Source organism: Enterococcus sp. LJL98 (assembly GCF_054871745.1).
The window spans coordinates 1-57671 of record NZ_JBTXLU010000001.1; the positions used below are offsets into that span (position 1 = coordinate 1).

Genomic DNA, 57671 nt, shown 5'->3' on the forward strand with positions numbered 1-57671 from the left:
TACTCTTTTCAGTTAAACAATACCAAAAAGTACACGTGATGTAAAGTTGAACCGCCGTATACGGAACCGTACGTACGGTGGTGTGAGAGGACGAATAATCATTTAATGATTATTCTCCTACTCGATTCTATTTCTAATTAAATTTGAAATATTCTGACAAAACTAATTGACTTTTAATATAATTAACTGTATATTATAAAGAAATTAAAGAAAGTTCATTTTAGAGGAGACGATACGTATGCAATTCACGAATAATCTATTTTTATTAGTCATTATTAGGTAGAGGACTTAGAACACCGGAGCAAGATGATCCGTTTGTTTGAGTCCTATTCGTGTTACGAAATGGGATTCTCGCAAAAGAGTATCCTATTCTCTTGAATAGAAGGATGCTCTTTTTTTATTCGATTCTTTGGAGGGAGATAATAGTAAAAAATATATTATAAAAGTGTAGGGAAGTCTACTTTTGAACCAAATATTGGCCAAATAAGAAACAAATGATGGAATGATTTGTCTGTAATATAGAGGAAAAAGGTGTAGATTGACTGGACTTGCTCAAAAGACAAAGAACTGACTCATAAGATATTAGGAGGAATTTTGATGGAGAATAGACAAATAAAAGACGAAACCCAACAATCGTACTCCGGTGCTCATCTGTTGTTGCGTTGTTTGCAACAGCAAGAAGTGGAGATGATTTTTGGTTATCCAGGTGGAGCCGTGTTACCAATTTATGATGCCTTATACAATGCGGATATTCCAAATATCTTAACGCGTCATGAGCAAGGGGCGGTTCATGCAGCTCAGGGGTATGCAAAAGCCACTGGAAAACCAGGAGTGGTGCTTGTGACGAGTGGTCCGGGAGCTACAAATGTGGTGACTGGCATTGCAGATGCAATGGCGGACTCAACACCTTTGGTAGTGATTACTGGTCAGGTAGCAAGCCCGGTTATTGGTAAAGACGCTTTTCAAGAGGCAGATATTTTGGGAATTACACTGCCGATCACAAAGCATAATTATCAAGTTCGTAACATCGAGGATTTAGAAAAAACCTTAACAGAGGCGTTTCATATAGCTACAACGGGTCGAAAAGGTCCGGTAGTCATTGATTTACCCAAAGATATGACGTTAGCAACAACGAAAGTATCAGATAAAGCAGTAACGATTCAACTTGAAAGCTATCAACCAAACACGGATCCTTCTGAGACGCAAATTAATAAATTGATGGCAGGGTTACAAAAGGCTAGCTGCCCAGTTCTACTAATTGGTGCAGGGGTAACCGCAGCAGATGGTGAGATGCTTTTGAGAACATTCGTCGAAAAATATGCGATTCCAACGGTTTCAACCTTACTGGGATTAGGGATCCTTCCTAATGACACACCAGAATTTTTAGGGATGGGAGGAATGCATGGGAGCTATGCCGCAAATATGGCCTTAGCAGAATGTGACTTTTTAATTAATATTGGTAGTCGTTTCGATGACCGCTTGGCAAGTTGTCCAGCAGAGTTTGCGCCCAATGCAACGATTGCTCATATTGATATCGATCCAGCAGAAATTGGAAAAGTGATTGAAACCGATATTCCAATTGTTGGTGATGCAAAAGTCGCTTTGCAAAAATTGCTCGACTATCCCTATCAAAAAGTTGAAATGACCTTATGGCAAGAACTTTGCCAACAACGCAAAAAAAATTATCCATATACGTATGATAAAGACAACAAAGAAGAGATTAAACCGCAACGTTTAATTGAAAAAATTGGCGAATTAACGAATGGGCAAGCCTATGTCTCGACAGATGTTGGCCAACACCAAATGTGGGTCGCGCAGTACTATCCATTTAACTTTGGAAAACAATTAATTACAAGCGGTGGTTTAGGTACGATGGGTTACGGAATTCCAGCAGGGATAGGCGCCCAGTTTGCCCACCCTGAAAAAGAAGTCGTAGTTGTTGTCGGGGATGGTGGTTTCCAAATGACCAATCAAGAGATGGCACTGCTGAATGAATTTCAATTAAATGTGAAATTTATTTTAATCAATAATGCTTCTCTAGGCATGGTGCGTCAATGGCAAGAGAAATTCCATGGCAACCGTTTGTCTTCTTCGGTTTTTAATAATCAACCTGACTTTATTAAGTTAGCGGAGGCCTATGGGATTAAGGGAACGAAACTAACCGATCCAACAACATTTGAAAAAGAAATAGAAGAGGCTTTTGCTTATCAAGGACCACAATTAATTGAAGTGGTCGTTTCTAGTAGTGAACATGTGTTACCGATGATACCATCAGGCATGCCAAATCATAAAATGATTGGAGTGAAGGGGCAATGAGAAGAGTAATTGTCGCATTAGTTGCCAATAAATCAGGAGTGCTGAGTCGGATTACAAGTGTGTTAAACCGACGCCAAGTGAATATTGAAAGTATCTCAGTTGGAGCAACGGAACAAATCGAATTGTCACGCATGACGATTGTTGTGAATGTGAGTGATTTAGCTGAAACCGAGCAAGTAATTAAGCAACTCAACAAACAAATTGAGGTTTTAAAGGTCTTGGATATTACAAGCACCCCTCATATTGAACGGGAATTGGCTTTAATTAAGGTCAATGCCCCTACACCGATACGATCTGAAATTCAAGCGGTCATCGCGCCGTTTCGAGCAGATATCGTTGATGTGGCGCAAAAAAGCATCATGATTCAAGTGGTGGGCACCCACGAGAAAATTGATGCCTGTATTGAAGTGTTACGCCCTTATGGGTTAAAACAACTCGCTCGTACCGGAGTAACGGGACTTGTTCGAGGATAGATGAAAAATAAAAAACAAAAATATTGGGGGAATTAGTAATGGTTAAAGTATATTATGATGAGAACGTGGCAACAGACGAATTGAAAGGAAAGACAATTGCAATCGTTGGTTACGGTTCGCAAGGTCATGCGCATGCACAAAACTTACGTGACAACGGCCACAGCGTCATCATTGGTTTACGTGAAGGAAAATCAGCAGAAGCAGCAAGAGAAGATGGATTTGAGGTTTATCCAGTGAAAGAAGCTGCTGCAAAAGCAGACTTAATCATGATTTTGGCACCAGATGAAATTCAAGGTGCACTTTATGAAAATGAAATTGCACCAAGTTTAGAAGCTGGAAACTCTCTCGTTTTTGCTCATGGCTTCAACGTTCACTTTGACGTGATTACGCCTCCAAAAGATGTGGATGTTTTCTTAGTTGCACCAAAAGGACCTGGTCACTTAGTTCGTCGAACGTTTACAGAAGGCTTTGCCGTACCAGCCTTGTATGCTGTTTATCAAGATGCAACGGGCAAAGCACAAGAAACTGCTTTAGCTTACGCAAAAGGGATTGGTGCAACTCGCGTAGGCGTGCTAGAAACGACTTTTAAAGAAGAAACAGAAACGGATTTATTTGGAGAACAAGCCGTATTATGTGGTGGTTTAACTAGTTTAATCGAAGCTGGTTTTGAAACGTTAGTTGAAGGTGGGTATCAACCAGAACTGGCTTACTTTGAAGTCTGTCACGAATTAAAATTAATCATCGACCTCATTTATGAAGGTGGATTTGGTAAAATGCGTGATTCTATCTCAAATACAGCGGAATATGGGGACTATGTTTCGGGGCCTCGCGTGATTACGGCTGATGTGAAGGAGCGGATGAAAGACGTTTTAACGGATATTCAAAATGGAAACTTTGCAAAAGGTTTTGTTGATGACAACGCGAATGGCTTTACAAACTTTAAAGAAATGCGTCAAACAAGAAAAGCACATCAAATTGAAACGGTTGGTGAAGAATTACGTAAAATGATGCCATTTGTTCATTCAGGTGAGTAAAAAATAGCGAGGTGAACCCTTTGGAGTATGTGACAAAAGAACAAATTCAAGCAGCCCATGAAAGTTTAAAAGGAGCAGTCATCCATACTCCTTTGCAACACGATGCTTATTTATCAGAAAAATACCAAGCCAATATTTATTTGAAGCGAGAGGATTTACAAAAAGTTCGCTCTTTTAAATTACGAGGTGCCTATCACGCGATACAACAACGAACAGCCCCCGAGTTAAGTCGGGGGGTTGTTTGTGCCAGTGCTGGAAACCATGCTCAAGGGGTGGCATATACTTGTCGTCGCCGAGAAATCCCAGCAACGATTTTTATGCCAACAACGACTCCTCAACAGAAAGTTTCACAAGTCGCCTTTTTTGGTGGTGATTGGGTGGATATTCAACTTGTCGGAGATAACTTCGATTTATCTGCACAAGCAGCAAAAGAATATGCCAGCAGTCGGAAAATGGTTTTTATTGATCCTTTCAACGATGCAGCAATTATTGCTGGACAAGGGACTGTGGCGGTTGAAATCATGGAAGAACTTCAAAAAGTCGCAGTTGTCCCTGATTTTATCTTTTCTGCCATTGGAGGCGGTGGTCTTGTCAGTGGCGTGGCTAGCTATGTCAAAGGAGTGAGTCCATCGACCCAAGTAATTGGAGTTGAACCAAAAGGAGCAGCATCGATGGAGGCTGCCTTTGCACAAAATCAACCGGTCGCGTTGGAAAATATTGACAAGTTTGTCGATGGAGCTGCGGTAAAAGAAGTCGGGGATCTCACTTATGCGCATGCACGTGCATTTGTCGATCATTTAATGCCGGTCGATGAGGGCCAAGTTTGTGTGACTATCTTAGAATTATATAGTAAACAGGCAATTGTGGCAGAACCAGCGGGTGCTTTAAGCGTTGCTGCATTGGAAACGATGCGTGAAGAAATCAAAGGAAAAACAGTTGTTTGTATCATTAGTGGTGGCAATAATGACAGTAGTCGGATGGCTGAAATTGAAGAACGAGCGTTAATTTATCAAGGATTAATGAATTATTTTGTCATTCATTTCCCACAAAGACCAGGTGCTTTGAAGGAATTTGTCAATGACGTCTTAGGGCCAGAGGATGATATCACTCGTTTTGAATATACGAAAAAAATAAATCGGGGGACAGGTCCGGTCATTCTTGGCGTCTTATCGAAAGATACAAAAGACCTACCAAGCTTATTTGCTCGCATGCTTGAATTCGATCCGAATTATCTATCGTTAAATGAACACCCTTCTTTATTTACCTTATTAGTTTAATTAGACTTCTTCGATGCGCTGGAAATTTCATTCGGTTGCTCGAAGGCGTCTTTTTTTTTTTACTTTTTTTGGTCTCTGAAACGGGCTATGTTATAATTAAAGTAACATCTGCAGACAAGGGTGGTGAGGCGAGTGCAAATGAACTATCGACAAGCGACACTGGAATCCAGCATTACTTATGGTGAAATCTTAACAACAAGTATTCAACCAACGATGTATCAGGGAAAACATGTCATTATCTTAACGAATCAACGGTATTATGATCGTTTTTTCGAAAAAATCCAAGGCGTTTTTTCGTCAGTTGCGATGGATTGGTACGTTTGTCGTAACCAATTGTATGCGAATACGTTGGAAGAATGGATGAGCCTGTTAGCTTACTTGGAACAATTTTCGCGTAAGAAAGCGTACTTATTGGTAGCGATAGGGAATGCAGGCGTCGTTGAATTAGCTGGGTTCTTACAAAAGGTTAGCCTGCTCGACAGCACGTTTTGGGCTATCCCAGTGTCTTTTCAGAGCTACACACAATCCTTAGTACCTGAAAAGACGATTTATCGTCAGCCGAGTCGACCCATACTCAGACAAATCAATTTACCAGAAAAAATTTTTCTTGATCAAACGATGCTCGGCCCAAAAAGAGAAGGTCGTCTAATTGATTTACAAGTATTTATTCGGACGGCGGTTGTTTGCGATTATCAATTATTACGACGACTTTTCAAGGAATATCCGAATCAAAAACAATTGCAAGCAACGAATTTTACTGCTTTAATAGAGGAGCTAACCTCCTATTATCAAATGTCAGTCAAGACGATTGAATCATATGGGAAGGTTTTTGAAGAAGCTTTTTACTTGACTGAGGGTGGGCATCACTTGTCTGAGAACATGAAACGTTTTTTAGGTTTTTTGATGCACTTCATTTGGAATGCATTCGAAGAAACATGGACATTTAACCTTGAGAACTTTTTGCTTTGGTTGAATCATCTGGGTTTTCCTATATTCTTTCCCGAACAGATTTCAATGGCTGAATATTTTCAAAATGTCTTGCAACTTGTTGAGGGGGGAACGGTCGTTTGTTTAACACGCGTAGGTGAGAAAGGACCAGATAAAAAAGTGAACGAACAAAGCTTAATTAATGCTTTTGAAAATTATCAAAAAATATGTAGAGAAATAAAGAGGGAAAACAATGACACATAGTGAAAAAATGTTGGATGCCATCCAAAAAGAAGATCTCGTACAAGTCCAAATTGAATTCGCGCAAGCGATTCGAAGTGATGACAATGAGACGTTGATGGAATTGGGAGAAGTTTTGTTATCAATTGGCTTTTTAGAAGAAGTGAAAGAGGTTTATGAGGCCCTTTCACGGCGCTTGCCGGCAGAAAGAGAGGCATTTCTATTGCCTTTAGCAGAAGTTGCGATTGAAAACAATGAAATGGAAGCAGCTTTTGAAATGTTAGAAGAAATTTCAAAAGAAAGCCCTTATTATCCGCAATCCTTGTTAATTTTGGCGGATATCTATCAAATTCTAGGGATTCCTGAAGTAAGTGAAGCCAAGTTAAAGGAAGCGCAAGCCTTACTTCCAAATGAGCCTCTGATTCATTTTGCTCTTGCAGAATTGTATTTTTCAAATCAACAATATCAAGAAGCACTGCTCAATTATAACCGACTGTTAGAAGTGGGAATCGAAGAAATGTTGGGCATTTTAATTATCGAGCGAATCGGTACATTGCTAAGCATGCAAGGGGATTTCGAAGAGGCCGTTCCCTATTTGGAAGCTGCAATTACTGAAAAAGAAACCCCAGAGACTCTTTTTCAACTCGCTTTTGTTTACCTACAAATAGATGAAACGGAAAAAGCGATTCCGTTTTTAGAAAAAATTCGTCAGCTAGATCCACAATATCAAGGAGTCTATTTATACTTGGCTCAAGCTTTACAAAAAGAAGAACGTTTAGCAGAAGCACAGGAAGTCATTGAGGCTGGAATTGCTGAAAACCCTTATGAAGTGGCCTTTTATCATTTTGCTTCGGAGAATAGTTATCGACTACATGAGAGCAAAAAAGCGGAATCCTTTTTATTAAGGGCACTTGAGACAGGTGAACAAACCGATGAAACACGTTTAATTTTAAGTAACTTCTATTTAAATGAAGAAATGTTTGAAGAAGTCATCGAAACGATTGCTGGTTTAGAAAATCCAGACCAGCCCTATGCCCTATGGAATCTTGCTCAAGCCAATTATCATTTGGAAGAGTATGCCAAGGCAGCGAAATATTATGATGAAGCGAGTTTCTTATTAAGTGAAGAAGCGGACTTTTTAAAGGAATACGGATTGTTTTTACGTGAAGAAGGACGTTTGCGCGAGGCAAAAACGACCTTAGCGAATTACTTGAGTTTGGAACCAGGAGATTTGGAAGTGCAGTCACTCTTAGATGATCTATTAGAAAGGTAGGCATCCATCATGACCATCGATATCAAAGATAAGAAGCGATTTTTAACATGGCTCATTACGCATGAATTTTTTGTCCGCCGAGAAGTTTCATGGATTTTAAACTATTTGGTGACGCATGATGCCATCTTAAAACAAGTGCATTTTGTTGAATCAGCAAAACGTACACCACGTGGTATCTGTGTGAAAAGCTCCACCGTTTCAGATCAGTCAATTACGTTATTTTTGAACGATCGCACCTACCAAGATAGTGACCAAATTTTTCACGAAATACGCTTTAACTGGCAAGAGCCCTTATACTTGGAGTGTATTTTCCCCGAGTCTTGGGACAATTCCTTTTACTTAGCCGTTTTAGAAGATAATCCCTATCATAAGTGGAATGACTCGCTAGATGAAGAGATGGTTGAACGTGTGGACGCTTTTGTTAGACAAGCAGAGATTGACAATCAAATCCAAGAACTTTATCAAAAAATTGATACGGCGTTAGAAAACGATGATCAATTGCTCTTTCGACAATTAACTGAAAAAGTAAAGGATTTAATGATTCAAAAAGAAGAAGCAACTTAAGCTTTAGGTTGCTTCTTTTCCTTTTATTTTTTAATTGAAAAAAGGGGTTTTCTTTTGGGAAGAAGGTAACTAAACCCTTCGCCGTGAACCTCATGTACATTAATGATTGAAATAAATGCTTGGGGATCTTGTTCGTGAATGAGCCGCTTCGCTAAAGTGATTTCCCGAGGTGTCATGACCATATAAAGCATTTTTTTTGAGTGTTTTGAGTAACCTCCTTCACCGTTTAGATAGGTCACACCTCGTTCAAGTTCGTGCATGAGGATTTCAGCTAAGATTTCATTTTTCTCAGACATGACGAGTATCCCTTTTGCGGCATATCCACCATCTAAAATCGAATCAATAATTTTAGAAAAAACATAAGCAAATATTAGCGTGTACATCATGCGATTTAGACTGATATAAGTCAGGGAAGCACTAAGAACCAAGCTATCAAAAATTAACAGCGAGCGACCGACAGATATCCCGAAATATTTTTCAATGATGAGTGCAAAAATGTCACTGCCACCCGTTGTCCCGCCAACTTTATAGACTAAGCCACTTCCAACCCCGCTAATCAATCCGGCGAGGAGAGCAGCGATTAAAATATCTTCTTGTAAATCAATTTGAAAAGGAATTTTTTGCCAAAAAGCGAGCCAAAAGGAAAGGCCAAAAGTTCCTATTAGTGTGTAATAAAAAGAACGAAGACCCAAATATTTTCGACCGATAAGGATTAAGGGGATGTTTAGCAAGAGAGTGCTGATGGCGGGATTGATCCCAAAAAGGGCGCGGAAAATCAGCGTAATCCCAGTGATTCCTCCTTCTGCTAAGTGATTAGGGATGTTGAGGAAAATCACAGCAAAGCCAATGATGGCCGTGCCGACAATCATTACGAAAACATCACGTAAAATTTTTAAAGAAAACCATTGTTTCATATAGAACCCTCCAATAAGACATCATCTCTTTGTTTTGATGGTATCACGAAAAAAGCCTAGGGACAATTGACTTCTTCTAGGAATTCTCATTTTCTTTTGCTATTATAGGAGGGAGGTGAAAGGTATGCAAGAAAGAGAACGTTCGTTGGCGTCAATGCAACAAGAAGTCGATGAGTATATTCAACAATTTAAAACGGGTTATTTCTCCCCATTGGCTTTGCTTGCGCGTTTGACAGAAGAAGTGGGAGAGTTGGCTCGTGAAGTCAATCATACTTATGGTGAAAAACGTAAAAAAGAAACCGAAGCAGAAAATAGCGTTGCGGAAGAATTGGGCGATGTATTGATTAATACTGTGATTATGGCAAATGCTTTGGGGATTGATTTAACAGAAAGTTTCGAAAAAAATATGGTAAAGTTTAACCAACGGGATCGTTTTCGTTTTGAACGAACAGATGGAAAAACGGGAAATGAGGAGTGAGTAGATGGAGCTAAAGAAACTCCCATATGAATACGAGAAAGCACTGCCTCTTTTAAAAAAAATTGAAGCTGCGGGTTTTGAGGGCTATTTTGTCGGAGGGAGTGTTCGGGATGTTTTATTAGGACAACCAATCCATGATGTCGATATTGCGACCAGTGCTTTCCCAGCTGAGATTAAAAGTATTTTTCCTCGCACGATTGACGTAGGGATTGACCATGGGACGGTTTTGGTCTTGGTGGAAGAAGAAGGTTATGAAATTACGACTTTTCGAACAGAATCCACTTATCAAGATTTTCGCCGACCGGACCACGTTGAGTTTGTTCGTTCGTTAGAAGAAGATTTGAAACGTCGTGATTTTACGATTAATGCATTTGCGTTAAAAGAAGATGGTGCGATTATTGATTTATTTGGTGGTTTGGAGGACTTGAATCATCGTATCTTGCGTGCGGTGGGCAACCCTTATGAACGATTTCATGAAGATGCTTTGCGAATGATGCGTGGCCTACGGTTTGTCAGTCAATTAGGTTTTACCTTGGAAGAAAAAACAAAAGCATCCATTTATGAAAATCATGCGTTATTGGCGAAAATTTCAATTGAAAGAATTACAATTGAATTTGTAAAGCTATTGTTAGGTCAAAATCGCCGATTAGGAATCTCCATGTTAATCGAAACCAACTGCTATCAGTATTGTCCAGGGTTACGTGGGCAAGCAAAAGCCTTGCAAGCATTTGCTTCTTTGCCAGAAAAACAACTTGAAAACGAAGTCCAAGCATGGACGTTACTGATCGATCAACTTGGACTGACTGCAGAAGACGTTCGTCCGTTTTTAAAGGCGTGGCGGTGTTCCAATCAAATGATTCGGTCGGTTCAGCAAGCTTTTAAAGGTTTGCAATGGCGGAAGAAGGCGATGTATTCGAAAATGTTATTGTACGATTTAAAAGAAGAGACCATTCTCACGGTTGAAAGCCTGTTGCCTTATTACGGTTTAGCCAGCCAGCAGGAAGAGGCACGAAATGCCTATCACAAACTCCCAATTAAAAAATTAACAGATTTAGCTATTAATGGACACGATCTGATGACGGAATTTCAAAAACCGGGTGGTCGATGGTTGAAAGAAGCTCTAGAAAAATGTGAACAAAGTGTTGTGGAAGGGCAAATAAAAAACAAAAAAAAATCGTTGTTTGATTACCTAAAAGAAGAACAGAATGATTTGGTTGCTTTGTGAAAATTAGTAATAAGATTTGTTTTATTTACGACTTTGAGAGGTTATGTTAAACTATAGATGTATTAAATCGATAAAGAATAAGTGAGGAGCGTTCAAGATGGCAAGAGAAATGAAAGCTTTAAAAATTTTATTCCGTAATGGAGAAACATGGACGGTAGATCGTCGTTACATTGGAGACCTATGGATTAAACAAATCACAACGAGTTTTGGTCGAATTAAAGGAAGTGAATTTGTTGAAATTCATCCATGTGCGGGTTTCAAGATTGAGATTTATGCAGAAGGAGATCATGTGAAAACACATGATATTAACCTTGGTGGACTTGAATTAGGAATGTTCTCTCGAGCATTGAAGTATGAAGACATCGAACGTATGGAGATTATTTATCAAACAGGAGCACCTGAATTGGTTTACTTCCCATACAAAGACAAATCAACAGAAGGCTTAGACAACGAGTACCAATCCACTCGTGTCAGCGAAAAAACAAAAAGCTTGTATATTGTGATTGATCCAGAACAAACGGTAGATGAAGTATACGGCGAATTCTTTTAAGAGATTAAATTTATAAATAATTAAGGGACTGTGATTGTCGAAAGTTCCTATTCTTCAAGAGTGAAAGTCAAGGATTTAGTTATTTTTTGCAGGGAGTAATAGTGAAACGCAAAAAATGATTCCTCGGATTTGGCGAACTTCAAGAATAGGCGACAATGACAGTTTTTGTTTTGTATAGAATGGAGAAAAGATGAAAAAGAAAAAAGGTCATTTAAGCAAAAAAACAGCAGGCATTTCATTTGCCATCCTTGCCTTATTGGTATTTACTGTTACGGCAGGTCAAATCGATCTCAATCAATTTGACCCCAACGATTGGTCAACGATTATCGACGTGTTTCGTGAGACACCTGCGAAAAAGGAGAACTATGAAACATTATCTGCCTTGCCCGACTTTGACGGTGGGGAAACGGTGGTAGAAATAAATCATAATCAACCGAATTTTTCTCCAGCAGACTTGTCCCTTGCGCAAGGGTATTGGCAAACTTTTATGGACCTAGATTCGTTGAATCGCGTAGGTCAAGCAAATGCAATGCTTCATCGGGACTTTATGCCTACCGAAAAACGGGGAGACATCTCAAAAGTTTATCCGACTGGATGGAAACAAAAGAAAATGAGTCAAGGGGACATGCTTTATAATCGATCGCATTTAATTGGCTATCAATTTTCTGGTGAAAATGATAACTGGAAAAACCTAATGACGGGCACGCAGTATATGAATCAAGTGACGATGAAAAGTTATGAGCAAGAAGTCGCAAAACACCTAAAAGAAACGGACCATTATGTTCGTTATCGAGTGACACCCTACTTTAAAGGGGATGAGTTCGTTGCTCGAGGCGTTCAAATGGAAGCAAAATGTGTCGAAGATGATGTCATTTCATTTAATGTTTTCTTATATAACGTACAAGAAGGGTATGCTATTGATTATAAAACCGGTGAAGCAAAAGCGAAGGAAAACTAGATAAAAGCGAAAAGCTGACATGGAATTCTAAAAAAGATTCCATGTCAGCTTTTTATATGCCAAAAGATATTTTTTTGTCTTGAACACGAGTTAATTCTACATAAATCCGTTCACATGCTTTGGTATCAAGATAAAAGTAGAGATTTTTCTTTAAATCTTTCCGGTAAACTTTCTCAAGGCGATTCCATCTGATTTTCTTTTCGATGGCATCTAAAACATCGCTGAGATGATGAAAGATGGGGCCGGGGAGGGAAAAATCCGCTTTTTTTGTGTCTGAAATTTCGGGAACAGGTTCGTCAAATTGATAGTAAAGGACCGTTCGTTTTTGCAAAGCGAAGTCGAGACCGACACTTGAATAATCGGTAATCATGATTCCATGTGTTTTCATTAGTGTTTGTACATTTTCATTTTTGGCATCTAGAATGTTTACTTCTTTTGCTTGAAAAAGGTGACGATACTTTTGAAAGTTGTTGTGCAGGTAAAAAGAAATCGTTACCTGTTGCTCATGAACAAATTGTTTGAGTCTAGGATTTGTAAGTAAACGTTGGAATGCCAGGTAAAAAGGGGTCTTCATAAACTCAGCATCTGACAAATGATCTTGTCCACGTCGCCAAGAAGGCATGATCAAGATTTTTTTGCGTGTATTATAGGTCTTCCAAAGATTTGCCCCTTCTAACAGGCGATCAAAGCGCGGCAGGCCAGTAATTTTTACTTCGTCTGCCGGATAATGCATGTCTTTTTCGACTAGTTCTGCTTCGCGTTTTGAGGAAACAATAAAGGTGTTGATTAAATCTGGTTGGCCGTTTTTGCCATAAAAAGTATCGACATTCTTTATAGCGGTGATTCCGTGTTGTAAAAAGAAGTTATGACATTTTTTTCGTTGCTTCTCAGTAGCTTTTGTGATTAGTGGAATCCCATAATTGATTGTATGGGAGGAAATTAAATAACTTGCTTGAAAAAACAAATGGACATGTTCTGGACTTTTGTAGTCAATGACTTTTTCTTGATAAGCTTGCAAGTTTTTGGCATCGGGGGCTTCTTTTTCAATGACATAATAGACATCAAATCGTTGGTCGTTTTTCATTAAATAGTTAAAAAATACCAAGCCGTTTTCTTGCGCTTTGTGTGGATATTCAAAAATTAGAACGATAGGTTTTTTTGCAGGAGAGACGTCTGTTTTTTTCTCATAATGAAAATAGGCCTCACCTGCTTCGTAAGACAACAAAGTCATTCGCGAGGAGAGATTCCCATAGCTCGTACTGTAAGAACGGAGAAAAAGAGTTTTTGTTTGTTGATCAGATAACGTGCTTTCAATAATCCCATCATTTTCCGCACCCAATCGAAAGGAGTAGGGCGTTAATGGGAAGAAGGTGCTATCGATGGTTAGCCAGTAATCAACAATCATTAAATGATAGCTTGTGGTTCTTAAATGGTGAAGGAAGTTGTCATTGAGCAGTTGGTTCTCAAATAAGTAATGGCAAGTATTTTGATACGTATTTGATTCGGTTTGAATGGATTCCTCAATCGGCAAGAGAACTGAAAAATGGTTGTTTGTCTCACGCTCTCGCATCGTTAAAGTAATCTGACTTAAAGGGATATTCTTTGTTTTTACCGTCAATTTAAGGATTGGCTTGGATTCATTCAGAAATTCTCCTTTACTCGTAAGATAATAAGCCCTCGCTGTTGGAACTTGATGCCACATAAAGCGAAGTTTCTGATCCAGGCTAAAATAAAGATAAATTGCGTGTTTATCAACAATTTGTTGGAGCGTGTTCATTAACTGAATGTTGAATCGTTCCGCTGTAATCTCTAAATCCGTTTCGCCGTAATAAATAAAAACTCGTGACTCTTGATCTGGAATCAACAGTTTTGCTACATGGACGGCAGAAATTCTCCAACAAGAGGACGAAACCTTTTCAAAAGGAGTGACTTTGGAATGATTACTGATACGTAAATTGGTGAGAGCGGTCTCTTGGCTTTCGATATAAAAAAAATCACTTTGCGTATAAAGGCTTATTTCTTCCATTAAAAAACCTCCTATCAATTTGGCATTCGAATTTTCTAACTTCATCTGTTAAGAAAAAGCTTAAGCAATGCTATTTATGCTATAATAAAAAGAACTTCTTCCTTATTATACAACGAATAGGAAGCAAAAAGATTGACAAATGAAGAAAAAATGAGGGGATCTAATTGTTTTCATCGAGTTACAATCAGAAAATTGGTTATTCACTGGTTTTAGGAGTGAATTGGTTGTTCACATACGATCGCCTATCCTTATTGTCCCTAGAATTGGCTTATTTAATAGGGATGGTATTGGTTTTTATCTGTTTACTTATACTTAGACGGCGCGTGTATTTTAATCGATGGGTGAAAGTTTTAATTGGAGTGCACCTTGTTTTTCATGGGCTTGTAATGTTAACGCTGCCAATCGGTCTTGTTTTTGCTCTCATCGGTTCGTATTATCTGGCATTGAAAATATTTTTGAGTGTGTATTTTCCCTCACTGGTCTTGGTCTGTTTAGACAGTTACTTCCTCTTTGGTAAACGCCTTTTTCTAAAAAAGGCAAAAAAATAAGCATCTACTGTCTGGATTCAGTAGATGCTATCAGTACGAACTCGAATTTTCGTCCATTAGAGAATTACACTCCTTATGCTGTTTTTGCTAATTCTTGTACTGCTTGTTCAATGGTACGACCGGTAGCAAAATGATTTTCGTCATTTTTATCAAAGACGATGAATAAGTTTAATTCGGTATCAAGTGTTACACGGTATTCCAATGTATTGTTATAGAATGTCATTTTACATTCTCCTTTCTTTAAGTGTTGATGAAAGGCAACCATGAGGTCAATAACGAAATCCCTAAATGAAGTATAGCACAAAAGAAAAAAACTTGTCAAATCTTACACGAGAAAAGCAGAGAATCGAAGAAAAGGTGCGAAGAAAGTGAAAAGAATGGCTTTTTGCAAGTTAATATTTTCTTAAGGATTCGAAGAAGAATCTGTCTGGTCTTGCTTCTTACTGATTGAAAAATCGTGTTGACATGATTATAAATGAAAGTATTTTTGATACGTATTCAAAAACAGTTAACATGGAAAATAAACAATGCGGCATCCCAATTATGAATTTGATGGGCAATAGGCTACGTCAATTTTTGATGGAAAAGAAAAAGTTGTGTGAATTCGTAATCAAAACGGGGTACCCTTAGTCACCTATGCAGGTAATCATCTTTCATGACACAAAACCGATGTACTCAAAAGTAGAGGCTTGTTAATTGATGGGGAATTCTTGTTTCTTGTGCTGCCTTATTGAATGTAGTTTTTTTCGTGCATTTTTTTAATAGAGACACATCGATGGTAGCGATTGAAGCAAGGAAGTCGTTAATCAAGTGTAGTTTTTTAAGCAGTACCCAGTGCCCATTTTGAACAGCTGAGAATCATTATTTAGAAGCTGGTTGATTGGTATGAACCAACTTTTTGCGCTGTCTATGAGTAAAGTACACCGGATCCATAGAGGAATGAGGCTTTCGAATTCGTGCGTAGTTCTTCGTGCAGGAAGAGGCTTATTATAGAGAGCTCCTTAAAATCGAAAGTAGTTCTACTTGACGAAACATCAAAATATCTAAAATAAACAAGATAGAATACGCAACCTTTGTTTTTGTCTAAAAAACGAACCTAAAGACATTTCTAAAGATATCGTGTTTTTAAGCAAACAAAAAAACGCCAAGCCCAATGTTACCAAGGGGTTTGGCGTCTGTAAGCGAAGCTTATTTTGTTTCACGATGTAAAGTGACTTTTCTTTCACGTGGACAGTATTTTTGTTTTTCTAAACGGTCCGGATTGTTACGTTTGTTTTTGCTTGTTAGGTAGTTACGTTCTTTACAAGAAGTACATTCTAAAGTGATGTTTACGCGCATCTTTTTTCCCTCCAATACTTTAAAGAATCCTCTAAGACATTTCTCAGACTTAAATATCATAGCATGACTCTCTGGAAAAAGCTAGTCTTTTTCTTATTTTTGTTAAGTAGTTCTACTTGACGAAGGAGGAAGAGAAAAAATGTGCTTTTTTGAGAAATCAATTTGCTATTCATGTGAAATTTCGGTACTATTTCCTAGTAGGAGTGTGAAGCATTTGAGCAAGAAAGAATTACGGCAACAGGGAATTCAAAGATTAAAACAATTGGCCAGTAACCCTCAGTTGAAGAGCGAAAAAGAAAGTCAAATTTTAGCCTTATTTTTTGCTTCTCGCCAATGGAAACTAGCAAAGACAATCGCGGTAATTCGCCCGGTTGATTTTGAACTAGATACAAAAAAAGTGATGAACAGAGCCTTTATTGAAGGGAAAAAAGTGGTCGTACCCAAATCATTACCTGAAAGGCGTTTGGCTTTTTATGAGGTCGATACTCAAACGAAGTATTATCAGACGAAGTTTGGTGTAGAAGAACCTGAAAGCAACTTGTTTGTCACGCAAGAAGAAATTGACTTGCTGATTGTTCCAGGTTTAGTATTTTCGACCAAAGGGTATCGCATTGGTTTTGGTGGTGGATTTTACGATCGTTACCTTGCAACGTACCAAGGAGAAACGTGTAGTTTGGTTTTTTCGGAACAAATAAATAATACATGGAAAAAAGATCCTTTTGATCTTCCAGTCGCAAAAATTTATACGGACCAGTTGAAAGTCGAGGAGGAACGAAAATGAAGTTACGAAATATGAAAAATCAACCATTTATTACGATTGGTTTTTTGTCGATTCAAACCGCTGTTTTTTTGCTAGCTTATCTATTACCAGGCTTGCTAATTGAGTTTAGAGGATCGATGTTCGGTCCATCAATTGCTTTGAACAATGAATATTGGCGTTTGATTACGCCGATTTTTATTCACTATGGTTTGATGCATTTTGCAGTAAATTCAGTTATTCTCTATTACATGGGGCAACAAGTGGAGGCGATTTACGGGCATTGGCGTTTTCTTTCAATTTATTTAGTTAGTGGCATCATGGGGAATTTATTAGGCTTTGCCTTTAATCAGGTAAATGTTCAAGCCGCCGGAGCAAGTACGTCCTTGTTTGGTATGTTTGGTGCTTTTGTTGTTTTAGGTTTTCATTTTAAGAATAATCCAGCAATTCAGGGAATGGTACGTCAATTTGCCTTGTTTATTGGTTTGAATCTAATCTTTGGCCTATTTGACCAAACCATTGATATGTATGGGCACATAGGTGGCTTGCTTGGTGGGATTTTGATGGGGAACCTCGTCGCTTTGCCTGTCCAAGTAGGGAAGAAATATTCCATACATGTACGGATTCTCTCAGCGATGATCTTAGCTTTTTTCTTAGTTTTTTGTTTCATCTATGGTCTAAGAAAGTATCATGTGCTTTAAAAAAATCACTTGTTTTATCTGTTAGTGAAAAGGTCGATTTTCTTAAAACAGATTGAAAAAAAGTGAAAGATTAGTATAATAATAGGAAGTGTTTTTAATTGGAGAGTTTGTACGACGTTCAGCAGTTACTTAAACGATTTGGTATTATTATTTATGTAGGGAAACGACTCTATGATATTGAATTGATGTCGCAAGAAATCAAGCAATTATATGAAAGCCGTCTCATTGAACAACAAACCTACTTAAAAGCATGGGCGATTTTAAAAAGAGAACATCAAATTGAATTGAGCAAGGAGGACTTGTAAATGTCAACAAAGAAGGTTATTGGAATTGATTTAGGTGGGACCACAGCAAAGTTTGCCATTTTAACAGTTGAGGGGGAAGTGCAACAAAAATGGAGTATTGAAACAAACATTTTGGAGGATGGGAAGCATATTGTCCCTGACATTATTGCTTCAATTAACCATCATCTTGATTTATATGGCTTGTCGGCAGAAGATTTTATAGGTATCGGCATGGGCACACCTGGTAGTGTTGATCGACAAGCAGGAACGGTGATTGGTGCCTACAATTTAAATTGGAGAACCTTGCAACCGATTCGTGAACAAATTGAAGCTGGAACGGGAATCCGTTTTGCTTTAGACAATGATGCGAATGTGGCTGCGCTTGGAGAGCGTTGGAAAGGGGCAGGGGACAATAACCCTGACGTCATTTTTATTACGCTCGGTACCGGTGTCGGCGGTGGTATTATCATGGAAAATACGTTGCTTCACGGTGCTGCAGGATGTGCAGGAGAGATTGGTCATATTACGGTTGATCCAGAAGGGTTTGAATGTACTTGTGGGAAAGTTGGCTGTCTTGAGACGGTTTCGAGTGCAACAGGCGTCGTCCGTGTTGCTCGTCATTTGGCAGAGGCGTTTGCTGGAGAATCGGAATTAAAAACACGTCTGGATGATGGACAAGCGATTACGAGTAAAGATGTATTTGAGCTGGCTGAAAAAGGCGATAAATTTGCTTTAATCGTTGTGGACAAAGTTTGTTTTTACTTAGGATTGGCTTGTGGGAACTTAGGTAACACGTTGAATCCATCAAGTATTATTTTAGGTGGCGGTGTCAGTGCAGCTGGGGAATTCTTACGTAGCCGCGTAGAAAAATACTTCTTCCAATTTACTTTCCCGCAAGTCAATGAAAGTACCGTCATTAAAATGGCACAACTAGGGAACGATGCAGGTGTCATCGGTGCATCATCACTTGCCTTACAATTTCAAGACTAGAAAGGTCGGTCAGTTTTAAATGGGAAAATTTTTATTATGGTTAAATGTTATCTTGGTTTCGATTTTACTTTTATTTGGAGCGAACTGGTTGTTTTATTATTTCATGGGAAAACGTTCGGCGACAATCATCACTGAAGAAGAATTTCGCGAAGGAATGCGAAAAGCACAAGTTATTGACGTTCGAGAGAAAAATGACTTTGATGGTGGACATATTCTAGGTGCACGTAATATTCCTTATACTACCTTCTCACAGTCTGTCGTGGGCATTCGCAAGGACCTACCTGTCTATTTGTATGATAATACAACTACACTTAGTGTGCGTGCAGCAAATAAGCTGCGTAAAAATGGATATACGAATATTTTCATTTTGAAAAAAGGCTACCAGGAATGGTCTGGCAAAACAAAGAAGAAAAAAACATTTTAATAGCAAAAAATAAGCCATGCCGGTTTTCGGTCATGGCTTATTTTTTAGCGTGCAAAGCTTTTTCGATTCGCTCTACGACGATTTTCATCAATCATTGTTTCCTTTTCGTCGATTGGATCGATGACTGTTTTTTTAATCGTGGCAATTAAGCCGGCCGTTGCTGCAGTTGTGACTAAAGAACCAACTACAAACCCTGTAACGAATTTTTTCATTGTTTGTCACCCCATTTCTACCTCTTTATTATGACTGATTCTGTAGCATTTGGAAAGTGAAACTTTCTTCTTTTATAAAAAATAAAACAATTGAAAATATTTACTAAATGTTTTATAATTAATTTACTAACAATAAAGAAAAGAGGTTCAGAAGATGGAAAAAGATTTGCAAAGTATTTTTAAGGAACAATTTCACGAGGAAGCAACAGGCGAATATTTCGCACCGGGGCGAATTAACTTAATCGGAGAGCATACGGATTATAATGGCGGGTATGTTTTTCCAGCAAGTATTACTCTCGGGACGTTTGGCTTGGCAAGAAAGCGTGAGGACCAGCAAATTCGCTTGTATTCAGAGAATTTTCCAGAAAAAGGTATGATCGAATTTTCATTAGATGATTTAGATTACAACGAAGCCCATCATTGGACGAATTATCCCAAAGGAATGGTTCGTTTTCTAAAAGAAACAGGCTATCCAATTGATTCTGGGTTCGAGGTTGTCTACTACGGTACCATTCCAAACGGAGCGGGTCTTTCTTCATCTGCTTCGATTGAATTATTGACGGGGGTTATTTTACAAGATTTGTTCCAATTAGACATTGAGATGCTTGACTTGGTGAAAATTGGGAAGCGTGTGGAGAATGAATTTATTGGTGTAAACTCAGGAATTATGGACCAATTTGCGATTGGTATGGGAAAAAAAGACCATGCTTTATTATTGGATACGAATACGCTAGAATATGAAGTGGTTCCAGCAGACTTTGGTGAATACGTGGTCGCGATTATGAACACGAATAAACGTCGTGAACTCGCTGACTCAAAATACAACGAACGTCGAAGCGAATGTGAGGAAGCCCTGCGTCGCTTGCAAGTAGAATTAACGATTGATTCTTTAGGTGCTTTGGATGAAGAAACGTTCTTTGCCAACACGGCATTGATTGGCGATGACATACTCATCAAACGTGCAAAACATGCGGTAACTGAAAATCAACGAACATTAAAAGCCAAAGCGGCCTTGCAAGCAGGAGATTTAACGACGTTTGGTCAACTATTAGATGCCTCTCACTTGTCGTTGAAAGACGATTATGAAGTGACAGGAATTGAATTAGATACCTTAGTGACCGCTGCACAAAATCATCCAAGTGTTTTAGGCGCAAGGATGACAGGCGCAGGCTTTGGCGGTTGTGCGATTGCTTTAGTCAAAGCAAGTGACTGGGAGGACTTTGTTGCGAAGGTTTCCAATGAATACCTTGAAAAAATCGGCTATGCGACAGCCATTTATCAAGCAAGCATCGGTGATGGTGCGAAAAAAATTTAATCGAAGCAGATGAAAGGATGAATGAGATGTCAATTTTAGTTTTAGGAGGAGCCGGTTATATCGGCTCGCATGCAGTCGACCAATTGATTCATAAAGGATATGAGGTGGTCGTTGTTGACAATTTATTGACGGGGCACCGAGCAGCGATTCACGAAAAAGCCACTTTTTACGAAGGGGATATTAGGGATCGCTCCTTTTTAGCGGATGTCTTTGCAAAAGAAACGATTGAAGGGGTCATTCATTTTGCTGCCAGTTCGTTAGTTGGTGAATCCGTTGAAAAACCATTGATGTATTTCAATAATAATGTTTATGGAATGCAGATTTTATTGGAAGTAATGGAAGCGCATGGCGTAAAAAATATTGTCTTTTCTTCAACGGCTGCGACTTATGGCGAACCAGAAGTGAGCCCGATTACGGAAGAAACACCGACAAATCCGAAAAACCCTTATGGGGAAAGTAAATTGATGATGGAAAAAATGATGAAATGGTGTGACAATGCATACGGAATGAAGTATGTTGCTTTGCGCTATTTTAACGTAGCAGGTGCCAAAAGCGATGCATCAATTGGTGAAGACCATACACCAGAGACGCACTTAGTTCCAATTATTTTAGAAGTTGCACTTGGGAAAAGAGAAGCGTTGTCCATCTTTGGGGATGATTATGAAACTCCTGATGGAACCTGTATTCGTGATTACGTCCACGTGGAAGATTTAATTGCTGCGCATATTTTAGCACTTGAATACTTAAAAGCCGGCAACGAAAGTAATGTCTTTAACCTAGGGAGCAATAATGGGTACTCGGTCAAAGAAATGCTAGATGCCGCACGAGAAGTGACCGGCAAAGAGATTCCTGCCTGTGTCGCACCTAGACGAGCAGGCGATCCGGGTTCATTAGTCGCATCGAGTGCCAAAGCGAGGGAGATTTTAGGTTGGCAACCCGTTTATACGGATGTCAAAAAAATAATAGAAACTGCATGGAATTGGCACGTGAGCCATCCAAATGGTTACCAAGATTAGGAGTTTTATTCATGAACTTAAGTCAAATTATTGTTGATTTTACAACCTGTGCCATTGCATCCGGTGGTTGGATGGAACTGGATCGCCTCTATTTGCAAAATCGAGTGCTAGGTCTAATTGGTGAAGTTGCATTGGAGGAGGCAACCGTACGTCCTGTAACGGTGGAACCGATTGAATTGATGGACGCCTTGGTGGCGCAAGCCAAAGTCAATCAAGTGATTGGGGAAACGTTCGCAGAAAGAGAGATTTTGGAAGGTCAATTAATGGATTTTCTGACGCCACCACCTTCCGTCGTAAATGCTTTTTTTGCGCAACATTATGAAAAAAATCCAACTGCAGCAACAGATTATTTCTTTCAACTTTGTCAGCGAAATGATTATATCAAAACGCGAAGTATAGCAAAAAATATTGTTTTTCCAATCGAAACAGAGTATGGAAAACTAGATATTACGATTAATCTTTCAAAACCAGAAAAAGATCCGAAAGAAATTGCTGCACAAAAAAATAGTCATACCGTCGATTATCCCAAATGCATGCTTTGTATGGAAAATGAAGGGTATTTGGGTCGTATAGATTATCCGGCGCGAACCAATCATCGCATTATTCGAATGAATCTTGATGGAGAATCTTGGGGGTTTCAATATTCCCCTTATGCTTATTATAACGAACATTGTATTTTATTATCTGAAGCGCATCGACCAATGAAAATTGAACGTAGCACTTTTGAGCGACTGGTGAAAATTGTAGACGTACTTCCGCACTATTTTGCGGGTTCAAACGCAGATTTACCAATCGTCGGGGGTTCAATTTTATCGCATGATCATTATCAAGGCGGACGCTATGAGTTTGCGATGGCCAAAGCGCCAATCGAGACGCCTTTTGAGATTCGTGGGTTTTCTGGCGTTCAAGCAGGTATTGTGAAGTGGCCGATGTCAGTTATTCGTTTGCAAAGTCTCCGACCAAAAGATTTGGTTGATGCGGCAGAAATGATTTTGGCGAAGTGGCAAAATTACTCAGCGCCGGAATTAGAAATTATCGCCCATAGTGCAGATGGTACGCCTCATCATACGGTGACACCGATTGCTCGACGTCGAGGAGAATTATTTGAACTTGATCTCGTGTTACGTGATAATAATGTTTCTGAAGCGCATCCAGATGGTATTTTTCATCCGCACCAAGATGTCCAACATATTAAAAAAGAAAACATCGGTCTGATTGAAGTCATGGGCTTGGCTGTTTTACCACCGCGGTTAGCGAAAGAGTTAGTAGAAGTGGAAAAATATGTACTCGACGAAGTCAATGAAATTGCCGACTACCATGTACCTTGGGCGGATAAAATGAAAGAAAAACATCACTTCACACTCGAAAATGTCACGAAAATAGTGCAAGAGGAAGTCGGTCTCATCTTTGCCCGCGTTCTTGAAGATGCTGGAGTTTTTAAACGAGATGCCAAAGGACAAGCTGCTTTTCAAGATTTTGTAACGAATTTATAGATAAAGGAGGAGAAACAAATGGCGACGATTAAAGATATTGCAAAAAAAGCAGGCGTTTCTCCTGCGACCGTTTCCCGTGTGCTGAATTACGATCCGGAACTTTCTGTTAGCAAAGAGACAGAAAAAAAAGTTTTTGAGATCGCAGAAGCTTTGAACTATACAAAACATAAAAATAAACGACGTGAATCCGCTGTTTTACGTTTGGTTCAGTGGTATGATAGCGAAGAAGAACTCGCTGATTTGTATTATTTAGCGATTCGTTTAGGGATTGAAAAAAAGGCAGAAGAACGCAATGTTCGTTTGGTGAAAGAACAAATGTCTGAGCTGTCTAGCATTGAAGTGCAAGGAACAATTGCTTTGGGGAAGTTTGATCAAAAACAAACCAAAGTGCTTGGTCAATTGACCGGTGAATTACTTTTTGTTGACTTTGATGCCTTAGGACAAGGCTATAACTCGTTAGTTGTTGATTTCTCTCAAGCGATTCAACAAGTTGTCGATCAATTAGTAAAAGAAAAACATCAACGAATTGGAATCTTATCTGGTGTAGAGTACACAAAAGAAAGCCAGTATGAAATTGAGGACCCGCGTTTCTTGGTCTTGCGTGACTACTTAACACGCTTAAAAATGTATGATGAGACGAACCATTTGCAAGGGACTTTCACCATTGATGGTGGTTTTGCAGCGATGCAAGACTACTTGGCGGAGACACCAGATTACCCAAGTGCTTTTTTTGCATCTAGTGACGCTTTAGCGATTGGCGCCATGCGTGCCATTCAGGAAAGAGGGTTGAGAATCCCAGAAGACATCGCAATCATTGGGTTTAATGATGTCAGTGTCGCAAAATATGTGACCCCTGCACTCACTACTGTAAAAGTCTATACGGAGTGGATGGGAGAGTTGGCTGTATCGACGATGTTGGAGCTCATTCAGGAAGCGGCACCCGTACCAAGGAAAATTACAGTTGGGACGGAACTGGTTTTAAGAGATTCAACGGACTTATCGAAGAAACAACGCTGAGTGATCGCGTGAGGTGAGCGTTTATAAAAAAAGACCAAACGAAAGGGCCTGCGACAAAAGTTGCAGGCCCTTACTTGTTGAAAATGTTTATTTTTTTCCAAAAAAGAAGGAAACGACTGCGACAACAATCACAGCTCCTAGAATGGAAGGAATCACTGCCATGCCGGCGACCGTCCATCCCCATGTGCCAAACAAGGCTTGACCGATGGAAGAACCCACGAGTCCGGCAATAATGTTTGCAAAAATACCCATCGAGTCGCCTTTTTTAGTGAGAGCACCTGCGATGGCGCCAATGACACCTCCGACAATTAATGACCATAAGAAACCCATGTCTTCATCTCCTTTAAACAAAACAAATGTGACGGGACAGTGTGTTCTTTCGTACAAGTTTATTTTATCATAAAGCTGATTTTTGCCGCAAGAAAAGACCCTTATCTTGAAAGGATCATGATAACTGAACCGGATGGGATTTGAAAACAACAAATGATTCACTGTTGCTCTTTTTTATTTTATGGTAAAATGGGTAGGAATCTGTAAAGGTAGGGAATCGATGAAATGAAAATATTAGCACTAGATACATCCAATCAAACTTTAGCGATTGGGATGATTGAAGGAAAAAAAGTATTAGGACAGCTCCAAACAACCATTAATAAAAATCATAGTGTCACCCTCATGCCCGCCCTCACGCAGCTAGTTGCACAAGTAGGGTTGAAACCCAGCGACTTTGAACGAATTGTCGTCGCTGAAGGTCCAGGGTCTTATACTGGCTTGCGCATCGGTGTGACGACAGCGAAAACATTAGCAGCAACCTTGAAATGTGAGTTGGTCGGTGTTTCAAGCTTAAAGACGATTGCGGCAAATTGTTATGGTCGAAAGGAATGGATTGTTCCATTATTCAATGCTCGCCGAAAAAATGTTTATGCGGGAGTTTATCAGTGGCAAGGAGAAACACTTGTATCAGTGATACCTGACCAACACCTTTCCTTGAGTGAATTGCTTGAGAAGTTACGTGGGCAAGCCGTTTACTTTGTGGGCGAGGATGTTGAAGCCTTTGCGGAAGAAATCACCGAAACTTTGCCAGAGGCTCAAGTGAATTCGATTCCAGAGTGGGACTATCCAAATGGCGTGGTTTTAGCTCAATTAGGACGAAAAGGTGTGGGAGTGGAAGCGATACATCATTTTTTACCCGCTTATTTAAAATTGGTAGAAGCAGAAGAGAAATGGCTAGAAACGCATGAAGCAGGTGCCGAAAATTATGTGGAAAAAATATAATTTCTTACGATTTTCTTTTTTTAAATATCGAAAAAAACAATACAAGGAACGTCAATTTATCCATCAAGGACAAGTGTTTTTCGTTCGTGAACTGACCTATAGTGATGTCAAGGCACTGCTTGATGTTCAACGCTTAACCTATGAAGGGCAGACGCCATGGAATCGGAGTGGCTTCTTATCTGAGCTTTATTCACGTTATACGCATTTGTATTTAGGGGTCTTGTCCGAAGAAAAGATGATCGGTTTTATGGGTGTCCGTGTTTTTTTAGAAGATGGCCATATTACGAACATTGCGATCGTGCCTTCGTTTCAAGGAAAGGGAATCGGTTCTTTTTTAATGGCTGAGGCGGAAAGTTTTTCTCGTAGCCAAACCTGCCAAACGATGTCATTAGAAGTTCGGATGGGGAACACCGATGCCCAACGATTTTATCGTCGCCTAGGTTTTGTTTCAAGAAAGGTCTTGCCCAATTATTATGATGAAAATCAAGAAGATGGACTTGATATGGTGAAATACTTATGATGAAACACAAAGAAGATTACCCATGGGACACTTTAGCTACGAGGCTCGTTTTTTTGTGTGAATCAAGCTACGCTTACGGTTCTCCTTGGAATCACCAGCAGTTTTTAGCTGATTTTACCAGTGCTCATAGTCAGTATCTTTTGTACGAGATGGACGGAGAAATTGTCGGCTTTGTCAATTATCATCAAATTTTTGATGAGAGTGAAATCAATCATGTGGTCGTTGCTGCAAGCAAGCAAGGACAAGGAATTGGTCAACTCCTTATGCAAACCCTATTTGAAAAGATGCGACAACAAAAACAAAGAAAAATCTTTTTGGAAGTACGGGCGTCGAACCTACCGGCACAAGCCCTGTATCAAAAACAAGGTTTCAAAAAAATAGCGAAACGCAAGGGCTATTACCATGCACCGATCGAAGATGCATGGGTGATGGTGAAAGAAGTGAGGGACGAAAAAGAGAAATGAGAGAGTTAATTTTAGCAATTGAAAGTAGTTGCGACGAAACCAGCGTGGCAGTGGTTGAAAATGGACAAGTAATACGCAGTAATATCGTCGCTTCGCAAATCAAAAGTCATCAACGTTTCGGTGGTATCGTACCTGAAGTCGCCAGTCGTCATCATGTAGAAGAAATCACGATTTGTATCGAAGAAGCTTTAGAAGAAGCAGGAGTGACCGTCGATGAATTATCGGCAGTGGGAGTAACGCAAGGTCCAGGGCTGGTCGGGGCCTTATTAATTGGCGTTGCTGCAGCCAAAGCCTTTGCTTGGGCGCATCAACTGCCTCTAATTCCGGTGAATCATATGGCAGGACATATTTATGCTGCCCGTTTGGTGGCACCACTTGAATTTCCATTAATGGCCTTACTTGTAAGTGGTGGACACACCGAATTGGTTTATATGGTTGAAGATGGCTCTTTTGAAATTATTGGTGAAACACGAGACGACGCGGTAGGAGAAGCCTATGATAAAGTCGGGCGAGTGTTGGGGCTATCTTATCCTAGCGGGAAAGAAATTGATGAACTGGCCCACCAAGGAACGGATACGTATCATTTTCCTCGGGCCATGATTCGTGAATCAAACTTCGATTTTAGTTTTAGTGGAGTAAAAAGTGCCTTTATTAATTTCGTCCATAATGCAGAGCAGCGTGGCGAAGCGTTAGTCTTAGAAGATTTAGCAGCCAGCTTTCAAGCAAGCGTCATTGATGTCTTAGTTGAAAAGACGATTCGGGCGTGTCAAAAGTATCCAGTAAAGCAATTGGTCGTTGCAGGTGGTGTCGCAGCAAATCAAGGCTTAAGGGCTGCGTTAAAAGTACAAGTGGAAAAAGAGTTGCCAGGCGTGGACTTACTCTTCCCACCGCTTGCACTGTGTGGCGACAATGCAGCCATGATTGGTGCGGCTGCCCATGTTGCTTTTAAGAAAAACCACTTGGCAGGAATGGATTTAAATGCAAATCCAAGTTTGGTTTTTCCAAAGAAATCAGAGGATTAAGTGAGAATTACTAGCTAATTAGCGGGAGATTTGTTATAATTCATCTGATAAAAAAATTAAATGAATGATTTTAGGATCAAGAAGAGTAACTTTTCATTATTTTTTAGCGAGTTCGGGAAGGTGGAAGCCGAGTAAAGAGGGAAAAGTGAAGCGCACTTGAGAAAAATTTGCTTATTGGCAAACGGCATCTACCGTTATCAGATAAAGTGGGTTCGTATGTCGAACAATCAGAGTGGTACCGCGGGAAATCTCGTCTCTAGTGTTTTTAACACTAGGGACTTTTTTGATTGATGATGATTTTTTAGGAGGAAGAAAAAAGATGAATAACCAAAACATTGTGGCAAAAGCGATTCATGCTGTTGTCAAAGAAGATTTAACCTTAGAACAAGTGATGACACTTTTAGAAAACCCAAAATCGGCTGATCATGGGGACGTTGCCTTTCCGGCTTTTAGTCTAGCAAAAGCTTATCGTAAAGCCCCACAACAAATCGCTCAAGAATTAGCAGAGAAAATAGCTGACGCGAATTTTGAAAAGATTGAAGTCGTTGGGCCCTATTTAAATTTCTTTATGAATAAAGGTGCAGTGACTGAAGCAGTCTTGGCGCAAGTAGCTAGAGAAAAAAATCATTATGGAGACGCATCGATTGGCAATCAAGGAAGTGTTCCAATTGACATGTCCTCACCGAATATTGCCAAACCGATTTCTATGGGGCATCTGCGTTCAACCGTCATTGGGAATTCAATTGGTTTTATTTTAGAAAAAATCGGCTACAAACCAATACGTATTAATCATTTAGGCGATTGGGGAACACAGTTTGGCAAGTTGATTGTGGCCTATAAAACTTGGGGAAACGAAGAAGCCTTAAAAGCCGAGCCGATTACAGAACTTTTAAGATTGTATGTGAAATTCCACGAAGAAGCGGAGAGAAACGAAGCGCTGAATGATGAAGCGCGTGCTTGGTTTAAACAATTAGAAGAAGGCGAAGCAGAAGCGATGCGTCTGTGGAAGTGGTTCCGCGATGAGTCAATGAAAGAATTTAATAAAATTTATGAGATGCTCGAAGTTTCGTTTGATTCATTAAACGGCGAAGCCTTTTATAACGATAAAATGCTTGAAGTTGTTGAATTGTTAGAAGAAAAACATTTATTAACTGAAAGCCAAGGCGCTGAAATTGTTGATTTGACGAGCTATGACCTAAATCCAGCCTTAATTCGAAAATCCGATGGTGCGACACTTTATATCACACGTGACATGGCTGCGGCGCTTTACCGTAAGCGTCATTATGCGTTTGCCAAATCACTTTATGTTGTGGGGAACGAACAAAGCTATCATTTCAAACAACTAAAAGCAGTCTTATTGGAAATGGGCTTTGATTGGTCTGAAGCGATGCATCATATTCCGTTTGGTTTAATTACGAAAGATGGGAAAAAGTTATCGACTCGTCAAGGGAAAATTGTCTTATTAGAAGAAGTATTAAATGAAGCCATTGATTTAGCGCATCAGCAAATCAGCGAAAAAAATCCTGATTTAGAAAATAAAGAAGAAGTCGCAAAACAAGTGGGTGTCGGCGCGGTTATTTTCCATGACTTAAAAAATGATCGTTTAAATAGTTTTGACTTTACCCTAGAAGAAGTGGTACGCTTTGAAGGAGAGACAGGCCCTTATGTCCAATACGCACATGCACGCGCAATGAGTATTCTAGAAAAAGCGAATTTTGAAATTGATGAAAACAAAGCGTATCGTCTTGCGGATGAAGCGAGTTGGGAAGTCTTGAAGCATATTCAACGCTATCCAGAAGTCATTTTATATGCCGCAGAAAAATACGAACCTTCAGTTATTGCAAAACACGCGATTAAATTAGCGCAAGTCTTTAATAAATACTATGCGAACACGAAAATTTTAGTAGACGATGCAGAAAAAGAAGCACGTCTCGCATTGGTCTATGCAGTTACCGTCTTACTAAAAGAAGATTTACGTTTATTAGGTTTACACGCACCAGATAAAATGTAACTTACATGGATAAGTTCTTACACTTCCCCAACCTGGCCATGGTTGGGGAAGTGTAGGGGCTTTTCTTCATTTTTTTGGTTCCTTGAATAAGGACTTAAAATCGTCTTTGTTTTGGTCGATAGTATAAGTGAAGGGTCGAACAAATGTTATGAGGTAGTGAGAGATTAAGAAAGGGAGTAATGAGATGATTTATTCAGTTATTGCTGTCACGTCTACAAAAGAAACAAAAAAGAAACATTTTAAAACGTATCGAGAGGCGCTACTCTATGCAACGGACTATCGACAGATTCGAACAAGCCAAATTTTAAAAAATGAAATCGTCGTTGCGGATTTCAGTTACTAAGCGAGATAAAAGCATGCCATCTGACTGCACTGCAAACAGTCAGATGGCATGCTTTGTTTTTATGTAGGGATTCATCGAATATTTTTTCGAAAGAAATCCTCTAAAAAAATTGCGGACGCTTCATCGGGCGAAATGACTGCAACGGTGTCAAATCCAGCTAGCGTACAAACCTTTTCTTTCATTGTAATTTCATCAATGGCGGCAGCTAAAATGGGGGCGTTATTTGGAATCGTGTGGAGAATCGTCATGAACTGGACACGATCTACTTTGGTTACGACATCTTGCGTTAATTGGTTTAAATGTTGAGTTTCGCCTGGCTCTTCACTGGGTTCTTCATGAAATTGTTGAAAAGCAGTTCGTCCGGAAGTATCCGTTGATTTAACGATTTTTAATTCACGAATGTCACGAGAAATCGTAGCCTGGGTCGCTGTGACTCCTTGCGCTTTTAATAATCCCAACAATTCTTCTTGTGTACGAATGACGTGAGTATGAATTAATTTTTCGATAATGGCATGACGCTCACTTTTTTTCAAACATGTTCCTCCTCGTATAATCTTCTTTCTCATCATATCAAAAATGAATAACATTTCATAGAGAAAACCAAGGCTTAAACAGGATTTGTAAAAAGGTTCGATTTCTTTTGCGAAAGCATGTAGAATAGGAAGAGAAAAAATGATTGGATGTCAGGAGTGTCGATTTGTTAGAAGCATATTTAAATATTTTAGTTATTTTTGCCGTGATGATGGTGGGCTATGTTTTAACTTGGAAAAAGTGGTTTGATAATCAGGTAGCAGATGTTTTTTCAAAACTCGTATTAAACATTGCCTTACCTTTAAACATGTTTTTAAATATGACTGAGAAGTTCACAAAAGCAGAATTTCTTGGTTTGGCAAAAGGGATTTTATTACCGGCCTTATCAATTGTCATTACGTACGGAATTAGTGTGCTTTATGCAAAAATAACGAAAGTTCCAGTCGGGCGAATTGGAACGTTTCGTGTGATGTTTACAGCCTCGAACACGATTTTTATGGGGTTACCAGTGAATATTGCAGTTTTTGGAGAAAAGGCGATCCCATACGCCTTGCTGTATTATATTTGTAATACGACCTTCTTTTTTACCTTGGGTATTTATTTAATTCAAAAAGATAACTTGAAAATAGAAGACGTTCGAACGACTTTCAGTTTTCGTTTTTTAATCAGAAAATTATTATCGCCCGCCTTATTAGGTTTTTTTATAGGTTTATGCTGGATGCTTTTGGAAATCCCATTAGCGGCACCTTTGAGAGATTTTTCCAAATATTTAAGTCAATTGACGACCCCTTTGTCTCTTTTTGTCATTGGTATTATCATCTATCAAACAGGTGTGAAAAATTTGAAATTAGACAAAGACACACTGGGAGTCTTGCTGGGACGATATGTGATTAGTCCACTCATTGTTGTACTCCTTGCGCAGTGGATCGCGGTGCCTTCTTTGATGCTCAATGTGTTTATTTTACAATCGGCGATGCCCGTCCAAAACTCAATGCCTATACTAGCAAAAGGTTATGGCGCAGACGAGGGCTTTGCTACGAGTAGTTTGGTCTATTCCATTTTAAGTTATTTGTTTGTTATTATCGTTTTATTGAAGTTTATTTACTAGAAGTGTAGCGAAATTGGAGGTAGAATATGCCGAAAGACTTTATTTTTATTATTGGTGCTAGTGGCGTTGGTAAGACCACTCTTTCTAAGGGGTTGTTCAAATACTATAATGGAGCATACGTTGAGATGCACATGATTCCAGAATTTGGGATTCCAGAAAATGAAGACCCTGGTTTTTTTGAAGAAGCTGTTTGTTGGGAAAGTGTCAAATCTCAATTAAAAAAATTTAACGAGTTTGGGATAAAAAATATCGTCTGTAGCGATTTGGATGATTTAAGGACAGCCGATATTCCGATTGCCTTTCAAGGCTATGATTACATCACCTTGAAACTTGTCTGCAGCGAGTTTGAACAACATTATCAACAAATGAAAAATAGGGAAAATGGCTTAATAGATTTTGAACTATTACAAAAGATGTCGGAGAAAGTAACTAATCGCCCATTATTAATCAATGAGATCTTACTAGATATATCTAGTAAGACACCGGAACAAGTATTAAAAGAAGCCGTCGATCAAATTGAAAAATATCAAACGAAGATAGATTATAGTTATAGGAAGCCTAGAAAAGAATTGTTTTATTCATGGGTCCACAGTAATCGTTTAAGGTAAGTTGTACTAATAAAGTATTTTTATTTTTCAAAAAAACACATGAATCAGTTGCAATCAAGCCTAATTTGTTATACAATATCTTAGGTGCGTTAGGATGAAACCTGATGCATACGAATCCACATCAACCATGATTTTAATAGTGGTGCTAATCTTTTAGTTCTATTAAGAGAGGATATGGTTGAGAGGGAAATACAAAAACCAAATTGGAGGAAACAAACATGTCAGTAATTTCAATGAAACAATTACTAGAAGCAGGTGTTCACTTCGGTCACCAAACACGCCGTTGGAACCCAAAAATGAAGAAATACATCTTCACAGAAAGAAATGGAATCTACATCATCGATTTACAAAAAACGGTTAAATTAGTTGATGCAGCTTACGAATACATGAAAAACGTTGCAGACGAAGGCGGAATTGCGCTATTCGTAGGTACAAAAAAACAAGCACAAGAAGCGATCAAAGAAGAAGCAATTCGTTCAGGTCAATACTATGTGAATCACCGTTGGTTAGGTGGAACGTTAACAAACTGGGAAACAATCCAAAAACGTATCACTCGCTTAAAAGCAATCAACAAAATGGAAGAAGATGGCACTTTTGAAGTGTTACCTAAAAAAGAAGTTTCAGGCTTAATGAAAGAGCGCGAACGTTTAGAGAAATTCTTAGGTGGAATCGCTGATATGCCTCGTATTCCAGATGTAATGTACGTAGTAGATCCTCGTAAAGAGCGTATTGCAATCCAAGAAGCTCGTAAATTAAATATTCCAATCGTAGCAATGGTTGATACAAACTGTGATCCAGATGAGATTGATGTTGTAATCCCTTCAAACGATGATGCAATTCGTGCGGTGAAATTAATTACTGCTAAAATGGCTGACGCGTTTATCGAAGCAAACCAAGGCCAAGACGAAGTCGTTGAAGAAGATTTTGTAACGGAAGCAACTGTTGAAACTGCAACTTCAATTGAAGAAATTGTTGACGTAGTTGAAGGAAACAACGCTTCAGCTGAGTAATTTTTAACGAAGTGAGCTGTTTCAGAGGCTAGGCGCCAGCCTTTAAAACCCTTTGAAACAGCTTTTTTAAAAGAAAAAATACAGTGGAATTATCAGGAGGAAATAAAACATGACTAAGATTTCAGCTAAATTAGTAAAAGAATTACGCGATAAAACTGGCGTTGGTATGATGGACGCGAAAAAAGCATTAGTAGAAGTAGAAGGCGATATGGACAAAGCAATCGACTTTTTACGTGAAAAAGGAATGGCAAAAGCAGGCAGCAAGAGCGACCGTATCGCAGCTGAAGGATTAGCAGCTGTTGCAACAATCGGTAACAAAGCAGCAATCGTTGAAGTTAACTCAGAAACAGACTTTGTAGCAAAAAACGAAATGTTCCAAGATTTAGTTCAAGAACTTGCAACATTAATGGCAACACACAATCCTGCTGATATGGAAGCGGCAATGGCTTTACCAGCATCAAAAGGGACCGTTTCAGAAACATTAATCGAAGCAAACCAAGTAATTGGTGAGCGTATTGATTTCCGTCGTTTTGAAGTAATCGAAAAAACAGATGCCGACGCATTTGGTGGATACTTACACATGGGCGGACGCATTGCTGTTTTAACTGTCTTAGAAGGAACAAACGATGAAGAGGTAGCGAAAGATGTGGCAATGCACGTTGCTGCAATCAACCCTCGTTACGTGGACGAATCACAAATTCCTGCTGCTGAATTAGAGCATGAGAAAAATATTTTAACAGAACAAGCATTAAACGAAGGCAAACCAGCAAATATCGTTGATAAAATGGTTGTGGGCCGCCTAAATAAATTTAAAGCAGAAATCTCATTAGTGGATCAACCATTCGTTAAAGACCCAGATACAACAGTGGCAAAATACGTTGCTTCAAAAGGTGCAACTGTAAAATCATTTGTTCGTTTCGAAGTCGGCGAAGGAATCGAAAAACGTGAAGAAAACTTTGCGGAAGAAGTAATGAGCCAAATTAAAAAATAATTCTATTTGATTTTTGAATAGGATGGGAACGCATTTTTATGCGCTCCCTTTTTTTAGGGAAAATTACAAAATAACTGATATCTAATAGGGATTATGCTACAATAGGAATAGAGAATTTACGGAGGAATTATTATGTCAAAACCAAAATATCAACGCGTTATTCTAAAATTAAGCGGTGAAGCTCTAGCTGGAAATGAAGGCTTTGGCATCAACCCACCAACGATTCAAGAATTTGTGACTGAATTAAAAGCAGTTCATGATTTAGGAGTGGAACTGGCAATTGTTGTCGGTGGAGGAAATATCTGGCGTGGACAAATCGGTGCGCAAATGGGCATGGAACGTGCACAAGCAGATTATATGGGAATGTTAGCAACCGTCATGAATGCTTTGGCATTACAAGATACTTTAGAAAATGCAGGGGTTCCAACGCGTGTCCAAACGTCGATTGAAATGCGTCAAATTGCTGAACCTTATATTCGTCGTCGTGCAGAACGTCACCTTGAAAAGGGGCGTGTGGTGATTTTTGCTGGCGGAACAGGGAATCCGTATTTCTCAACAGATACAACAGCCGCGCTTCGTGCAGCTGAAATTAATGCAGATGTCATTTTAATGGCAAAAAACAATGTGGATGGCGTCTATTCTGCGGATCCAAAACTGGATCAAAATGCAATCAAATTTGAAGAGTTAACCCACTTAGATGTGATTGCAAAAGGGCTACAAGTAATGGATTCGACAGCAAGTTCATTAAGTATGGATAATGATATTCCTTTAGTTGTCTTTAACTTGAACGAGCCTGGAAATATCCAACGTGCAATTATGGGTGAAAACATTGGAACAACCGTAAGGGGGAAATAATCATGGCAAGTACAATTTTAAATGAAGCAAAAGAAAAAATGCAAAAGTCAGCGGATAGTTTACAACGTGAATTAGGTCAGATTCGTGCAGGGCGTGCAAATGCCAGTCTTTTAGATCGCATTTCAGTTGTTTACTACGGTGCACCAACACCATTAAACCAAATGGCTTCCATTACCATTCCAGAAGCTCGCGTCTTGATGATTACACCATTTGATAAAACAATTCTGGGTGACATTGAAAAAGCGTTGTTAGCCTCTGATCTTGGAATTACGCCAACAAATGATGGTACCGTCATTCGTTTAGTTTTACCTCAATTAACGGAGGAACGCCGGAAAGAATTGGCGAAAGAAGTGAAAAAAATTGCGGAAAATGCAAAAATTGGTGTGCGTAGCGCTCGTCGTGATGCCATTGACGCTTTTAAGAAACAAGAAAAATCAAGCGAAATTTCAGAAGACCAATTAAAAGTGCATGAAAAAGAAGTTCAAACATTGACCGATGATTTTGTGAAAAAATTAGACGCCATTGCTGCCGAAAAAGAACAAGAATTACTCGATATTTAATGAAAAAATCAGAGTCAAAAAGTGTTGATGGACTTAAAATGAATCAAATCTATCATAGAAATCGGTGGAGAAATCTCTGCCGATTTTTGTTTTTTATTGATAAATAAATCCTTGGTTATATAAACACGGTCGCGAAGGGGATCAAAACGCGCAACAATCGTTGTTTGTGCAACGATTGTACTTCGACAAGTGCGATAAAGAAACCGCAAACCTTTCAGTTCGAGGGAAGTTAAGGTGCTCTTAAATGAGGGGATTTGTGTTTGAGTTGTCTTTATTCCATTTTTGACAATCGCTCCCTGGTTTTTAATCCCGCACTTCTTGCAAGCAAGTGGGATATAAGTAAGTTCTCCTTTGCTTAAGTACGCTTTATGTTCATTTCTTTCAACTTCTTCTAAGCAATCTTCAGAAAGACTGCTATTTTTACCTGTTAAGCCAAGCATTTTTTCGTATTATTAGCCATGAGGGCTCACTCCTGATTGATGTCTGTTTTTGTCGACGACATTTTATCAGTTTGAGTCCTCTTTTTGTCGTTAAAAATGAAAGAAGTGTTGAAGAAAAATCTTAACGAGATTTTCCATCAACACTAAATATTATACAACCGATTTTTTATGCATAATTCGAATAAATAAAATCATTGATTTTGTGTTCAATTGATAAAATATCATTTTTTGTAATATCTTGGTCAATTACTACCGTTTCAATCGTATCGGAATGACAATTCGAAGTCGTAATTAATAAGTCAGACTCCTCTAAGCGAGAATCAAATTTTAAGGTGACACGATTACTAAAATAGGCTTGAATTTTATTTTTAATTAACGAATGCATGATTGGATCATGCCCAGAATAAAGATAAACATGGATGTCTGGCAGGTAAGCATCGATTTCGATTAAATTCGTACAAACCATTAAACTTTCTCGTCTACTTAATTTTTCCAGTTTCGTAAAATCATTTTGTTCATATTGGTCATAAAATTGACTGAAAATCCGATAATAGTTTGGAAAATTATCTTGAACGAGCGAGAAGAAAACATCATCTGGTTCGGAGAAAATCCAAGATTCGGATGCAAATAATTTTGTATACAGAAAATGTTTATAAATTAAATGAGACGCAACCTCGATGTAATCCTCCGTTGGTACGTGATAGTGCGTTGAAAAAACGAGAATCCACAAATGAATGGAGGGCTTCATACTCTGATAGTGTGGGGTTTGTTCATCAAACGGAAGATTCAAACCAAACAAAGTAGAAGAGTATAAAAAGAACGTAAAGAATAACCAGTCATCATCGCCCCAATGATACATAAAACTTGGGCGACTAATCGAAGGGAAAATCGAAATCAATTCTTTCGTATCACTATTTAAATGAATTCGTTGATTTGAACAATCGTTCACATAAAACCAAATTGCTAAGATTTCTTGTTCTTCTTCCGGTAACGATAAAGCTAATTTATCGAGAACGTCATCGAGTGTCTCTAAGTAGTGGTGTGGGCGATCAACCCAGGAGATATTTCCGAATTCCTGGTGAACAAATAATAAAATTTGAAAATAAAAATAGCGACAACGATGTTCCTCACCTCGAAGCGTGACGTTTTTAGAAACACTAATGTGTAGATGGTGGTGATTTAACAATTGATTAATTTGCTTGACTCGACGGCGAAGTTGCGACTCACTCATATGAAACTTAATACAAAAATGAGCAGTTTTAAACTGTCTATTTTGAAAAACTTCATTTAAGATAAGATAAAAAGGATCTTTCATAAATAGGTTTTCGATAATTGCTTGAAAGCTCGCATTTTTTCTTTTTAAGTACAAGCCATGACGAAGGCTAATATCGAGTGCCATTTGATCTGCAGGGTAGAGGTTTTGAATTTCTTCTTTTAACTCGTTACATAGTTTATATAAAGTTGAAACACTTAGCTCTGTATGTTTTAAAGCCTCCGAAAGCTCACTTGTTGAGATGTAATTATTTTGTTGATCCAAGTAATTCAAAATTTCTTTTTTTATCCAAATGTTTTTTGTAATTCGATGCATAGTTCTTCATTCCTTCCAAAATTTCATAAAAAAGTAAACATAGGGAGTATTCTATAGAAAAAAAGAATTTTCTAGTGCGTAAAACACAGATGTTTTTTTTTATCGTCTATGCTATGATTAAATAGGCACTGAAAAAAGATGTTCTTTTGTTCGAAAAGTTCGGTGTGATAGTTGGTTACCCTAGGTTTTAAGGATGTGTTAAAATATTGTGAATACCTTATCAATATCATAGCAATATTTTTGATTTGATTTATAATATATTTTGGATATGGGTTTAAAATAATTATAATAATAATACCTTGATTAATCTTAATGAGAGGTTGAAACTTAAATTTAGATAGTAAGAGGTGGATGTGTTGCTGCAAGAATTTCTTGAAAAAGAAGAACGAAAAAAATTTACAATTATTTATTTGCTGGAGAGAAGTCCGCATGTATCAATCTTTAAAGAAGAACTCTTAGAAAAACTCGAAGTTTCTAACTTTGTCTTATCACGTCTAATTGACTCTATCTTGATTGACCTGGCTCGTTTTGAATTGTTTGAATCAATGAATATTATTGTTGAAAATTATGAAATTATTTTAGAAACGGATGGGACCGTCAGTTCGGATATTTTATTGGAGAAATACATCCAAGATTCCAATCGTTACCAATTATTGAAATCTTCTTTTTTTCAGGAATTTAAATCTTTAAATGAGTTTTCATTATACAATTCGATTAGCTATCCAATTGTTCACAGAAGTTTAAGAGAACTAAATCGTTTTTTAGAGGACTTTGGGATCACGATTAATAAGAAGTTTCAAATTGAAGGAGCGGACGAATTAGAGTTACGCTTATTTTTAACGGAGCTTTTTTATCGAATTGAAAAAAGCAATTACGAATTTTATGATATTCAGGATGATTTTTTTATTAAAGAGCAACTACGGGGCTTGGATTTAACGAAGAAAACAACGTTTCAAGTTGAGAAAATGTCCCATTATTTATTTATTACTGAATTTCGGATACGGCAACAACAGCTGATAAAAAATAATCGAAAAGTGAGTAAAAAAGTTTTACTTGAATCGATTGAACAATTTGAACCTTTAATCAATCTTTTCTTTCGCCGCTTTAATCTCGAAGATGCAGTTCTTATCCAAGAAACATCTGCGTTGAAATTGTTTTATTTAAGTTACTATGCAGAAGCTGCCTTGGAATTGCTAGCGAATGGCTATCCCTATATTTATGAAGGAACAAGACTATTAATCGAACAATTGTGTAATCAATTTCCAATGATTACTCAATATGAAGCAGAATTGGCACAGTTTGAAAGAAGTATTTTAGAAATGCATATTTATCTACTCGGAGTTGGAAAGTGTCATGATAGCTTCGTTACGTCGATTGATCTCGGTTACTTCAAGGAGTCCTATCCAGATTTGTTTTCTTTTTGTCGAAACTATATTTTGTTTTTAAATAAGAAAATGCCTGAGCTTTATCGCGATCGAAAATATCTATTATTTAATTACTTACTATTAATACTGAATACTTTTCCAAAAGAAGCAATTATGGAGACCCTATTGATTCACATTAATTTCACGTTAGGCAAGCTCTATAACCAATTTATTTTAGAGAATATTCGTTTTTTTGAACAAACAGGAGCATTAAGAGTCGCTTCAGCAGAAGAAGCAGACATCGTTTTAACCAACAGTCGAGATTTGGCCTTGAATTCTGGAAAAGAATATGTGATTTGGCTTTCTCCACCGAGGCCAATTGACTGGGAAAATTTTGCCCAATTAATTGTTAATAAAAGGCAAGAAAAAATGGAAGAAAAAACGCAACATTTAAAGTTGTGGTAAAAGGAAGGAATGGCTTATTACATTCTTCCTTTTTTTGTTTCTTGAAGAGAGCTTATTTCATTGACCTCATAAAACAGTTAAGTTATAATTGAATGGATGTTGTATTGTATTTTTGAACATTATTAATTGGTAGCAAGCCATACATTTTAATGATATTTTTCTTATGAAAAGAACAATGAGATTTGTTTATCCTTTCAATGAGACAATGTTTACTCATCTTTAATCGCTTAATGCTGAGTATCAGAATGAAAATAAAAAACGAATGGGGTGAGGTTGTGAAAAAGAAAGAGATACCCAAATATACAATGGTTATAGGTGTGAGTTTTCAATTGTTCTTTACACCGTATATCGTGTTTGCTGATGTTCCTCTTTTTAATCCACTCAATCCCGGTGAATCGATTGTTGTTGAAGAAGTGATTGATCAAGAAACACTAGAAACAACCACAATTGGAGAAACAATAGAGACAACCGAAACAACCGAGACACTAGAAACAACCGAAACAATAGAAACAACTGAAGAAGTACAGAAAGAACAACCAAAGGCTATAAAAAAAGAGAAAAAAACAACAAAGTCAAAAGCACTTTATTTAACAGATGAACTGTTTGATGAAGAGGAAGAGCTGATATTACCTTCTGACCCTTTCGCTGGTGGAGGAGATGCACCGACCGAGATTCCTACCTTGGTTCAAATGGTTTCAGTCTTAGCAGGAACTGTTTTATATGGTGAACGAGAAAATGAAATTGAATTGAGTTCATTATTTTAAAAAAATATGAAAACGAACAATCGAAAGAGCAACCGTTATCTAATGAAAAGATAGCGGTTGTTTTTTTTGTGTATTTATTATTTTCTGTAAAAGAATTCAAAGTTATAAGAAAATTTGATTTTTTTGCAAAAAAAGTTAGAAAAGAGGTCTTTTTACTTTGTTAGAATCAAGTTAGCAAAAAGAGTGTTGTTTTTTAATCGGAAGGATTAATTGAAGGAACACTCGAAAATAAGGGTGTAATTATAGGGAAAATAATCAATAGTTGAAAAGGGTGTGCCAATTTTTGCTATTTTGCCTTGTATAAAATTGCTTTTTTTTTTGATTACAATTCAAATCGAGCCATGACGTATCAAGCGGCTAAAAAGTGTTGTGAAAAGAGTAGCGAAGAAGCGTAGGAAAATGAATCAAAAGCAATCTTTTAAAAAGGCGAAAAACGTTATTTTGAGTAGGTAAAAAAGATAAGAAGGAGATAAGTGAACATGGTAAAAAAATCAATGATTGGATTAGGTGTTTTGGGCGTTGGAGTAGCAGTGCTATCTCTCACAACAGGACCAAACCTTCATGCAAATATTAGTAACAGTGAAAATAGCGAAAATAGCGGAAATAGCCAAACGAGTGACACCAATTCCAAAGAGCACTCCGAATCTGATCATTCAGGTGGGAAAGAAAGCCAAGAGGAAACCTCAACAACTGACTTGAGCACCACAAGTAGTGAATTGCCAGAAAGTACAAGTGGCGAATCAGCCACTCAAACAGAGACTGAAACAGAAACAGCGGAGTCAACCGAAAATTCAACTTTCAGTTCTGAAGACCAAACTTCGGAGAGTACACTTGAGTCAAGTTCAAGTAGCCACTCATCAGAAACAAGTACGACGATCCATTCCTCAGCACCAACAGAAAATACGTCGACCTCTTCAACCAAAGAAGTTTCTACAGAGAAGGACACAGAGAGTACACAAGAAAAACCAAATCATTCAGAAAATTTAGTAATTCAGCCACCAGTTAGCTTACCATCGATTTCTGATCTAATACCTGATGATGCACCAGGGGCTCAATACCTGCCAGAGAATCTAAAGACGAATCAAATTGCAAAAGACTCACTAGCTGGTTTTGAATTACCCTTACTAAGTAGTTATCGTCATCCACACCAAGGGGTATTGGTTTATGAAGCGATAAAAAACATTAGTGAAAAACAAGAAAAAATAGATACTGCAACGTTTATTGAACAACTCTTTGAAAAACTTATCAATCAAAAAGTGGCTGATTTAAAAGCAGAAACGATTGATACAAAGAAACTCTTAGCAGGTGATGTTTTATATGTTGAAATTGATGGAAAGTATCAATTGTTAGGACTGTATTTAGGGGATGCTTTTTATGTGTCGATTGATGAGGAAAAAGTCGGTAAAGATAAGAAAGAGCTTGAGTATGCTGCAAAAGTGAAAAAAGTCTATTTAAGTGAAGAGGAAAAAGTTCAAGTTATAAGAGCCGACCAAACAAAATTGACCAAGTATGGGAAAGAAGTTTTAGCTGATTACCCTGCTTCTTTTGATTTTCAACCAAACCTTGTCACGCAACGTCTCATTGATACCATCGGAGAAGATGCACGAGATTTAGGGTTAAAATATGATGTCTTTGCCTCAGTGATGATTGCTCAAGCGATTTTAGAAAGTGGTGGCGGAACAAGTGCCTTAGCAAGTGCGCCTTATTACAATTTATTTGGTATGAAAGGACAGTACAGAGGGAACTCTGTTACTTTTTCGACGAGCGAAGATATGGGGAACGGTCAATTATTCGAAATTAAGTCTGCCTTTCGAGCGTATCCTAATCAAAGTTCTTCTTTAAGTGACTACGTTCAGTTGATTCGAGGAGGCATTGCTGGAAATGCAGATTTTTATGAAGATTCTTGGCGCTCAAGTGCCAAAAACTACTTGCGTGCGACTCATGAATTAACAGGGAAATACGCAACAGATACGTATTATCATAAAAAATTAAATTCGATTATCGCAGCCTATCACCTAACTACTTATGATCAGGCTAAAATTAGCGAGACAGGCCTCTTTATTGAAGGATTAGAAAATGTACCAAAAGAATACAAGCAATTGATGATTTATCCAGTTTATGACGGCAAAGACTATAATACGAGCGGCTCTTATCCTGTAGGTCAATGTACTTGGTACGCCTTTAATCGTGTGAGTCAATTAGGAATGAAGGTCGATGATTTTATGGGAAATGGTGGCGAATGGGCAAGTACGGGTCGCCGTTTGGGTTATGAAATCTCAAGTGTACCTAAAGCGGGAACGTTGATTTCATTCACGCCGGGAACAGCAGGATCAAGCCCTCGTTACGGCCATGTTGCTTTTGTTGAAGCAGTTGGTCCAAATGGTATCTTAATTTCAGAGGGGAATGTCTACGGAGGAGATACGATTTCTTATCGCGTTATCGATAATGAACTGGCTTATTCTGCTCTTGTTTCTTATGTCACTCCGAAAAACTAGGGATTGAAAATGGAAAAAAAGGAAAAAAAAAGAAATCTCTTTCCTATTTATACTCTTTTGATGGTTTTTTTGATGGGTTATTTTTTAATCACCTATCGAATTCATCAAATTACAGGAAGTTCAATGGAAAATACATTTCATGATGGTCAGTGGGTCCTTGTAAATCGCAAAAAGAAACTTGAAAGGTATCAGGTCATTAGTTTTACTCACCCGGAAGAGTCAAACATGTATATTAAACGGATTATTGGTCTCCCAGGTGATGCATTTATTTTAGTTGGGAACCGATTGGTGCTTAATATCGGTACAGAAACTTCCTATCAGGTGACTTATTCTTTTACTTTATCAAAAGATGCAGTCAATGAATTGATTGGAAAAAATAAGCTACCCAAAGGGAAATATTTTGTGATTGGTGATGCGGTGGCTGTTTCAAAAGATAGCCGTTCAATCGGACTCGTGGATGAAAAACAAATTGAAGGCGTGGTTTCATTTCAATGAAAGTAAGAAAGTTTAGTAAGGAGTGAAAATGTGTTCGAATGGACGATGTTCAGTTTGATTGTTCTCTTAATTAGTTTAGGTATCTTGGTCTTTCGATTAATGAAAGAATTTCAACTGCAACAAGTAAAAAAAAAGGGGCCAACAGATCTTGTTTTTAAGAAAAAACTAGCTTTTGTCAAACAAAAACAATATTACACTCATATGGTCGTTTTGATGCTAGTGAGTCTCCTTTTAACCATGAGTCTTATTATAGGGCTCATTGGTTCACATCAAATGAAGGAGCAATTTGATTTATTACAAAAGCAACAAGGAAAGTTAGAGAAGTCATTTAAAGAAATCGAACAAGAGAAAGTGGATCTGGTATACAATTTACCAGTCAGTCCTTATCCAACAACAGGAATTGGATTAAAGAATTATGATTGGGAAGCCATCATAGAAGGAAAGAACAAAGAAAAGCAATTAGAAGTAGAGATTGGAATCGCTCAAAGCTTGATGCCTTATTTCGGTGTAACCAATGCAATCGTTGTATTTAATACACCGACACAAACATTGCATATGAATTTTATTTTTGATTTATCAAGCAATGAAAAACAAGAGAAAGCTTTAAAAAACCTTCCTGAACTTATCCAAGAGTTGGAAGGAATCGAGTCAATCAATCAAGTGAATATTCAAATGAAAAATCTAGAAAGCAAAGCATTGGAACAAAACGAATTTTATATTCGTTCGAATGTGCAGGAGCCATTTAAACAACTAAAGGCTTCGCAAGAATAAAAAAGAAATAATCAAAAGGAGCCGTGAGAACGAATGAGTAAACAAAAAAGCAATTGGTTCTTTAATCGCAGTATTTTAAATGCAGTCAATGAAGTAACGGATGAAGAAATGTTAGCAGAAAATGATTTGGAAACTGGAAATTCAAGTACGACAAAAGGGTCTTCGCAGGTCGAAACGCTAAAAGAAGAATTAGAACGAGCACAATATAAAATTGAAAGCCTAAAAGTGGAGAAAAAACAACTTCATCGCCAACTTTCTGAACAAGAGGAACGTTTTTTTGATCAGAATGACAATGATTCAACTTCTGAACAGGAAGAAGCATTGGCGATTGAAAATCAAAGACTAAGAACACAGAATGCGCAATTAAACAATGATTTAGAAAATTCGAATGCTGAATTAGCCGAGTTAAAAGAATGGGAAGAAAAATGGCAAGAAAACGTTCTTTTTCTAGATCAAATTAAACAAGAACTACAGGCGGAAAAACAAGAGAAAAAAGCCATTCAAGTACGCTATGAGGAAGAGTTTGAAAAGTGGCAAGGAAATAATGATCCGGCCCTTGAACAAATGAAGCTCGAGTTACAGAAAGTCAAAGAAGAAAGAGAAACACTCCAGATTCGTTATACAGAAGAATTTGAAAGATGGAAAATAGAAGTAAAAACTTATCAAACACAATTGGAAGCAGCGAAACAACAGATTCAATTATTTGATACGAACCTTGATCAAGACCTAGTAGAAAAGAACCAAGCAATTGATGAATTAACCGAAAAATTAAGTGAACTGGAAGGAACGGTAGAAAAAATGGCTGAATTAAAACGAGAAAATAAAGAATTACATGAATTAGTGAGCAAACACTTATCTGAAAGTGAGACACAAGAACTCGCGCAAGTAATTCTTGAAAAAGAGGCGTTAGAAAAAGAATTAACCCAATTAAAAGAGCAAGTCAAAGAAAATGAAGAACTAAAAGCTCGTTTGGCTGAGTTAGAAGTACAAGTGGCACAAACTGAAGAAAACTTTAGTCAATTGACAGTTGAACAAGAAGCCTTGAAACAAGCGAAAGAAGAGGAAAAGAAACAGTGGAATGAAGAATTACAACAGTTAACGGAGCAAATAAGTAAAAAAGAAGAGACATTAACTGATTTGATGGGCCAACTAGAAAATATGCCGGAAAACCAAACGGTAATTGAGCAATTGAAAGGCGAAATTCAAGAATTAAAAGACAAAAACGAGTACTTAAAAACTGAAAATAGTGAGTTGCAAGAAGAGATGGGTGCCATTTTAGTCTTTACTAGAAAACAAGCGAACCGTAAATTAGAAGAGGCAAAAGTGGAAGCAACCGAGATGATTCTTAATGCGGAATCACAAGTTGAACGGATTCAAGAAAAAGCACGAGAAATCATCTTTGATGTGGAAGAGTCAAAACAGTTAATTTTAAGTAACTACAAAAATATTGAGAATGAAGTCCAAGCGCTTATCAATTCACGTATTTCGTTTGAGGATGTGAGTCAATAAAATTTAATAGGTAAAAAGAGTGGGCTTAAATTCTAAACCTCTATCGTTGAATCGCTTGATTTTACAGATAGAGGTTTTTTTGAATTGACGCAGGAAAGACGGAAAACTTTTGTGAAATCGTACAATCTTTAAAAAAATACGAAGTTTCTTTTTTTCGTAGGAAATGTTTCTAATTATTGCTATAATAACAGAGATGACTTTCTGAAAGTATGAAAAAAGGAGGGCTAATATGCTGCGTTTTTTACCGCAAAAAAATAAATATGTTCCTGAGGAAAGTGCGTATTCTTTTTCAGCAGAGTTACCTGTCCCTCAACATGTAGCGATTATTATGGATGGAAATGGCCGTTGGGCACAAAATCGACGCTTGCCACGAATTGCTGGGCACAAAGAAGGCATGGAGACAGTGAAAAAAATTACGAAACATGCATCAAAATTAGGTGTGAAGGTGTTGACACTCTATGCATTTTCAACTGAGAATTGGAAACGTCCGACAGAGGAAGTAGACTTTTTAATGCAGTTACCAGTTGATTTTTTTGACTCCTTCGTACCTGAACTAAAGAAAGAAAATGTACGAGTTGAAGTCATGGGCTACCAAGAGTATTTACCAATTCATACACAAGAAGCCGTTAAACGAGCGATGTTAGAAACCAAAGAGAACACAGGATTAATTTTAAACTTTGCCTTAAACTATGGGAGTCGAGCAGAAATGTTCAGTGCGATGAAAGCTTTGTATCTTGAAATGGATGAAAAAAAGATATCCGTTGATGCACTGGAAGAATCGATGTTTGAGAAGCATTTGATGACTAGTATTTTACCTGAAAGCTTAAGAGACCCTGAACTGGTGATTCGAACCAGTGGGGAAGAACGAATCAGCAACTTCTTACTTTGGCAAATTGCTTATAGCGAGCTTTTTTTTACAAAAGCTTTATGGCCGGACTTTGACCCGGCAGCATTTGAAGATGCACTTGCTAGTTATCAAAATCGCGATCGACGCTTTGGTGGAATTAATGAAAAGGAGAGTGCAAAATGAGACAACGAGTGATTACAGCCATTGTTGCCCTGGTATTATTTATACCCATTATTTATTTTGATTTTGGGGGTGTTTCTGTTGGTCTGCTGGCAGCTGCTTTCGCAGGTGTGGGTGTTTATGAGTTATTTCGAATGAAAGGCTTAGCTGTCGTAAGCTTTGAAGGGATTTTGGCGATTATTGGGGCGGTTGTTCTTGCATTACCAAAAGACCCTTGGTTTAAGTTTTTGCCAGAAAAAACCAATCCATTTGCACTTTATTATTTTGTAGTTTTAGTATTATTGGGAATTTCTGTGATTTCCAAAAACATGTATACTATTGATGAAGCGGCTTTTCCTGTTATTGCTAGCTTATATGTAGGAATGGGCTTTGGCAGCATTGCTAGCGCTCGTTCAGAAGGTCTCGTTGTTTTGTTCTTTGGTTTATTAATCGTTTGGGCAACAGATATCGGTGCATACATGGTCGGTCGAGAATATGGACGTCATAAGCTATGGCCAGAGATTTCGCCCAATAAAACGATTGAAGGTGCTGTTGGTGGCATTTTATGTGCGGTGATTGTTGCAATTATTTATTTAATTGCATTTCCAGGAAAAACCTTCTTTGGCTATTCTTCCATGCCCTTGATTTTAATGACCGTCCTCTTTTCGATGTTGGGTCAGTTTGGTGATCTTGTGGAGTCCGCATTTAAACGTCATTATGGTGTGAAAGACTCAGGGACGATTTTGCCAGGACACGGAGGGATTCTCGATCGTTTCGATAGTTTACTTTTTGTGTTTCCAGTTATGCATTTGTTTGGTCTTTTTTAAAAATTGCAAAGAAGAGAAGCAAAGTCATTTTCCTTTGAAAAACTGGAGAAATGCGAACCATTGGCTTTTTTGTGTGATTGCATTTCGTGAAGTTTTCAAAGAGTAGCCTGTTGTTTCTCCTTTAGCAGTGAAGCGTTTCTGAATTTCAATGGGCGGTGGCATCTGTCATCGCCTATTGTAACGGTCCGGATTGATTATTGTAAAAAAATGAAAAAAACTTTATCGAGCGAGGCGCAAAGGCGTGTATTTTAGGATTTTATGGTAGTCGGTCAAAAATTATCAAGCATTTGATAATTTTTGACCCTTTTTTTTTTCTAGAGATGGTATGATAAGTTCAGTAGTTGAGAACGACCGTGCTAGCAAGTGAACATTCTCGGCGGTCTAACGAATCGTTACTTAGTAGTGTATAGGGGACGGTAGAAACTGAATTTGAAAAAGAAAAAGGAGAACACGCATATGATGAAAATTAAAGAAGAAAACCAAAGACTCAATCGGGCACTCGCACACCATGCAACAAAGGAAAAAGCCTCCAATCTGGAACAATTACTGGTGCAAGAAAAAGAGGAGAAGCAAGCGTTACAGCAAAAAAACGATCAACTAGTTAAGTTAAACCAACAATATCAAAAGGAAATTCGACATTTAAGAGAAGAAATTGAACGAAGAAACGAAAAATAAAACCGTATTTCAACATAGAAAATAGGCGATGATAGAAAGTCGACCCCAAACAGCTAAAGGAAAAGCGAACTGTTTGGGGTCGATTGATATTTGTATACCATTCTCACTTAAAAAGTGATTCTTTTAAGAAAGCTAAGCGCTGCTCTATCCAGATGCAAACGTTACGTTCTCGTTACAAAATACGAGAACAATTGTGAAAATACTTAGATATGATAAAATGGTGAAGATACTTGTGGACTGAGTGAAAATAAAAATAAGACAGTATTGAAAGTGAGGAAGATATATGAAGACGATTTTGACATTTCTAATTGTCTTTTCGGTAGTCGTCGTTATCCATGAATTAGGGCACTTTTATTTTGCAAAAAAAGCAGGCATACTTGTTCGCGAGTTCGCGATTGGTATGGGTCCTAAGCTATTTAGTCATCAAGGAAAAGACGGAACAGCTTACACGATTCGCGGGTTACCGATGGGTGGTTATGTCCGAATGGCTGGTTATGAAGAAGAGGAAGAAATGAAGCCAGGAACACCGATTACTCTTTTATTTGATGAAAAGGGGATTGTGACAAAAATCAACACGAGTAAAAAAGTGCAGCTAACAAATGGTGTCCCTTTCGAAGTTGTCCGTCATGATCTTGTAGATGACCTGACGATTTCTGGTTTTATGAATGGTGATGAAAGCCAAACAATCACGTATTCAGTGAATCCTGATGCTTTTATAATCGAAGAAGATGGGACGGAGGTCCGAATTGCTCCAAGAGAGAAGCAATTTCAGTCCGCGAAGTTGTGGCAGCGTGCCTTGACTAATTTTGCGGGGCCAATGAATAACTTTATTTTAGCTTTTGTTTTGTTCCTAGTCATTGTCTTTGCTCGAGGAGGCGTTGTTGATCCTCAATCGACAGTTATATCAGGAGTGGAGCCAAATGCGCCAGCAGCTGTGGCAGGTATGGTAGCAGGGGATCAAATTTTAACAATTAACGATCAGAAAGTGACGAGTTGGACGAGTGTGCGGACATTGATCCAAGAATATGCCGAAGAGGATTTGACCCTTGTCGTGCAACGAGATGGTCAAGAAAAGATTTTTAAGATGAAGCCAAAGTTTACTGAAGTGGAAGGCCAAAAATATGCCCAACTTGGAATATTTGCGCCAATGAAAACAGGCTTTTTTGATAAAGTCGCGGGAGCCTTTAAGGAAAGCATTGCGAGTTTTACTCAAATACTAGCAGCATTGAGGAATATTATTTTTCACTTTGATGTGAATCAATTGGGAGGGCCAGTAGCTATTTATGAACTGTCTTCCCAAGCGGCAAAACAAGGAATCATGACGGTGATTGCACTAATGGCAATGATTTCAATGAACCTTGGCATCTTCAATTTATTACCGATTCCAGGATTGGATGGGGGAAAATTATTATTAAATTTGATTGAAGGCATTCGGGGGGAGCCTTTAAGTCAAGAAAAAGAAGGCCTGATTTCTATTATTGGTTTTGGCTTTTTAATGTTGTTGATGGTGTTTGTTACTTGGAATGACATTCAGCGCTTTTTCTTTTAAAAGTAACAAATAGTTGGTAAAGGAGAGAAAAATGAAACAGTCAAACCTGTTAATACCAGATTTTCAAATAATTGCAAAGGAAGAGGTTGATGACCCGAGTCAGAGGTTCCTCTTAGAAGCGGGATTTTTGGGCTCGTTTCAAGAGGACCAGTATGTCTTTTTACCTTTGGCGATGCGAGTGATTGAAAAAATCAAACAAATTGTGACAGATGAACTGGAACAATTATCTGTTGTCGAATTTCAATTGCCGGTTCAATCGGCTTTACATGCAGAAGATTATTTAACAGAACTTTTATTAACCGAACAAAAAAATAAACAACGGCCAAAAGCGATGCAGCTTTATCAAATCCAAACGGCGTTAAATACACAAGGGAAAAAAAATGATCACTTGTTGGCTAAGTTAGAATCGACTTACTTAGATATTTTTTCTTTTCATGAAACGAGTGTTGAACTTAGTGAAAACTATCATCGTTACGAACAATTGTTTCATCGAATACTGGACCGTTGTGAAGTAAGCTATCAAAGTGTGATCGCTTTTAATCAAAGCTCACAGCAAGAAGAAACCAAAGAAATTATTGCGGATAGTTTAACAGGAACGGAGCAGTACTTTGCATCAAGTGCAAGTGATTATCGAGGGAAAATCGGGATTGCTACCCGTTTATTAACGTCAAAAAAATCACACGCTTCGTTCTTACCATTAATGAAAAAAGAAATCAAAGTAGAAAAACTTGCTTTTGCAGCTAGAGAATGGCTACAACCCTATTTTTTACGGGCAAGTAAGCAACCAATTCTTTTATTTTTATTAAAAGAAGAGCAGCTAAACTTAGCAAAAGTGAGTCAATTTATGAAGAAGAAAGTCGTTGAAGTAAAAAGTAAAGACTTTGAAAAATATTTTGGTCAACGACTGGAACAATTGGATGTCTGGCATTTATCCCCAGAAGTTCAATATTTGGGTGATGTAGAAGTTGAATTTTTAACAAATCTTAAGATGGAAGCTTTAGACGGTAGTAAGACATATTTTGAGAATATTAATCCATTAAGAGATTTTCCGTCAGGCCAATTTTCCGATTTTAGCTTTGTACAAGAAGGAGATCCTTCACCCGATGGTGTAGGCGAACTCTATTTGAAAACAGGAGTAAAAATTGGACAACTCTATAAAAAACAACCTGAAAAAAAAGCAACTTCTTTTTCTTTTAACATCGGTCATTACCAATTGGACTTAAGTCGACTCTTTTTAATGATTGCTCAGCAGCACAGTCATGAATCTGGAATCATTTGGCCAGAGGAAGTGGCACCTTTTGATCTACATGTACTTCCAACAAATCTAGCGGATAAGTATCAAGAAGAGTTAGTGACTGAGGTTGAGGCAATGATGGAAGCGCAAGATTATCAGGTATTGATTGACGATCGCGAATGTGAGTTAGCGCAAAAACAGCGAGAAGCAGCTTTAATCGGTTGTCCGGTGGAAATTCGCATTGGTGAAAAAGCAGTAGAAGGAATTCTTGAAGTAAGAATTCGAGAAACACAAGCGGTGGTGGAAGTTCGTAAAGAAGAACTGGCAGATACATTGACCATTCTTTACCATTCGGCAGAATAACCAAGAAGTCTGGGGAACCTCTGAAAGGTTTCCTAGACTTTTTCGTGAGAAAAATCGTATACTAGTACTATTGAGAGGAAAAGGGTGAAAAGCTTGTCGACAAATAAAGAAAAATTCAATCTATTATTAGAGCAAATGAATGTAAGTTCTGATGTGAAAAAACATCCTTTAATTCAAACCGGTGAAATTATGCAAGTTTTTGTCCATAAACAAACGAAGTCTTGGGCATTTCATTTTCAATTTGCTGACGTTTTACCAGTAGCTTTGTATCAAAATTTCAAACAACATCTTATACTGGCGTTTAAGGATATCGCGGAGATTTCAATGAAGATTCAAACGAAAAATGACGTATTAGAAGAATCGATTCTACAAGACTACTGGTTCTTAGCCTTGGATCATCCAGATTGTGAAACCCCTTTTGTTAAACAAGTCCTAAAAAGTCAATTGCCGACTCTTGTGGGGACGAAAGTGCATTTACCTGTGACGAATGAAGCAGTGATTAGTATCTTGCAACAGCAGTATTTGCCTTTTTTGGAGGAACAATATCAAAGTTTTGGTTTTAAACGCTTTAAAATTATCCCGCAAGTCAACCAAGCACAAGTTGAAGCGGATTTAAAAGATTTGGCAGAACGGCAAGAAAAGCAGCAAGCAATGTTTATGGAGCAAGCTGCACAAGCAATTGCATCAAATGAGAAACGCAAAAAAGAAGCAGGCCCAGTAGAAGGACCGATTGTCTTAGGACGTAATATCCCTACAGATGAAATGATTCTTCCGATGTCCAATATTTTAGAAGAAGAGCGTCGGGTGACCATCCAAGGCTATGTTTTTGATGTTGAAGTTCGAGAACTGCGCTCAAAACGTAAGATTCTGATTGTTAAAATGACCGATTACACTTCTTCTTTTATCATTAAGAAATTTTCAAATGGTGAAAGAGATGAGCAAGTTTTTGAAGCCATTAAAAAAGGGATGTGGCTAAAGGTACGAGGGAGCGTTCAAGAGGACACTTTTATGCGCGATTTAGTCATGAATGCCCAGGACTTAATGGAAGTGGCACACGAAAGTCGTAAAGATTACGCCCCGGCCGATAAAAAAAGGGTTGAGTTGCATTTACATTCAAACATGAGCACGATGGATGCAACGAATAGTATTAGCGATCTCGTTGCTCAAGCTGGAAAGTGGGGTCATCAGGCGATTGCGATTACCGACCATGGGGGGGCTCAAGCTTTTCCAGATGCGTACCATGCAGGGAAAAAGGCAGGAGTGAAAGTCATTTATGGGATTGAAGCCAATATTGTAGATGATGGGGTGGAAGTGGCATACAATGCTCAGCCAGTACCCTTAACCGATGCAAATTATGTTGTTTTTGACGTGGAGACGACCGGCCTTTCTGCTGTTTATAATCAAATCATCGAGTTAGCAGCGGTTAAAATGAATAAAGGGAACGTTGAACAAACTTTTGAAGAGTTTCTGGATCCCGGTCATCCATTATCAAAAACAACGATTGAATTAACAGGGATTACCGATGAAATGGTTCGAGGATCGAAAAGTGAAGAAGAAGTGATGCGTGCCTTTCGTGAGTTTTCAAAAGATTGTATTTTAGTGGCACATAATGCGTCCTTTGACATGGGTTTTATTAATATGGCTTATAAACGTCATGGAATGCCTGAAGCAGACAATCCAGTCATTGATACATTGGAGTTGGCGCGTTATCTCTATCCTGAATACAAACGTTTCGGCCTAGGTGTCTTATCCAAACGTTTTGGCGTTGCCTTAACCCAACATCACCGTGCAATTTATGATGCGGAAGCGACGGGCCACTTAGCATGGATTTTTGTAAAAGAAGCCATGGAGAAACATCAAATGCTCTTACATGAAGATTTAAACCGACATGTGGGCAGTGCCAATTCCATTAAGGCAGCTCGTCCGTTTCACGCGACGATTTTAGCAGAAACGCAAGCGGGTTTAAAAAACTTGTTTAAGTTGATCTCTCTTTCAAATATTACTTATTTTCATGGAAAAGTCCCAAGAATTCCACGAACGGAATTGGTAAAGCTAAAAGAAGGGCTGTTAATTGGTACAGCTTGTGATAAGGGAGAAGTCTTTGTTGCAATGATGCAAAAAGGTTACGAAGAGGCAAAGGAAAAAGCGGCTTTTTATGATTATATTGAAGTCATGCCCAAGGCAGTTTACGCTCACCTGATTGAACAAGAATTGGTTGATAGCGAAAAAGATCTAGAAGAGATTATTGGCAACTTAGTGAGGATTGGCCAAGAATTAGGAAAACCAGTCGTTGCGACAGGAAATGTGCATTATTTGAATGAGGAAGACGCAATCTATCGAAAAATACTTATTCATTCAATGGGGCATGCCAATCCATTAAATCGCCAAACGTTGCCGAAGGTTCACTTCCGTACAACCGATGAGATGTTGACGGAATTTCAATTTTTAGGCAATGAAGTGGCTGAAGAAATCGTTGTGACGAATCCGAATGCGCTGGCGGAACGTTGTGAGGAAGTCGTTCCGGTGAAGGATGACCTCTACACGCCAAAAATTCCAGGATCCGAACAAGAAATTACGGATTTAAGTTATCAACGAGCGCAGGAACTTTATGGTAACCCTTTGCCAGACATAGTTGAAAAACGTTTGAAAAAAGAATTAGACTCAATTATCGGTAATGGTTTTGCCGTGATTTATTTGATTTCTCAAAAATTGGTTCATAAAAGTAATGCGGATGGGTATCTTGTTGGTTCTCGTGGTTCGGTCGGGTCAAGTTTTGTTGCGACGATGACAGGGATTACGGAAGTGAACCCTTTAGCTCCTCATTATTACTGTCCCAATTGTCAATACTCGGAATTTTATGAAGATGGTTCCTATGGTTCCGGGTTTGATATGCCAGAAAAAGCTTGTCCGAAGTGTGAAACGCGCTTGAAAAAAGATGGGCATGATATTCCATTTGAGACGTTCTTAGGTTTCCATGGAGATAAGGTCCCCGATATCGATTTAAACTTTTCGGGTGAATATCAACCTCAAGCCCATAATTATACAAAAGAATTGTTTGGGGAGGACTATGTTTTTCGAGCGGGAACGATTGGTACCGTTGCAGATAAAACGGCCTTTGGTTACGTAAAAGGCTATGAACGCGACCACAATCTCCACTTACGTACGGCAGAAATTGATCGATTAGCCAAAGGGTCAACGGGTGTCAGACGAACGACAGGTCAACACCCGGGGGGGATTATTGTTATTCCTGATTATATGGACGTGTTTGATTTTACCCCGATTCAATATCCAGCAGACGATTTGAATTCTGAATGGAAGACGACCCACTTTGATTTCCATTCGATTCATGACAATATTTTAAAACTTGATATTTTAGGCCATGATGATCCGACGGTGATTCGGATGTTGCAAGATTTATCGGGGATTGATCCAATCACCATTCCGACTGATGATCCTGAGGTTATGCGAATCTTTGAAGGCACGGATGTTCTAGGCGTGACACCAGAACAAATTTATTCTAAAACAGGTACCTTAGGGATTCCAGAGTTCGGTACGCGCTTTGTACGGGGCATGTTAGATCAAACCCACCCTTCAACCTTTGCCGAGTTATTACAAATTTCGGGCCTATCCCATGGTACTGATGTGTGGTTAGGAAATGCAGAAGAACTCATTCGAAATGGGGTTGCGGATTTAGCCAATGTTATTGGCTGTCGGGATGATATTATGGTTTATTTAATGCATGCCGGTCTTGATGACGGGATAGCGTTTAACATTATGGAAGGAGTACGAAAAGGAAAAGGAATTCCAGATGATTGGCAAGCGGAGATGCGGAAACAAAATGTGCCGGAATGGTATATCGATTCTTGTTTAAAGATTAAGTATATGTTTCCAAAAGCCCATGCGGCCGCCTACGTCTTAATGGCCTTACGAGTGGCTTATTTTAAAGTCTATTTTCCGATTCTCTATTACTGTGCGTACTTCTCAGTGCGGGCGTCAGATTTCGATTTGGTCGCAATGTCTAAAGGAAAAGAGGCAGTCAAAGATGCAATTGATGAAATCAATCATAAGGGGATGGATGCTTCAATGAAGGAGAAAAATCTATTAACCGTCTTAGAAATTGCCAATGAAATGCTGGAACGTGGCTATGAATTTGGCATGATTGATTTATACAAATCCGATGCTGAAAATTTTGTGATTGAAGGGAATAAATTAATTGCACCTTTTCGTGCCGTTCCAAGTTTGGGTGCCAACGTGGCCAATCAAATTGTAGAATCACGAAAAGATGGTCCCTACCTATCGAAAGAGGATCTGGCCAATCGTGGCAAGGTTTCAAAAACGGTTATTGAATATATGACTGAAAATGGTGTTTTGAAAGATTTACCCGATGAAAACCAGTTGTCATTGTTTGATATGTTCTAAAAAGAAAACAGAAAAACGCTAAGGGGCTATGACAGATGTCACAGCCCCCTTAGCGTTTTTTGAAGGGTTGGCGGATAAAGGGGCAACAAAAGGCTGCGCTTTCGGAAATTTCACGAAAATCGCACAATTGAAAAAGCTGATTGTTCGAATTTCCCTCCAGTTTCTCAGAGCAAAACGACTTTTGTCACACCTTCTTGCATTTATTTTTTTGTTAATTTTACGACCACTTCACAACGCGCAGTTTGCGGAAACATATCAACGGATTGTAAATAATCCACCTGGTAGGTTTTGGTTAAACTTTTTAAATCGCGCGCGAGTGTGGAGACATTGCAAGACACATAAACGAGTTTTTTTGCTGGAAAACGGGTAAGTGCTTTTAATAAAGGTTCGCCTAAGCCCGTTCTTGGTGGGTCGACAACAATTGCATCGGGTGTAAAACCAGCCTTTAGCCATTTAGGGAGTAGTTCTTCTGCTGTTCCAACTTCGTAACGCGTGTGCTTGAAGCCTTTTCGTCGTGCATTGGCTTGGGCATCGTTGATCGCTTGTGGAATGATGTCCATGCCGCGAACTTCTTTGGCTAAGTGCGCGAGACTCAAGCCAATCGTGCCAACTCCGCAGTAAGCATCGACTAGAGTTTCATTAGGTTTTAAGTCAAGTGCCTTGCGAGCTTCATCGTATAAAACTTTGGTTTGCTTTGGATTTAATTGGAAGAAGGCTCTGGCAGATAAATCAAATGTTAAGTCATTGATTTTTTCTTCAATGGCTTCTTTTCCCCAAAGGTGAATGGTTTCATCACCCATAACAAGCGATGTTTTCTTATTTTGGATATTTTGCATAATCGAGACTACTTCAGGCAGGCGTTCATTAATTTCGCGAATAATCGCTGCTTTTTTAGGAAATTTTGGCGTCGTCGTAATAAAGACAAGTTGGACTTCACCGGTTTCAATTCCAATCCGGACCATCAGGGTGCGCAAAATACCGCTGTTTCTTTGTTCATGATAGATGGGTGTTTGGTATTGATTGACCAACTCGATCACCGTATTGATAACTCTTTGTGTGGTTTTCTCTTGAACGAGGCAGTCATCAATGGCAACGAGCCGATGGGAGTTCATTTCATAGAGCCCGGCTTCTGCTTGTCCGGTTGTTGGATTCAGCTGTAGTTGAAATTGTGCTTTATTCCGATAATGCCAAGGGTCGTCCATGCCAATCGTTGGCTTGAGTTTGAATTTTTCATAATTAGCCGGTTTAAATTTCTTTAAAGCCTGTTTCAATAAGTCTTTTTTGAAATCTAATTGCTTGGCATACTTTAAATGTTGCAATTGACAACCACCACAGCGATCATAGACCGCACATGGAGGGCTTATTCGATCGGGACTGGCTTTAATAATTTGAATCAGTGTTGCTTCAGCAAATGTTTCAGCTGGCTTTGTGATTTTGGCACGTACTTCCTCACCAGGTAACGCACGCGGGACAAAAACAATGAGCCCTTTATAATAGCCGATACCTTCACCGTTAATCCCTAAACGTTTGATTTTTATTTGTACCGTTTGATTTTCTTTTAATTGTACGGAAGTCATTGATCAGCCTCGAGTCTTTTTTAGATTTATTTTAACATAGTTTTCTACCCTTTTGTAAAAGTATGTTAGACTAATAGATGGCTATTTAAGGAGTGAGCGGATTGATTATTAAGCAAATTACATTAGAGAAAAATCATTTTTACCTTCTAAGCTTTGAAGGAGGCGAAAAGGTCAAAGTCTCAGAGGACTTATTAGTAAAACACCGATTGTTAAAAGGAGAGGAAGTTTCACAAACATTATTTGAAGAATTAAAGGCGAGTGCGGGTTTTGCACTTGGATTGCAACTGGCCTATAACTATGTAAGTTACCAATTGCGTAGTGAACTGGAAATGTTGCAATATTTAAAAAAGAAAGACGTTTCGAGTCCTGATCGAAAAAAAATTATCGAACGATTGAAAGAGCTCAAATTAATTGACGATTTGGTTTATGCTGAAAGTTATATTCGCACGCAAATGCGTTTAGGAGATAAAGGCCCCTTTTATTTG

Annotated in this window: 55 protein-coding genes and 1 other annotated feature (1 of these 56 running past the window's edge); of the genes, 45 read left to right on the forward strand and 10 right to left on the reverse strand. The window is 38.4% G+C overall.

The genetic code is table 11. The annotated features are described in order from the left end of the window. Window positions 1-597: 597 nt before the first annotated feature. The 7 genes from ilvB (at window position 598) to ACYSNO_RS00035 (ending at window position 8104) form a co-directional block, all read left to right on the forward strand. Window positions 598-2316 (forward strand): biosynthetic-type acetolactate synthase large subunit, encoded by a 1719-nt coding sequence (gene ilvB, locus ACYSNO_RS00005; RefSeq protein ID WP_461729004.1) that lies wholly within the window; start codon window positions 598-600, stop codon window positions 2314-2316. Further along, the gene (ilvN, locus tag ACYSNO_RS00010; protein WP_461729005.1) at window positions 2313-2789 is read left to right on the forward strand and encodes an acetolactate synthase small subunit; all 477 of its coding nucleotides are present in this window, start codon (window positions 2313-2315) and stop codon (window positions 2787-2789) included. Before ilvB ends, ilvN begins: the two co-directional genes overlap by 4 nt. Window positions 2790-2827: 38 nt before the next feature. Then, window positions 2828-3823 carry a ketol-acid reductoisomerase gene (gene ilvC / locus ACYSNO_RS00015; RefSeq protein WP_461729006.1) on the forward strand — a complete coding sequence of 332 codons (996 nt, stop codon included), beginning with the start codon at window positions 2828-2830 and terminating at the stop codon, window positions 3821-3823. Between the two features lie 20 nt (window positions 3824-3843). Continuing rightward, window positions 3844-5100 (forward strand): threonine ammonia-lyase IlvA, encoded by a 1257-nt coding sequence (gene ilvA / locus ACYSNO_RS00020; protein ID WP_461729007.1) that lies wholly within the window; start codon window positions 3844-3846, stop codon window positions 5098-5100. A gap of 138 nt (window positions 5101-5238) precedes the next feature. Further along, a complete protein-coding gene (locus tag ACYSNO_RS00025; protein WP_461729008.1) occupies window positions 5239-6291 on the forward strand; it encodes a hypothetical protein in 1053 nt (350 codons plus the stop codon). Continuing rightward, on the forward strand, window positions 6281-7540 hold the full coding sequence (locus tag ACYSNO_RS00030) for a tetratricopeptide repeat protein (protein WP_461729009.1): 1260 nt from the start codon (window positions 6281-6283) through the stop codon (window positions 7538-7540). The genes ACYSNO_RS00025 and ACYSNO_RS00030 overlap by 11 nt, the downstream gene beginning before the upstream one ends. 9 nt (window positions 7541-7549) lie before the next feature. Then, window positions 7550-8104, forward strand: coding sequence for a YpiB family protein (locus ACYSNO_RS00035; RefSeq protein ID WP_461729010.1), 555 nt, complete (start codon window positions 7550-7552; stop codon window positions 8102-8104). A 23-nt stretch (window positions 8105-8127) separates the two neighbouring features. Here ACYSNO_RS00035 and ACYSNO_RS00040 read toward each other — a convergent pair whose 3' ends face one another. Further along, window positions 8128-9018 (reverse strand): YitT family protein, encoded by an 891-nt coding sequence (locus ACYSNO_RS00040; protein ID WP_461729011.1) that lies wholly within the window; start codon window positions 9016-9018, stop codon window positions 8128-8130. Window positions 9019-9142: 124 nt separating this feature from the next. Here ACYSNO_RS00040 and ACYSNO_RS00045 point away from each other — a divergent pair, with 124 nt between their 5' ends. From ACYSNO_RS00045 to ACYSNO_RS00060, 4 genes are all read left to right on the forward strand, one after another. Further along, complete coding sequence (locus ACYSNO_RS00045; protein ID WP_461729012.1) at window positions 9143-9496, forward strand: nucleotide pyrophosphohydrolase; 354 nt, start codon at window positions 9143-9145, stop codon at window positions 9494-9496. Window positions 9497-9500: 4 nt separating this feature from the next. Next, window positions 9501-10721 carry a CCA tRNA nucleotidyltransferase gene (locus ACYSNO_RS00050; RefSeq protein ID WP_461729013.1) on the forward strand — a complete coding sequence of 407 codons (1221 nt, stop codon included), beginning with the start codon at window positions 9501-9503 and terminating at the stop codon, window positions 10719-10721. Window positions 10722-10818: 97 nt separating this feature from the next. After that, window positions 10819-11271 carry a hypothetical protein gene (locus ACYSNO_RS00055; protein WP_461729014.1) on the forward strand — a complete coding sequence of 151 codons (453 nt, stop codon included), beginning with the start codon at window positions 10819-10821 and terminating at the stop codon, window positions 11269-11271. A 190-nt stretch (window positions 11272-11461) separates the two neighbouring features. After that, window positions 11462-12229 (forward strand): DNA/RNA non-specific endonuclease, encoded by a 768-nt coding sequence (locus ACYSNO_RS00060; RefSeq protein ID WP_461729015.1) that lies wholly within the window; start codon window positions 11462-11464, stop codon window positions 12227-12229. A 52-nt stretch (window positions 12230-12281) separates the two neighbouring features. Here the strand turns inward: ACYSNO_RS00060 and ACYSNO_RS00065 are convergent, their stop codons facing one another. From ACYSNO_RS00065 to rpmG, 3 genes are all read right to left on the reverse strand, one after another. After that, window positions 12282-14255, reverse strand: coding sequence for a CDP-glycerol glycerophosphotransferase family protein (locus tag ACYSNO_RS00065; protein WP_461729016.1), 1974 nt, complete (start codon window positions 14253-14255; stop codon window positions 12282-12284). Between the two features lie 621 nt (window positions 14256-14876). Beyond that, on the reverse strand, window positions 14877-15026 hold the full coding sequence (locus ACYSNO_RS00070; RefSeq protein WP_461729017.1) for a hypothetical protein: 150 nt from the start codon (window positions 15024-15026) through the stop codon (window positions 14877-14879). Window positions 15027-15991: 965 nt separating this feature from the next. Then, on the reverse strand, window positions 15992-16141 hold the full coding sequence (rpmG, locus tag ACYSNO_RS00075) for a 50S ribosomal protein L33 (RefSeq protein WP_002296119.1): 150 nt from the start codon (window positions 16139-16141) through the stop codon (window positions 15992-15994). Window positions 16142-16355: 214 nt separating this feature from the next. Here rpmG and ACYSNO_RS00080 point away from each other — a divergent pair, with 214 nt between their 5' ends. From ACYSNO_RS00080 to ACYSNO_RS00100, 5 genes are all read left to right on the forward strand, one after another. Continuing rightward, entirely contained in the window at window positions 16356-16922 is a 567-nt protein-coding gene (locus ACYSNO_RS00080) for a 5-formyltetrahydrofolate cyclo-ligase (protein ID WP_461729018.1), read from the forward strand. Next, window positions 16919-17599 carry a rhomboid family intramembrane serine protease gene (locus tag ACYSNO_RS00085; protein WP_461729019.1) on the forward strand — a complete coding sequence of 227 codons (681 nt, stop codon included), beginning with the start codon at window positions 16919-16921 and terminating at the stop codon, window positions 17597-17599. The genes ACYSNO_RS00080 and ACYSNO_RS00085 overlap by 4 nt, the downstream gene beginning before the upstream one ends. 98 nt (window positions 17600-17697) lie before the next feature. Next, window positions 17698-17904: a YqgQ family protein gene (locus ACYSNO_RS00090; RefSeq protein WP_461729020.1), complete on the forward strand. Its 207-nt coding sequence runs from the start codon at window positions 17698-17700 to the stop codon at window positions 17902-17904. Further along, window positions 17905-18873 carry an ROK family glucokinase gene (locus ACYSNO_RS00095; protein ID WP_461729021.1) on the forward strand — a complete coding sequence of 323 codons (969 nt, stop codon included), beginning with the start codon at window positions 17905-17907 and terminating at the stop codon, window positions 18871-18873. Window positions 18874-18892: 19 nt separating this feature from the next. Then, a complete protein-coding gene (locus ACYSNO_RS00100; RefSeq protein ID WP_461729022.1) occupies window positions 18893-19297 on the forward strand; it encodes a rhodanese-like domain-containing protein in 405 nt (134 codons plus the stop codon). 44 nt (window positions 19298-19341) lie between these two features. Here the strand turns inward: ACYSNO_RS00100 and ACYSNO_RS00105 are convergent, their stop codons facing one another. Further along, window positions 19342-19509: a DUF3042 family protein gene (locus ACYSNO_RS00105; protein WP_461729023.1), complete on the reverse strand. Its 168-nt coding sequence runs from the start codon at window positions 19507-19509 to the stop codon at window positions 19342-19344. Between the two features lie 154 nt (window positions 19510-19663). Between ACYSNO_RS00105 and ACYSNO_RS00110 the strand changes: the two genes are divergently transcribed. Genes ACYSNO_RS00110 through ACYSNO_RS00125 form a run of 4 tightly spaced genes read left to right on the forward strand, consistent with a single transcriptional unit; the run spans window position 19664 to window position 24350 of the window. Further along, on the forward strand, window positions 19664-20824 hold the full coding sequence (locus ACYSNO_RS00110) for a galactokinase (protein ID WP_461729024.1): 1161 nt from the start codon (window positions 19664-19666) through the stop codon (window positions 20822-20824). 26 nt (window positions 20825-20850) lie between these two features. Continuing rightward, window positions 20851-21840: a UDP-glucose 4-epimerase GalE gene (galE, locus tag ACYSNO_RS00115; RefSeq protein WP_461729025.1), complete on the forward strand. Its 990-nt coding sequence runs from the start codon at window positions 20851-20853 to the stop codon at window positions 21838-21840. Window positions 21841-21851: 11 nt separating this feature from the next. Further along, window positions 21852-23333 carry a UDP-glucose--hexose-1-phosphate uridylyltransferase gene (gene galT / locus ACYSNO_RS00120; protein ID WP_461729026.1) on the forward strand — a complete coding sequence of 494 codons (1482 nt, stop codon included), beginning with the start codon at window positions 21852-21854 and terminating at the stop codon, window positions 23331-23333. 18 nt (window positions 23334-23351) lie between these two features. Beyond that, entirely contained in the window at window positions 23352-24350 is a 999-nt protein-coding gene (locus ACYSNO_RS00125) for a LacI family DNA-binding transcriptional regulator (protein WP_461729027.1), read from the forward strand. 87 nt (window positions 24351-24437) lie between these two features. On the opposite strand, the gene ACYSNO_RS00130 is transcribed toward ACYSNO_RS00125, so the two are convergent. Then, entirely contained in the window at window positions 24438-24680 is a 243-nt protein-coding gene (locus ACYSNO_RS00130; RefSeq protein ID WP_461729028.1) for a GlsB/YeaQ/YmgE family stress response membrane protein, read from the reverse strand. Between the two features lie 225 nt (window positions 24681-24905). Here ACYSNO_RS00130 and tsaB point away from each other — a divergent pair, with 225 nt between their 5' ends. The 6 genes from tsaB to ACYSNO_RS00160 all read left to right on the forward strand — a co-directional run bounded on the left by tsaB (window position 24906) and on the right by ACYSNO_RS00160 (window position 29982). Then, complete coding sequence (gene tsaB / locus ACYSNO_RS00135) at window positions 24906-25622, forward strand: tRNA (adenosine(37)-N6)-threonylcarbamoyltransferase complex dimerization subunit type 1 TsaB (RefSeq protein WP_461729029.1); 717 nt, start codon at window positions 24906-24908, stop codon at window positions 25620-25622. Further along, the gene (gene rimI, locus ACYSNO_RS00140; protein ID WP_461729030.1) at window positions 25606-26142 is read left to right on the forward strand and encodes a ribosomal protein S18-alanine N-acetyltransferase; all 537 of its coding nucleotides are present in this window, start codon (window positions 25606-25608) and stop codon (window positions 26140-26142) included. The genes tsaB and rimI (ACYSNO_RS00140) overlap by 17 nt, the downstream gene beginning before the upstream one ends. Further along, window positions 26139-26606, forward strand: a complete 468-nt coding sequence (gene rimI, locus ACYSNO_RS00145; protein ID WP_461729031.1) for a ribosomal protein S18-alanine N-acetyltransferase — start codon at window positions 26139-26141, stop codon at window positions 26604-26606. The genes rimI (ACYSNO_RS00140) and rimI (ACYSNO_RS00145) overlap by 4 nt, the downstream gene beginning before the upstream one ends. Continuing rightward, window positions 26603-27628 carry a tRNA (adenosine(37)-N6)-threonylcarbamoyltransferase complex transferase subunit TsaD gene (gene tsaD / locus ACYSNO_RS00150; RefSeq protein WP_461729032.1) on the forward strand — a complete coding sequence of 342 codons (1026 nt, stop codon included), beginning with the start codon at window positions 26603-26605 and terminating at the stop codon, window positions 27626-27628. Before rimI (ACYSNO_RS00145) ends, tsaD begins: the two co-directional genes overlap by 4 nt. Before the next feature lie 63 nt (window positions 27629-27691). Continuing rightward, window positions 27692-27889, forward strand: a binding site (T-box leader). 58 nt (window positions 27890-27947) lie between these two features. Continuing rightward, entirely contained in the window at window positions 27948-29639 is a 1692-nt protein-coding gene (gene argS / locus ACYSNO_RS00155; RefSeq protein WP_461729033.1) for an arginine--tRNA ligase, read from the forward strand. Between the two features lie 184 nt (window positions 29640-29823). After that, window positions 29824-29982, forward strand: a complete 159-nt coding sequence (locus ACYSNO_RS00160) for a hypothetical protein (RefSeq protein ID WP_461729034.1) — start codon at window positions 29824-29826, stop codon at window positions 29980-29982. Between the two features lie 71 nt (window positions 29983-30053). Here ACYSNO_RS00160 and ACYSNO_RS00165 read toward each other — a convergent pair whose 3' ends face one another. Next, complete coding sequence (locus tag ACYSNO_RS00165) at window positions 30054-30515, reverse strand: arginine repressor (RefSeq protein WP_461729035.1); 462 nt, start codon at window positions 30513-30515, stop codon at window positions 30054-30056. 164 nt (window positions 30516-30679) lie between these two features. On the opposite strand from ACYSNO_RS00165, the gene ACYSNO_RS00170 reads away from it, so the two are divergent. The 6 genes from ACYSNO_RS00170 to frr all read left to right on the forward strand — a co-directional run bounded on the left by ACYSNO_RS00170 (window position 30680) and on the right by frr (window position 35645). Then, the gene (locus ACYSNO_RS00170) at window positions 30680-31621 is read left to right on the forward strand and encodes an AEC family transporter (RefSeq protein ID WP_461729036.1); all 942 of its coding nucleotides are present in this window, start codon (window positions 30680-30682) and stop codon (window positions 31619-31621) included. Window positions 31622-31647: 26 nt separating this feature from the next. Next, a complete protein-coding gene (locus tag ACYSNO_RS00175) occupies window positions 31648-32229 on the forward strand; it encodes a DEAD/DEAH box helicase family protein (protein ID WP_461729037.1) in 582 nt (193 codons plus the stop codon). A gap of 218 nt (window positions 32230-32447) precedes the next feature. Next, complete coding sequence (gene rpsB, locus ACYSNO_RS00180) at window positions 32448-33239, forward strand: 30S ribosomal protein S2 (RefSeq protein ID WP_461729038.1); 792 nt, start codon at window positions 32448-32450, stop codon at window positions 33237-33239. A gap of 109 nt (window positions 33240-33348) precedes the next feature. Continuing rightward, complete coding sequence (tsf, locus tag ACYSNO_RS00185; protein WP_461729039.1) at window positions 33349-34230, forward strand: translation elongation factor Ts; 882 nt, start codon at window positions 33349-33351, stop codon at window positions 34228-34230. Window positions 34231-34362: 132 nt separating this feature from the next. After that, window positions 34363-35085 carry a UMP kinase gene (gene pyrH, locus ACYSNO_RS00190; protein ID WP_461729040.1) on the forward strand — a complete coding sequence of 241 codons (723 nt, stop codon included), beginning with the start codon at window positions 34363-34365 and terminating at the stop codon, window positions 35083-35085. Window positions 35086-35087: 2 nt separating this feature from the next. Next, on the forward strand, window positions 35088-35645 hold the full coding sequence (frr, locus tag ACYSNO_RS00195; protein ID WP_461729041.1) for a ribosome recycling factor: 558 nt from the start codon (window positions 35088-35090) through the stop codon (window positions 35643-35645). Window positions 35646-35659: 14 nt separating this feature from the next. Here the strand turns inward: frr and ACYSNO_RS00200 are convergent, their stop codons facing one another. Together ACYSNO_RS00200 and ACYSNO_RS00205 are read right to left on the reverse strand one after the other, a co-directional pair. After that, complete coding sequence (locus tag ACYSNO_RS00200) at window positions 35660-36085, reverse strand: hypothetical protein (RefSeq protein ID WP_461729042.1); 426 nt, start codon at window positions 36083-36085, stop codon at window positions 35660-35662. A 166-nt stretch (window positions 36086-36251) separates the two neighbouring features. After that, a complete protein-coding gene (locus ACYSNO_RS00205; protein ID WP_461729043.1) occupies window positions 36252-37673 on the reverse strand; it encodes a helix-turn-helix domain-containing protein in 1422 nt (473 codons plus the stop codon). 356 nt (window positions 37674-38029) lie between these two features. Here ACYSNO_RS00205 and ACYSNO_RS00210 point away from each other — a divergent pair, with 356 nt between their 5' ends. The 12 genes from ACYSNO_RS00210 (at window position 38030) to ACYSNO_RS00265 (ending at window position 55609) form a co-directional block, all read left to right on the forward strand. Continuing rightward, window positions 38030-39502, forward strand: coding sequence for a helix-turn-helix domain-containing protein (locus tag ACYSNO_RS00210; protein WP_461729044.1), 1473 nt, complete (start codon window positions 38030-38032; stop codon window positions 39500-39502). Window positions 39503-39777: 275 nt separating this feature from the next. Further along, the gene (locus tag ACYSNO_RS00215; protein ID WP_461729045.1) at window positions 39778-40266 is read left to right on the forward strand and encodes a hypothetical protein; all 489 of its coding nucleotides are present in this window, start codon (window positions 39778-39780) and stop codon (window positions 40264-40266) included. Between the two features lie 479 nt (window positions 40267-40745). Then, window positions 40746-42761: a glucosaminidase domain-containing protein gene (locus ACYSNO_RS00220; RefSeq protein WP_461729046.1), complete on the forward strand. Its 2016-nt coding sequence runs from the start codon at window positions 40746-40748 to the stop codon at window positions 42759-42761. 60 nt (window positions 42762-42821) lie between these two features. Continuing rightward, entirely contained in the window at window positions 42822-43256 is a 435-nt protein-coding gene (lepB, locus tag ACYSNO_RS00225; protein ID WP_461729694.1) for a signal peptidase I, read from the forward strand. A 30-nt stretch (window positions 43257-43286) separates the two neighbouring features. Further along, window positions 43287-44027 (forward strand): hypothetical protein, encoded by a 741-nt coding sequence (locus tag ACYSNO_RS00230; RefSeq protein ID WP_461729047.1) that lies wholly within the window; start codon window positions 43287-43289, stop codon window positions 44025-44027. Window positions 44028-44060: 33 nt separating this feature from the next. After that, entirely contained in the window at window positions 44061-45536 is a 1476-nt protein-coding gene (locus tag ACYSNO_RS00235) for a hypothetical protein (RefSeq protein ID WP_461729048.1), read from the forward strand. Window positions 45537-45765: 229 nt separating this feature from the next. Beyond that, on the forward strand, window positions 45766-46566 hold the full coding sequence (locus ACYSNO_RS00240) for an isoprenyl transferase (protein WP_461729049.1): 801 nt from the start codon (window positions 45766-45768) through the stop codon (window positions 46564-46566). Continuing rightward, window positions 46563-47369, forward strand: a complete 807-nt coding sequence (locus ACYSNO_RS00245) for a phosphatidate cytidylyltransferase (RefSeq protein WP_461729050.1) — start codon at window positions 46563-46565, stop codon at window positions 47367-47369. The genes ACYSNO_RS00240 and ACYSNO_RS00245 overlap by 4 nt, the downstream gene beginning before the upstream one ends. Window positions 47370-47825: 456 nt before the next feature. After that, the gene (locus tag ACYSNO_RS00250) at window positions 47826-48044 is read left to right on the forward strand and encodes a hypothetical protein (protein ID WP_461729051.1); all 219 of its coding nucleotides are present in this window, start codon (window positions 47826-47828) and stop codon (window positions 48042-48044) included. A gap of 283 nt (window positions 48045-48327) precedes the next feature. Continuing rightward, complete coding sequence (gene rseP, locus ACYSNO_RS00255) at window positions 48328-49593, forward strand: RIP metalloprotease RseP (RefSeq protein WP_461729052.1); 1266 nt, start codon at window positions 48328-48330, stop codon at window positions 49591-49593. A 31-nt stretch (window positions 49594-49624) separates the two neighbouring features. Next, complete coding sequence (locus ACYSNO_RS00260; RefSeq protein ID WP_461729053.1) at window positions 49625-51190, forward strand: His/Gly/Thr/Pro-type tRNA ligase C-terminal domain-containing protein; 1566 nt, start codon at window positions 49625-49627, stop codon at window positions 51188-51190. Between the two features lie 93 nt (window positions 51191-51283). After that, window positions 51284-55609: a PolC-type DNA polymerase III gene (locus tag ACYSNO_RS00265; RefSeq protein WP_461729054.1), complete on the forward strand. Its 4326-nt coding sequence runs from the start codon at window positions 51284-51286 to the stop codon at window positions 55607-55609. A 200-nt stretch (window positions 55610-55809) separates the two neighbouring features. Here the strand turns inward: ACYSNO_RS00265 and rlmD are convergent, their stop codons facing one another. After that, window positions 55810-57186, reverse strand: coding sequence for a 23S rRNA (uracil(1939)-C(5))-methyltransferase RlmD (gene rlmD / locus ACYSNO_RS00270; protein WP_461729055.1), 1377 nt, complete (start codon window positions 57184-57186; stop codon window positions 55810-55812). A gap of 101 nt (window positions 57187-57287) precedes the next feature. Between rlmD and recX the strand changes: the two genes are divergently transcribed. Beyond that, on the forward strand, window positions 57288-57671 hold the beginning of the coding sequence (recX, locus tag ACYSNO_RS00275) for a recombination regulator RecX (protein ID WP_461729056.1). It continues 411 nt past the right edge of the window; the window shows 384 of its 795 coding nt (coding positions 1-384); the start codon lies at window positions 57288-57290; its stop codon lies off the right edge, out of view.

What these genes read in the sequence shown, in the direction of transcription:
- ACYSNO_RS00260 (WP_461729053.1), top strand. Translation starts at nt 49,625, where the DNA reads ATGAAACAGTCAAACCTGTTAATACCAGATTTTCAAATAATTGCAAAG.
- ACYSNO_RS00200 (WP_461729042.1), bottom strand. Translation starts at nt 36,085, where the DNA reads ATGCTTGGCTTAACAGGTAAAAATAGCAGTCTTTCTGAAGATTGCTTA.
- ACYSNO_RS00235 (WP_461729048.1), top strand. Translation starts at nt 44,061, where the DNA reads ATGAGTAAACAAAAAAGCAATTGGTTCTTTAATCGCAGTATTTTAAAT.
- tsaB (WP_461729029.1), top strand. Translation starts at nt 24,906, where the DNA reads ATGAAAATATTAGCACTAGATACATCCAATCAAACTTTAGCGATTGGG.
- ACYSNO_RS00035 (WP_461729010.1), top strand. Translation starts at nt 7,550, where the DNA reads ATGACCATCGATATCAAAGATAAGAAGCGATTTTTAACATGGCTCATT.
- ACYSNO_RS00045 (WP_461729012.1), top strand. Translation starts at nt 9,143, where the DNA reads ATGCAAGAAAGAGAACGTTCGTTGGCGTCAATGCAACAAGAAGTCGAT.
- ACYSNO_RS00220 (WP_461729046.1), top strand. Translation starts at nt 40,746, where the DNA reads ATGGTAAAAAAATCAATGATTGGATTAGGTGTTTTGGGCGTTGGAGTA.
- ACYSNO_RS00240 (WP_461729049.1), top strand. Translation starts at nt 45,766, where the DNA reads ATGCTGCGTTTTTTACCGCAAAAAAATAAATATGTTCCTGAGGAAAGT.
- ACYSNO_RS00070 (WP_461729017.1), bottom strand. Translation starts at nt 15,026, where the DNA reads ATGACATTCTATAACAATACATTGGAATACCGTGTAACACTTGATACC.
- ACYSNO_RS00050 (WP_461729013.1), top strand. Translation starts at nt 9,501, where the DNA reads ATGGAGCTAAAGAAACTCCCATATGAATACGAGAAAGCACTGCCTCTT.
- ACYSNO_RS00030 (WP_461729009.1), top strand. Translation starts at nt 6,281, where the DNA reads ATGACACATAGTGAAAAAATGTTGGATGCCATCCAAAAAGAAGATCTC.
- lepB (WP_461729694.1), top strand. Translation starts at nt 42,822, where the DNA reads ATGGTTTTTTTGATGGGTTATTTTTTAATCACCTATCGAATTCATCAA.
- rimI (WP_461729031.1), top strand. Translation starts at nt 26,139, where the DNA reads ATGATGAAACACAAAGAAGATTACCCATGGGACACTTTAGCTACGAGG.
- pyrH (WP_461729040.1), top strand. Translation starts at nt 34,363, where the DNA reads ATGTCAAAACCAAAATATCAACGCGTTATTCTAAAATTAAGCGGTGAA.
- rimI (WP_461729030.1), top strand. Translation starts at nt 25,606, where the DNA reads ATGTGGAAAAAATATAATTTCTTACGATTTTCTTTTTTTAAATATCGA.
- rpsB (WP_461729038.1), top strand. Translation starts at nt 32,448, where the DNA reads ATGTCAGTAATTTCAATGAAACAATTACTAGAAGCAGGTGTTCACTTC.
- ACYSNO_RS00100 (WP_461729022.1), top strand. Translation starts at nt 18,893, where the DNA reads ATGGGAAAATTTTTATTATGGTTAAATGTTATCTTGGTTTCGATTTTA.
- ACYSNO_RS00040 (WP_461729011.1), bottom strand. Translation starts at nt 9,018, where the DNA reads ATGAAACAATGGTTTTCTTTAAAAATTTTACGTGATGTTTTCGTAATG.
- ilvC (WP_461729006.1), top strand. Translation starts at nt 2,828, where the DNA reads ATGGTTAAAGTATATTATGATGAGAACGTGGCAACAGACGAATTGAAA.
- ACYSNO_RS00085 (WP_461729019.1), top strand. Translation starts at nt 16,919, where the DNA reads ATGAAGTTACGAAATATGAAAAATCAACCATTTATTACGATTGGTTTT.
- rlmD (WP_461729055.1), bottom strand. Translation starts at nt 57,186, where the DNA reads ATGACTTCCGTACAATTAAAAGAAAATCAAACGGTACAAATAAAAATC.
- ACYSNO_RS00025 (WP_461729008.1), top strand. Translation starts at nt 5,239, where the DNA reads ATGAACTATCGACAAGCGACACTGGAATCCAGCATTACTTATGGTGAA.
- ACYSNO_RS00245 (WP_461729050.1), top strand. Translation starts at nt 46,563, where the DNA reads ATGAGACAACGAGTGATTACAGCCATTGTTGCCCTGGTATTATTTATA.
- ACYSNO_RS00205 (WP_461729043.1), bottom strand. Translation starts at nt 37,673, where the DNA reads ATGCATCGAATTACAAAAAACATTTGGATAAAAAAAGAAATTTTGAAT.
- galT (WP_461729026.1), top strand. Translation starts at nt 21,852, where the DNA reads ATGAACTTAAGTCAAATTATTGTTGATTTTACAACCTGTGCCATTGCA.
- ACYSNO_RS00110 (WP_461729024.1), top strand. Translation starts at nt 19,664, where the DNA reads ATGGAAAAAGATTTGCAAAGTATTTTTAAGGAACAATTTCACGAGGAA.
- tsaD (WP_461729032.1), top strand. Translation starts at nt 26,603, where the DNA reads ATGAGAGAGTTAATTTTAGCAATTGAAAGTAGTTGCGACGAAACCAGC.
- ACYSNO_RS00055 (WP_461729014.1), top strand. Translation starts at nt 10,819, where the DNA reads ATGGCAAGAGAAATGAAAGCTTTAAAAATTTTATTCCGTAATGGAGAA.
- ACYSNO_RS00095 (WP_461729021.1), top strand. Translation starts at nt 17,905, where the DNA reads ATGTCAACAAAGAAGGTTATTGGAATTGATTTAGGTGGGACCACAGCA.
- ilvN (WP_461729005.1), top strand. Translation starts at nt 2,313, where the DNA reads ATGAGAAGAGTAATTGTCGCATTAGTTGCCAATAAATCAGGAGTGCTG.
- ilvB (WP_461729004.1), top strand. Translation starts at nt 598, where the DNA reads ATGGAGAATAGACAAATAAAAGACGAAACCCAACAATCGTACTCCGGT.
- ACYSNO_RS00130 (WP_461729028.1), bottom strand. Translation starts at nt 24,680, where the DNA reads ATGGGTTTCTTATGGTCATTAATTGTCGGAGGTGTCATTGGCGCCATC.
- tsf (WP_461729039.1), top strand. Translation starts at nt 33,349, where the DNA reads ATGACTAAGATTTCAGCTAAATTAGTAAAAGAATTACGCGATAAAACT.
- ACYSNO_RS00060 (WP_461729015.1), top strand. Translation starts at nt 11,462, where the DNA reads ATGAAAAAGAAAAAAGGTCATTTAAGCAAAAAAACAGCAGGCATTTCA.
- rpmG (WP_002296119.1), bottom strand. Translation starts at nt 16,141, where the DNA reads ATGCGCGTAAACATCACTTTAGAATGTACTTCTTGTAAAGAACGTAAC.
- ACYSNO_RS00250 (WP_461729051.1), top strand. Translation starts at nt 47,826, where the DNA reads ATGATGAAAATTAAAGAAGAAAACCAAAGACTCAATCGGGCACTCGCA.
- rseP (WP_461729052.1), top strand. Translation starts at nt 48,328, where the DNA reads ATGAAGACGATTTTGACATTTCTAATTGTCTTTTCGGTAGTCGTCGTT.
- ACYSNO_RS00160 (WP_461729034.1), top strand. Translation starts at nt 29,824, where the DNA reads ATGATTTATTCAGTTATTGCTGTCACGTCTACAAAAGAAACAAAAAAG.
- ACYSNO_RS00125 (WP_461729027.1), top strand. Translation starts at nt 23,352, where the DNA reads ATGGCGACGATTAAAGATATTGCAAAAAAAGCAGGCGTTTCTCCTGCG.
- argS (WP_461729033.1), top strand. Translation starts at nt 27,948, where the DNA reads ATGAATAACCAAAACATTGTGGCAAAAGCGATTCATGCTGTTGTCAAA.
- frr (WP_461729041.1), top strand. Translation starts at nt 35,088, where the DNA reads ATGGCAAGTACAATTTTAAATGAAGCAAAAGAAAAAATGCAAAAGTCA.
- galE (WP_461729025.1), top strand. Translation starts at nt 20,851, where the DNA reads ATGTCAATTTTAGTTTTAGGAGGAGCCGGTTATATCGGCTCGCATGCA.
- ACYSNO_RS00175 (WP_461729037.1), top strand. Translation starts at nt 31,648, where the DNA reads ATGCCGAAAGACTTTATTTTTATTATTGGTGCTAGTGGCGTTGGTAAG.
- ACYSNO_RS00065 (WP_461729016.1), bottom strand. Translation starts at nt 14,255, where the DNA reads ATGGAAGAAATAAGCCTTTATACGCAAAGTGATTTTTTTTATATCGAA.
- ACYSNO_RS00105 (WP_461729023.1), bottom strand. Translation starts at nt 19,509, where the DNA reads ATGAAAAAATTCGTTACAGGGTTTGTAGTTGGTTCTTTAGTCACAACT.